55 protein-coding genes, 4 tRNA genes, 2 rRNA genes and 1 other annotated feature (1 of these 62 running past the window's edge) are annotated in these 57,671 nt (G+C 33.1%); of the genes, 56 read left to right on the forward strand and 5 right to left on the reverse strand.

Annotation, left to right across the window (positions count from 1 at the left end):
• From BN2665_RS17585 to BN2665_RS17600, 4 genes are all read left to right on the forward strand, one after another.
• Window positions 1–123, forward strand: a 23S ribosomal RNA gene (locus BN2665_RS17585); the annotation flags it as partial.
• Window positions 124–188: 65 nt separating this feature from the next.
• Window positions 189–305 (forward strand): 5S ribosomal RNA (gene rrf / locus BN2665_RS17590).
• A gap of 6 nt (window positions 306–311) precedes the next feature.
• Window positions 312–387: transfer RNA gene (locus BN2665_RS17595), tRNA-Phe, on the forward strand.
• A 7-nt stretch (window positions 388–394) separates the two neighbouring features.
• Window positions 395–468: transfer RNA gene (locus BN2665_RS17600), tRNA-Cys, on the forward strand.
• Between the two features lie 29 nt (window positions 469–497).
• Here BN2665_RS17600 and BN2665_RS17605 read toward each other — a convergent pair.
• Window positions 498–1,415, reverse strand: coding sequence for a S66 peptidase family protein (locus tag BN2665_RS17605; protein ID WP_055668439.1), 918 nt, complete (start codon window positions 1,413–1,415; stop codon window positions 498–500).
• Window positions 1,416–1,514: 99 nt separating this feature from the next.
• Entirely contained in the window at window positions 1,515–2,459 is a 945-nt protein-coding gene (locus BN2665_RS17610) for a magnesium transporter CorA family protein (RefSeq protein ID WP_055668440.1), read from the reverse strand.
• 353 nt (window positions 2,460–2,812) lie between these two features.
• Here BN2665_RS17610 and BN2665_RS17615 point away from each other — a divergent pair, with 353 nt between their 5' ends.
• Window positions 2,813–3,301 (forward strand): hypothetical protein, encoded by a 489-nt coding sequence (locus tag BN2665_RS17615; RefSeq protein WP_055668441.1) that lies wholly within the window; start codon window positions 2,813–2,815, stop codon window positions 3,299–3,301.
• A 202-nt stretch (window positions 3,302–3,503) separates the two neighbouring features.
• Here the strand turns inward: BN2665_RS17615 and BN2665_RS17620 are convergent, their stop codons facing one another.
• Window positions 3,504–4,658: a zinc-binding metallopeptidase family protein gene (locus BN2665_RS17620; protein ID WP_055668442.1), complete on the reverse strand. Its 1,155-nt coding sequence runs from the start codon at window positions 4,656–4,658 to the stop codon at window positions 3,504–3,506.
• 261 nt (window positions 4,659–4,919) lie between these two features.
• Between BN2665_RS17620 and BN2665_RS17625 the strand changes: the two genes are divergently transcribed.
• From BN2665_RS17625 to BN2665_RS17670, 10 genes are all read left to right on the forward strand, one after another.
• On the forward strand, window positions 4,920–5,129 hold the full coding sequence (locus BN2665_RS17625) for a sigma factor G inhibitor Gin (RefSeq protein WP_055668443.1): 210 nt from the start codon (window positions 4,920–4,922) through the stop codon (window positions 5,127–5,129).
• 50 nt (window positions 5,130–5,179) lie between these two features.
• Window positions 5,180–6,607, forward strand: a complete 1,428-nt coding sequence (locus BN2665_RS17630) for an aminotransferase class I/II-fold pyridoxal phosphate-dependent enzyme (RefSeq protein WP_055668444.1) — start codon at window positions 5,180–5,182, stop codon at window positions 6,605–6,607.
• Between the two features lie 27 nt (window positions 6,608–6,634).
• Window positions 6,635–7,318, forward strand: coding sequence for a dTMP kinase (locus BN2665_RS17635; RefSeq protein ID WP_195892742.1), 684 nt, complete (start codon window positions 6,635–6,637; stop codon window positions 7,316–7,318).
• 153 nt (window positions 7,319–7,471) lie between these two features.
• Window positions 7,472–7,801: a cyclic-di-AMP receptor gene (locus tag BN2665_RS17640; protein WP_055668446.1), complete on the forward strand. Its 330-nt coding sequence runs from the start codon at window positions 7,472–7,474 to the stop codon at window positions 7,799–7,801.
• 16 nt (window positions 7,802–7,817) lie between these two features.
• Window positions 7,818–8,750 carry a DNA polymerase III subunit delta' gene (locus BN2665_RS17645; protein ID WP_055668447.1) on the forward strand — a complete coding sequence of 311 codons (933 nt, stop codon included), beginning with the start codon at window positions 7,818–7,820 and terminating at the stop codon, window positions 8,748–8,750.
• A gap of 1 nt (window position 8,751) precedes the next feature.
• On the forward strand, window positions 8,752–9,657 hold the full coding sequence (locus BN2665_RS17650; RefSeq protein ID WP_055668448.1) for a PSP1 domain-containing protein: 906 nt from the start codon (window positions 8,752–8,754) through the stop codon (window positions 9,655–9,657).
• Between the two features lie 12 nt (window positions 9,658–9,669).
• Complete coding sequence (locus tag BN2665_RS17655; protein WP_055668449.1) at window positions 9,670–9,876, forward strand: cation transporter; 207 nt, start codon at window positions 9,670–9,672, stop codon at window positions 9,874–9,876.
• Between the two features lie 196 nt (window positions 9,877–10,072).
• A complete protein-coding gene (locus BN2665_RS17660) occupies window positions 10,073–10,243 on the forward strand; it encodes a DUF362 domain-containing protein (RefSeq protein WP_055668450.1) in 171 nt (56 codons plus the stop codon).
• 171 nt (window positions 10,244–10,414) lie between these two features.
• The gene (locus BN2665_RS17665; protein WP_055668451.1) at window positions 10,415–12,049 is read left to right on the forward strand and encodes a methyl-accepting chemotaxis protein; all 1,635 of its coding nucleotides are present in this window, start codon (window positions 10,415–10,417) and stop codon (window positions 12,047–12,049) included.
• A gap of 153 nt (window positions 12,050–12,202) precedes the next feature.
• Complete coding sequence (locus BN2665_RS17670) at window positions 12,203–13,843, forward strand: Mur ligase family protein (RefSeq protein WP_055668452.1); 1,641 nt, start codon at window positions 12,203–12,205, stop codon at window positions 13,841–13,843.
• A gap of 4 nt (window positions 13,844–13,847) precedes the next feature.
• On the opposite strand, the gene BN2665_RS17675 is transcribed toward BN2665_RS17670, so the two are convergent.
• Entirely contained in the window at window positions 13,848–14,498 is a 651-nt protein-coding gene (locus BN2665_RS17675; protein ID WP_055668453.1) for an MBL fold metallo-hydrolase, read from the reverse strand.
• 219 nt (window positions 14,499–14,717) lie between these two features.
• Between BN2665_RS17675 and BN2665_RS17680 the strand changes: the two genes are divergently transcribed.
• The 8 genes from BN2665_RS17680 (at window position 14,718) to disA (ending at window position 23,573) form a co-directional block, all read left to right on the forward strand.
• A complete protein-coding gene (locus tag BN2665_RS17680; protein WP_055668454.1) occupies window positions 14,718–15,173 on the forward strand; it encodes a CtsR family transcriptional regulator in 456 nt (151 codons plus the stop codon).
• A gap of 22 nt (window positions 15,174–15,195) precedes the next feature.
• Window positions 15,196–15,711: a UvrB/UvrC motif-containing protein gene (locus BN2665_RS17685; protein ID WP_055668455.1), complete on the forward strand. Its 516-nt coding sequence runs from the start codon at window positions 15,196–15,198 to the stop codon at window positions 15,709–15,711.
• 10 nt (window positions 15,712–15,721) lie between these two features.
• The gene (locus BN2665_RS17690; protein ID WP_055668456.1) at window positions 15,722–16,747 is read left to right on the forward strand and encodes a protein arginine kinase; all 1,026 of its coding nucleotides are present in this window, start codon (window positions 15,722–15,724) and stop codon (window positions 16,745–16,747) included.
• A gap of 24 nt (window positions 16,748–16,771) precedes the next feature.
• Window positions 16,772–19,201 (forward strand): ATP-dependent Clp protease ATP-binding subunit, encoded by a 2,430-nt coding sequence (locus BN2665_RS17695; RefSeq protein ID WP_055668457.1) that lies wholly within the window; start codon window positions 16,772–16,774, stop codon window positions 19,199–19,201.
• A gap of 217 nt (window positions 19,202–19,418) precedes the next feature.
• Window positions 19,419–20,141, forward strand: a complete 723-nt coding sequence (locus BN2665_RS17700; protein WP_055668458.1) for a GntR family transcriptional regulator — start codon at window positions 19,419–19,421, stop codon at window positions 20,139–20,141.
• On the forward strand, window positions 20,138–20,869 hold the full coding sequence (gene nagB / locus BN2665_RS17705) for a glucosamine-6-phosphate deaminase (protein ID WP_055668459.1): 732 nt from the start codon (window positions 20,138–20,140) through the stop codon (window positions 20,867–20,869). Before BN2665_RS17700 ends, nagB begins: the two co-directional genes overlap by 4 nt.
• 198 nt (window positions 20,870–21,067) lie before the next feature.
• Window positions 21,068–22,423, forward strand: a complete 1,356-nt coding sequence (gene radA, locus BN2665_RS17710) for a DNA repair protein RadA (RefSeq protein WP_055668460.1) — start codon at window positions 21,068–21,070, stop codon at window positions 22,421–22,423.
• 85 nt (window positions 22,424–22,508) lie between these two features.
• Window positions 22,509–23,573, forward strand: a complete 1,065-nt coding sequence (disA, locus tag BN2665_RS17715; RefSeq protein WP_055668461.1) for a DNA integrity scanning diadenylate cyclase DisA — start codon at window positions 22,509–22,511, stop codon at window positions 23,571–23,573.
• Between the two features lie 58 nt (window positions 23,574–23,631).
• On the opposite strand, the gene BN2665_RS17720 is transcribed toward disA, so the two are convergent.
• Complete coding sequence (locus BN2665_RS17720; RefSeq protein WP_055668462.1) at window positions 23,632–24,030, reverse strand: nucleoside triphosphate pyrophosphohydrolase family protein; 399 nt, start codon at window positions 24,028–24,030, stop codon at window positions 23,632–23,634.
• A 325-nt stretch (window positions 24,031–24,355) separates the two neighbouring features.
• On the opposite strand from BN2665_RS17720, the gene BN2665_RS17725 reads away from it, so the two are divergent.
• The 33 genes from BN2665_RS17725 to rplW form a co-directional block, all read left to right on the forward strand.
• Window positions 24,356–25,468: a PIN/TRAM domain-containing protein gene (locus tag BN2665_RS17725; RefSeq protein ID WP_055668463.1), complete on the forward strand. Its 1,113-nt coding sequence runs from the start codon at window positions 24,356–24,358 to the stop codon at window positions 25,466–25,468.
• A gap of 163 nt (window positions 25,469–25,631) precedes the next feature.
• Window positions 25,632–26,318 carry a 2-C-methyl-D-erythritol 4-phosphate cytidylyltransferase gene (gene ispD / locus BN2665_RS17730; RefSeq protein ID WP_055668464.1) on the forward strand — a complete coding sequence of 229 codons (687 nt, stop codon included), beginning with the start codon at window positions 25,632–25,634 and terminating at the stop codon, window positions 26,316–26,318.
• 425 nt (window positions 26,319–26,743) lie between these two features.
• Window positions 26,744–28,180: a proline--tRNA ligase gene (gene proS / locus BN2665_RS17735; RefSeq protein ID WP_055668465.1), complete on the forward strand. Its 1,437-nt coding sequence runs from the start codon at window positions 26,744–26,746 to the stop codon at window positions 28,178–28,180.
• A 25-nt stretch (window positions 28,181–28,205) separates the two neighbouring features.
• Window positions 28,206–29,903: a proline--tRNA ligase gene (locus tag BN2665_RS17740; RefSeq protein WP_055668466.1), complete on the forward strand. Its 1,698-nt coding sequence runs from the start codon at window positions 28,206–28,208 to the stop codon at window positions 29,901–29,903.
• A 283-nt stretch (window positions 29,904–30,186) separates the two neighbouring features.
• Entirely contained in the window at window positions 30,187–31,584 is a 1,398-nt protein-coding gene (cysS, locus tag BN2665_RS17745) for a cysteine--tRNA ligase (protein ID WP_055668467.1), read from the forward strand.
• 224 nt (window positions 31,585–31,808) lie between these two features.
• A complete protein-coding gene (locus BN2665_RS17750; protein ID WP_055668468.1) occupies window positions 31,809–33,593 on the forward strand; it encodes a stage V sporulation protein D in 1,785 nt (594 codons plus the stop codon).
• 365 nt (window positions 33,594–33,958) lie between these two features.
• Entirely contained in the window at window positions 33,959–34,552 is a 594-nt protein-coding gene (rpsD, locus tag BN2665_RS17755; protein WP_055668469.1) for a 30S ribosomal protein S4, read from the forward strand.
• Between the two features lie 147 nt (window positions 34,553–34,699).
• A complete protein-coding gene (locus BN2665_RS17760) occupies window positions 34,700–35,119 on the forward strand; it encodes a Mini-ribonuclease 3 (RefSeq protein WP_055668470.1) in 420 nt (139 codons plus the stop codon).
• Between the two features lie 2 nt (window positions 35,120–35,121).
• Window positions 35,122–35,865, forward strand: a complete 744-nt coding sequence (thyX, locus tag BN2665_RS17765) for an FAD-dependent thymidylate synthase (protein WP_055668471.1) — start codon at window positions 35,122–35,124, stop codon at window positions 35,863–35,865.
• A 13-nt stretch (window positions 35,866–35,878) separates the two neighbouring features.
• Window positions 35,879–36,745, forward strand: coding sequence for a 23S rRNA (guanosine(2251)-2'-O)-methyltransferase RlmB (gene rlmB, locus BN2665_RS17770; protein ID WP_074042359.1), 867 nt, complete (start codon window positions 35,879–35,881; stop codon window positions 36,743–36,745).
• Window positions 36,746–36,755: 10 nt separating this feature from the next.
• Window positions 36,756–37,265, forward strand: coding sequence for an NYN domain-containing protein (locus tag BN2665_RS17775; protein WP_055668472.1), 510 nt, complete (start codon window positions 36,756–36,758; stop codon window positions 37,263–37,265).
• A gap of 72 nt (window positions 37,266–37,337) precedes the next feature.
• Complete coding sequence (sigH, locus tag BN2665_RS17780; protein ID WP_055668473.1) at window positions 37,338–37,982, forward strand: RNA polymerase sporulation sigma factor SigH; 645 nt, start codon at window positions 37,338–37,340, stop codon at window positions 37,980–37,982.
• 71 nt (window positions 37,983–38,053) lie between these two features.
• A tRNA-Gly gene (locus tag BN2665_RS17785) sits at window positions 38,054–38,128 on the forward strand.
• Between the two features lie 8 nt (window positions 38,129–38,136).
• Window positions 38,137–38,212: transfer RNA gene (locus BN2665_RS17790), tRNA-Thr, on the forward strand.
• Between the two features lie 67 nt (window positions 38,213–38,279).
• Window positions 38,280–39,473, forward strand: coding sequence for an elongation factor Tu (tuf, locus tag BN2665_RS17795; RefSeq protein WP_055668474.1), 1,194 nt, complete (start codon window positions 38,280–38,282; stop codon window positions 39,471–39,473).
• A 170-nt stretch (window positions 39,474–39,643) separates the two neighbouring features.
• Window positions 39,644–39,793: a 50S ribosomal protein L33 gene (gene rpmG, locus BN2665_RS17800; RefSeq protein ID WP_055668475.1), complete on the forward strand. Its 150-nt coding sequence runs from the start codon at window positions 39,644–39,646 to the stop codon at window positions 39,791–39,793.
• Window positions 39,794–39,841: 48 nt separating this feature from the next.
• On the forward strand, window positions 39,842–40,069 hold the full coding sequence (secE, locus tag BN2665_RS17805) for a preprotein translocase subunit SecE (RefSeq protein ID WP_055668476.1): 228 nt from the start codon (window positions 39,842–39,844) through the stop codon (window positions 40,067–40,069).
• Window positions 40,070–40,106: 37 nt separating this feature from the next.
• Window positions 40,107–40,628 carry a transcription termination/antitermination protein NusG gene (gene nusG / locus BN2665_RS17810; protein ID WP_055668477.1) on the forward strand — a complete coding sequence of 174 codons (522 nt, stop codon included), beginning with the start codon at window positions 40,107–40,109 and terminating at the stop codon, window positions 40,626–40,628.
• Window positions 40,629–40,720: 92 nt separating this feature from the next.
• Window positions 40,721–41,146 carry a 50S ribosomal protein L11 gene (gene rplK, locus BN2665_RS17815; protein ID WP_055668478.1) on the forward strand — a complete coding sequence of 142 codons (426 nt, stop codon included), beginning with the start codon at window positions 40,721–40,723 and terminating at the stop codon, window positions 41,144–41,146.
• 51 nt (window positions 41,147–41,197) lie between these two features.
• On the forward strand, window positions 41,198–41,887 hold the full coding sequence (gene rplA / locus BN2665_RS17820; RefSeq protein ID WP_055668479.1) for a 50S ribosomal protein L1: 690 nt from the start codon (window positions 41,198–41,200) through the stop codon (window positions 41,885–41,887).
• 39 nt (window positions 41,888–41,926) lie between these two features.
• Window positions 41,927–42,052 (forward strand) — a sequence feature (ribosomal protein L10 leader region).
• Window positions 42,053–42,087: 35 nt separating this feature from the next.
• A complete protein-coding gene (gene rplJ / locus BN2665_RS17825; protein WP_055669996.1) occupies window positions 42,088–42,585 on the forward strand; it encodes a 50S ribosomal protein L10 in 498 nt (165 codons plus the stop codon).
• A gap of 67 nt (window positions 42,586–42,652) precedes the next feature.
• Complete coding sequence (rplL, locus tag BN2665_RS17830; protein ID WP_055668480.1) at window positions 42,653–43,015, forward strand: 50S ribosomal protein L7/L12; 363 nt, start codon at window positions 42,653–42,655, stop codon at window positions 43,013–43,015.
• A 285-nt stretch (window positions 43,016–43,300) separates the two neighbouring features.
• Window positions 43,301–47,002, forward strand: coding sequence for a DNA-directed RNA polymerase subunit beta (rpoB, locus tag BN2665_RS17835; protein ID WP_055668481.1), 3,702 nt, complete (start codon window positions 43,301–43,303; stop codon window positions 47,000–47,002).
• 21 nt (window positions 47,003–47,023) lie between these two features.
• Complete coding sequence (rpoC, locus tag BN2665_RS17840; protein ID WP_055668482.1) at window positions 47,024–50,560, forward strand: DNA-directed RNA polymerase subunit beta'; 3,537 nt, start codon at window positions 47,024–47,026, stop codon at window positions 50,558–50,560.
• Between the two features lie 156 nt (window positions 50,561–50,716).
• Window positions 50,717–50,959: a ribosomal L7Ae/L30e/S12e/Gadd45 family protein gene (locus tag BN2665_RS17845; RefSeq protein ID WP_055668483.1), complete on the forward strand. Its 243-nt coding sequence runs from the start codon at window positions 50,717–50,719 to the stop codon at window positions 50,957–50,959.
• A gap of 57 nt (window positions 50,960–51,016) precedes the next feature.
• Window positions 51,017–51,394 (forward strand): 30S ribosomal protein S12, encoded by a 378-nt coding sequence (rpsL, locus tag BN2665_RS17850; RefSeq protein WP_055668484.1) that lies wholly within the window; start codon window positions 51,017–51,019, stop codon window positions 51,392–51,394.
• A gap of 143 nt (window positions 51,395–51,537) precedes the next feature.
• The gene (rpsG, locus tag BN2665_RS17855) at window positions 51,538–52,008 is read left to right on the forward strand and encodes a 30S ribosomal protein S7 (protein WP_055668485.1); all 471 of its coding nucleotides are present in this window, start codon (window positions 51,538–51,540) and stop codon (window positions 52,006–52,008) included.
• Between the two features lie 72 nt (window positions 52,009–52,080).
• A complete protein-coding gene (gene fusA / locus BN2665_RS17860; protein ID WP_055668486.1) occupies window positions 52,081–54,144 on the forward strand; it encodes an elongation factor G in 2,064 nt (687 codons plus the stop codon).
• 47 nt (window positions 54,145–54,191) lie between these two features.
• Complete coding sequence (gene tuf / locus BN2665_RS17865) at window positions 54,192–55,385, forward strand: elongation factor Tu (protein ID WP_055668474.1); 1,194 nt, start codon at window positions 54,192–54,194, stop codon at window positions 55,383–55,385.
• Between the two features lie 543 nt (window positions 55,386–55,928).
• Complete coding sequence (gene rpsJ / locus BN2665_RS17870; RefSeq protein WP_055668487.1) at window positions 55,929–56,237, forward strand: 30S ribosomal protein S10; 309 nt, start codon at window positions 55,929–55,931, stop codon at window positions 56,235–56,237.
• 91 nt (window positions 56,238–56,328) lie between these two features.
• Window positions 56,329–56,958, forward strand: coding sequence for a 50S ribosomal protein L3 (gene rplC, locus BN2665_RS17875; RefSeq protein ID WP_055668488.1), 630 nt, complete (start codon window positions 56,329–56,331; stop codon window positions 56,956–56,958).
• A 25-nt stretch (window positions 56,959–56,983) separates the two neighbouring features.
• On the forward strand, window positions 56,984–57,604 hold the full coding sequence (gene rplD / locus BN2665_RS17880) for a 50S ribosomal protein L4 (RefSeq protein WP_055668489.1): 621 nt from the start codon (window positions 56,984–56,986) through the stop codon (window positions 57,602–57,604).
• Window positions 57,604–57,671, forward strand: partial view of a 50S ribosomal protein L23 gene (rplW, locus tag BN2665_RS17885; protein ID WP_055668490.1) — the 5' end (the start) only. Its footprint extends 229 nt past the window's final position; the window shows 68 of its 297 coding nt (coding positions 1–68); the start codon lies at window positions 57,604–57,606; the stop codon falls past the right edge of the window. Before rplD ends, rplW begins: the two co-directional genes overlap by 1 nt.

A 57,671-nucleotide genomic window follows, 5' to 3' on the forward strand; every position in this document is an offset into this window, starting at 1 on the left:
ATGAGATTTCCCATAGCGTTAAGCTAGTAAGATCCCTTGAAGAACACAAGGTTGATAGGTCAGGGGTGTAAGCATGGTAACATGTTCAGCTGACTGATACTAATAGATCGAGGGCTTGATCAATATATATGAATCCAATTCTATGTACAATTTTGAAAGAACATGTTTCTTTCAAAAACTAAATAACATCTGGTGATTATGGCATAGAGGTAACACTCGTTCCCATACCGAACACGCAAGTTAAGCTCTATAGCGCCGATGGTACTGCAAGGGAGACCTTGTGGAAGAGTAGGTCGTCGCCAGGTCAATGTGGCTGGATAGCTCAGTCGGTAGAGCAGAGGACTGAAAATCCTCGTGTCCCTGGTTCGATTCCTGGTCCAGCCACCAGTTTTTTGGCGCCATAGCCAAGTGGTAAGGCAGAGGTCTGCAAAACCTTTATCCCCAGTTCAAATCTGGGTGGCGCCTCCAAAGAAACCTAGTAATAATACTAGGTTTCTTTATTTTACTACCGCATCAAGAATTTTAATTTTGTTATTTAAAGTATCTAACGCAATCTTTGCACCTATGGGCAATGTTAGCTTAGGAGTATCATGACCAGCCATAAAGTTCATTAAGGTTGGTTTATTATGACACAATATTTTCTCTTTAAAAATATTGTCTAGGGTTAAGCTATTTTCAATATCTTTAGAAATACAACCCTTAAACTGGCCAAGAATAAATCCTTTACACTGATTTAGTTTATTACTTAAAGCTAACTGGGTAAGCATTCTGTCTATAGCATAAGGGGCTTCATCCACATCCTCAATAAATAAGATTTTATCTTTAAAATCTATTTCGTAGGGGGTACCCAAAGTGGAACATATTAAGGATAAATTACCACCTACTAATACTCCCTCACAATATGCTGAAAAATTGCTATAGCAAGCTATGTCATCAGGATTTGAAATGTCATAGCAGCCGTCTCCAAACATTAGATTTTGAAGAAGACTATTAAGTGTATATTCTTCTATTAAGTCGGAATTTACCATAGGCCCGTGAAAGGTAATTATACCTAAATGCTTATATATATAATTAAGTAATACTGTAATATCGCTAAATCCTAAAAAAATCTTTGGATTTTCTTTAATCAAGTTCCAATCTATATAAGGAAGAATGCGCATAGAACCATAACCACCTCTAAAGCAAAAAATGGCATCAACATCTTTGTCTAGGAACATATCCATTAAATCTTTCGCTCTTTGCCAATCCTCTCCAGCTAAATAACCATATCTATGGTATAGATGTTTACCTTCTTTTATTCTAAAACCAAAACTCTCTAGTATATTTATTTTTTGCCTTATTACAGCTTCCTCCTTGCCACTAGCAGGGGATATGATTCCAATAGTATCTCCGAACTTTAATTTTTTTGGTAGCATGAAAAACCTCCTAAATAGAATACTAACCTTCATTTTATTAATATGGTCAAATGAAGGTTAGTATTCAATAAAATATATAAATTACAATAATAATTAAATCTAGAACATATCCTTTTTATTTAATATAAAGGTTACAACTATACACAAAGTTATTACAATACCTACTACAAACATGAAGCCATTAGGATTCTCAGAAAAAGGCACTCCAGATACATTCATCCCAAATAGTCCAGATACCATATTAGGTATAGCCATAACTATGGTAACAGATGCTAAAAGCTTCATAACTATGTTTAGATTATTAGATATAACAGAGGCAAAGGCATCCATAGTACCACTTAAAATATTACTATAAATATTAGCCATTTCTATAGCTTGCTTGTTTTCTATAATTACATCCTCTAGAACATCCTTGTCTTCTATGTATTTCTGCATTATATCCAGTTTTAGCATTTTTTCTAAAGTTATTTCATTTGATTTTAAAGATGTAGAAAAATATACCAATGATTTTTCTAGAGATAATAGCTGAATTAGCTCTTTATTTTTCATAGATTTATGAAGGCGTTTCTCTATCATAAGGCTCTTTTTATCTATCTGTCTTAAATATAGTAGATAGTAAGTAGCTATTCTGCTTAGGATTTGCAGTATAAACCTTGATCTTTTAAAAGTAAAGAAGGATTTAATTTTGCCTTCAGTAAAATCGGTTAAAATTTTGCTATTTTTTAGACATACGGTTATAATCTCTTTTTCAGTATGAATAATACCTAAAGGGTAGGTATCATAAGTAAGGGAATTATCCTCCATCTCGGTAAATGGTATATCCACAATGACTAATATATTATTTCCTTCTATATCTATACGAGAAGTTTCTTCATCGTCTAGAGGCGCTCTTAAGAAATCTAAAGGAACCCCCGTTCTCTTTGAAATAAGAAGTAATTCTTGATCACTAGGGGCAACTATATTAATCCAGCTACCGGCCTCTATATTTTCTAAGGGTTGTAATGAACTATCAGATTCACTTATGCTTTTATAAATTGCTATCATAATTATAATTACCTCCAATAAAATTTCATATATATTATACTCTAATTTTAATATATTTGCTAATATATATAGATAAAATTAGTATAAAAATGTACAATAGAAGATTTAAAAACATCATCGGCATAAATTCATGAAGTTGTTAGTTTCAAAATTAAGAACTACTGCAGTAAATTGAAGATTAACTGAGATAAAGCAAACACCATAGGAACAGTATTGATTAATCAGGAAGCTTGGCATAAATTAATCTATAGAAGCTTTAATTAGGGACTAGCTATGCTAGCTTTAATGTAAAAACACTAGTATAATCTCTTTGTTAAGTATATTTTAATAATGTTAATCGGGGGATAGTTTATATGGGTACCATGTACAAAGAAATAGTTGTAAGAAGAAGGACTCCAGTAGTTGTAGGATTATTGTTACTATTAGTGATTATGATAGCCGTGTCCAACCTAGTAGAGCATATACAAGTTTTCAACTATAAGATAGGATTTATAACCAATCCTATAATATCTATAATTACTTCAATGCTAATATTATTTGAGATTATGAAGTGTAAGGTAAGTTATAGATATTCTATAATAGCTGATCAACTAATCATTCATAGATTAAAACAAAAGGAACAAAATGTGGTAGAAAATATTAAGCTTAGGGATATAGTTTATATGGGCAAAGAAAAAGATTATAAAGAGCATTATGATATAGCTAATTCTAAGAGATATGTATGTGCTCTTAAGCTTAATAATTATTGTTGTATATATAAAGATGGAGATAGATATAGAAAGTTCTTTTTTCAACCAAGCTCAAATCTAGTTCAAAAAATTAATACTATAATTATAAAATAACCCTACTAGGGTTATTTTTTTATAATCTTCTATTATGCTGAATTTGTACAAAATAAAAAGAAACAAAGACCTATATATATTGTATTAATGTTATTACATTATGGTTTTACAATATATACTAAGAACCCAGAGGTCTTTAGAGGTCTTTATTTCTTTATGTGCAGTATTTAAAATCTTCTATGATAATAATTCCATAGCTAAATCAAGCCTTAAAAAGCTCAGCTTTCACTTCTTTTAATAAGGAATCCTTTTGTAAAATAAGATCTATAGCAGTAAAGGCTAAGGCTTGAGAAGCTTTAAAGGCTATTTCCTGTGCAAAATCGCTTAAGGTTGCTTTTGAAAAAGCTTTTGTACCATAGCAGGAAGCGTCATTCTCTATTATAGATATATAAGGATGTATAACAGGAACTTTTTTGCTTACGGCTCCTATACTAAGGCCAGCGTTAATATTTCTTGGTGGAGAAATATTTATTATTCCACATTCTTTTAGGTTATGACAAAATAATCTAGACAAGGTAGAGTTGGTTTTTAATTCCTCATAGGGAAGTTCATAAAGGCATGTTTCGTAGTCCAGATTCATTAAATTAGATACATAATTAGCACATAATTTTAATTTTTCTCCTGCTTGGTTTGCTTCTTCAATGTTATTAGCTCTAATATAGAACTTCGATTCAGAATAGTTGGGCGTCAATAAGGGAGTAAAGCCACCCTCTGATAATATCCCATTTATATAAACATTCTCAGAAAAACCTTTTAAAAGTGAATTTACTATATTAAAGTTTAATAAAGCAGCGTCTAGAGAATTAAACTTGTGTTCCTTCATATAACTGAAACCTTTTGTGCTATTATATTTTATACTTAAGGGTAATATGGCTGAGGAAGTGCCACTTTCACTAGTCACCACATCAGGGTGAGCCATAAGTACTGCATCTATATCCTTAAATACATCTTGCTTATACATAGTGATTTTAGCACCACCAAGATATTCACCAGGACAGCCTAATACTATAATAGTTCCACCCACTTTATCTATTACTGATTTTAAAGATATTGCTGCTCCGAGAGAAATTTCACTTATTAAATTATGACCTGTTATATGCCCTTCCCCCTCAATAGCATCATACTCACATATAAAACATATTTTAGGATAACCATTTCCATAGGATGCAAAAAAAGCAGTATGGATATTTAGATAATTATCTTTTACCTCAAAGGAATTTTGTTTTAAATAATTTATTATGTAGTTAGCAGACTTATATTCATGATAGCTCTTCTCAGGATTTTCATATAAATATTTACAAACGCTGAATAGACTATCTTTATTCAAGGATAAGTTTGAGATTACCTCTTGTTTCATTATATTTAAACCTCCTAATTAAACTGTTTATAAGTAATTTAATAAAAGTTATATAAATATATTTTATCCTACAGAAAAAAATATATTAATTATTTGTGAGTATAGGGATCAGTTTAAAAATTTTTTAAAATAAAAAAAGTGGACAACATAAGATTTGCCTACTTGGTGAATAAACTATAGTATACGAGGCAATAATCAAAGTAATATTTAAAAATATTAAGGAGGTGTAAATCATTCTAAAATTTTTAGGATGATGAATTTATGGCAAATCAAAACTGTATAATATGTAGAAAACCCTTCACAGATGGTATAATAGTAAACGGTAGACTTATTTGCAGAGGTTGCGAACACAAATTAGTAAACGCAGAAGTAAATACGGATTTTTATGAATACTATAAGGAATGTATAAAAAGAAGTATTAAAGATTACACACTTAGAAAAACAGTGATAGGCTATGAGGAATATAGATAGACCAATATTATAGATAAAACACATCTTTAATAAAAAGAGAGGGATGACTTTTGATTAATTTGCCAATAAAGAATGCTTTAGAAAATTATATACATGAAAATAATATACCTTTTTCAATGCCTGGACATAAGCAGGGAAGAGGTTTTTGTATTGAAGAACAAAAGATAAATTTAAAAGATTTATTTTTAAAAGCTGATTTAACAGAAGTAGATGGATTAGATAATTTGCATAAGCCTGAAGAGGCTATTAAAGAAGCAGAAGAACTTCTATCAAATCTATATAAAAGCAAAAAGTCTTATTTCCTTGTGAATGGTAGTACTAGCGGTAATTTAGCAATGATTTTTTCTTGCTTTAATGAAGGGGACAAGGTTTTAGTAGAGAGAAATTGCCATAGGTCTATTTTTAATGGCATTATATTAAGAAAGTTAACTCCTATATATGTAAAGAATCTAATAGATGAAGAGTTAAATGCCCCAATATCTTTAGATAAAGAAGATTTTTATAAGCTTTTAAAGGAGCACTCTGATATAAAAGGAGTTATATTAACCTATCCTAATTATTATGGAGTAGCAGTAGATTTGAAAGGAATTATACAGGAGTGTAAAAAGAGAGATATTAAGGTATTGGTGGATGCTGCTCATGGAGCCCATTTCGGAAGACATGAGCAGCTTCCAGAAAATCCAGTAGAGCTAGGGGCTCATATTACAGTAATGAGTGCTCATAAGACATTGCCAAGCCTTACTCAAACAGCCTTTTTACATGTAAACGAAGGCATTGATGTGGCAAGGGTAGATTTTTATGTGTCCGCATTTTTAAGTACAAGCCCTTCTTATATGTTCTTATTGAGTATGGATTATGCTAGAGCATATTTGCAGTATAGAGGTAAAGAGGACTATGATAAACTTATAAAATTATGCAGCTATTTTAGGGAGGAGGTATCTTCCTTAGATTTATTTAGAATATGGGATAAAGAACAGATTAGTAAAAGACATAAGGATCTGGTAATAGATCCTACTAGAATTGTTATAAACTTAAAGTATGGACTAAGTGGAAATAAACTATTACAATATTTAAGAGAAAGTAAAATTCAGGCTGAAATGAGCGATGAAAGTAATGTAGTATTAATACCTTCCATCTTTAATGAAAAAAATGACTTTGATAAATTAGCATACGCGTTAAAACAATGCAAGGAAGAGTATTTAAGACAAAATTCAAGGAAGATTTCTATTTATCATATACCAGAACAAAAATTAAGGCCTTTTGAGGTTATGCCATTAAATAAAAAAATGGTAGGCTTAGAGGAAGCATTAGGAAAAGTAAGTGGGGATAATATTATCCCTTACCCACCAGGTATCCCTTTAGTGATGATGGGAGAGGTTATAGATTATGAATCTTTAGAGCTCATAAAGAGTTTTATAAATTCAGAAACTACAGTATTAGGTATAAAAAATAATGAATTGCTTGTGATAGACATCTAGCACCAAGCTGAATGGAGGTTTAATATGATAACAAAAGGTAAGCTTATAACTATAGAGGGCTCTGATGCCAGTGGAAAGGCAACCCAGTCCCAAAAGCTTTTTGAACGATTAGTCAATGAAAAATATAATGTTATAAAGTTAACTTTCCCAAATTATGAAAGTGATTCTTCGGCATTAGTTAAAATGTATCTAAATGGTGATTTCGGAAGTGATCCTAATGATGTAAGTCCCTATATTACATCAACCTTTTATGCTGTAGATAGATATGCTTCCTATAAAACACAATGGGAGAAGTTTTATTTAAATGGAGGTATAATAATATCTGATAGATACACTACCTCTAATATGGTTCATCAAGCTTCAAAGATAAAAGATTTAGAGGAAAAAGAAAAGTTTTTAGATTGGCTTTGGAATTTGGAATTTAAATTGTATGGTCTTCCAATTCCAGATTCAGTATTATTTTTAGATATGCCTCCGGAATATAGTCAAAAATTAATGGAGAAGAGAGAAAATAAATTTACAGGAGAAAAAGAAAAAGATATACATGAAAGAAATTTTCAATATCTTTATGATTCCTATGATAATGCTAATTATTTAGTAAATAAATATAAGTGGAAAAAGATTTCTTGCATTGAAAATGGTAGAATTAAAACCATTGAAGATATACATAATGATATTTATACTGCATTAAAACTTATAATAAAAAAATAATATTAAATCAATTTTATTTTTATAGTTCAGAAATATTTAAATTATGATAAAATATATTAATAAGGAATGAAGGCATTTAGAATTACGATATAAGATCAGACCTTATAGTATATTTTAAATGGGTTTGAGAGAAAAAAATATGGAGGTGTTAATATGAAACTTATAATAGCTATAGTTCAGGACGACGACGCTGGAGATTTAATAGATGTTATAACTGATGGTGGATTTAGAGTAACTAAGCTAGCAACTACAGGGGGATTCTTAAAGTCTGGTAATACTACATTAATGATAGGCGTGGAGAAGGAAAAAGTGGATGAGGTTTTGGACATAATAGAGGAGACCTGCAGAACAAGGCAGCAAGTAGTTACATCTCCCTCACCAGTAGCAGGCTCTACAGGAGTTTATGTACCTTATCCTGTGGAAGTAGAGGTAGGAGGGGCAACTATATTCGTAGTGGATGTAGATAAATTTATAAAGATTTAAAGGAGTGAAAGTGGGCATGAAGGATTTTATAGGACATGAAAATATAATAAGAAGCTTTGATATGGCTATAGCTTCAGAAAAACTATCCCATGCCCACCTTATTGTTGGAGAAGACGGCTTAGGTAAAAGCGTTGTAGCAAAAGACTTTGCGTTAAAAATTCTAGGTAAGAAAGATAATAAGCAATATGCAGATATACTAGAATTTCGAAATTCGAAAAAGAGTATAGGAGTAGATGAGATAAGAAAAATAATAGATGAAACCAATAAAAAGCCTTATGAAGGCGATAAAAAGGTGGTTATCATATATGATGGGGATAAACTTACTACTCAAGCTCAGAATGCTTTTTTGAAAACCATTGAAGAGCCACCTAAAGGGGTATATATTATAATTTTAAGCGAAAATATTGAAGCTATATTAAATACTATAAGATCTAGATGTCAGATACATAAATTAAAAAGATTAAGTGTTGATGAAATTAGAGAATTTATATCAAAAAAATATGGTGATTTAGATAGTAAATATATAGATATTATTAATACCTTTAGTGACGGTATACCCGGACGAGCAGAAAAATTTATTGAAGACAATGTTTTTAATGAACTAAGAGCTTTAATTTTAGACATAATAAAAAAGATAAGCGAGAAGAATATTAATAATATTATTAAGTATGAAGAAAACTTAATTAAATATAAGGATTTTTATGAAGAGATTTTAAATATATTTTTATTATATATAAGAGATATAATTATGTATAAAGAATTAGGAAATGATAATTATATATTAAATAGAGATAAAATACATGAAATTAAAGAGCTATCCAATATGCTCTCCTTTAAGACACTAGATTTAATGATTAATGTAATAAATGAAACAAGATATACTTTAGATAGCAATGTTAGCGCATCAATGACTTTTGATGTTATGCTACTTAATATGTTGGAGGTTTAATATGATAAAAGTAGTAGGAGTACGCTTTAAAAAGGCAGGCAAGATATATTATTTTGATCCCGTTGATTTTGAAATCAAAAAGGGTGATAGCTTAATAGTAGAAACTGCAAGAGGCATAGAGTTTGGAGAATGTGTAATACACCCTAAAGAAGTAAGCGAAAATGAAATAGTAGCTCCCTTAAAAAGCGTGCTAAGAATAGCTACAGAGGAAGATATTCAAAGACATAACGAAAATAAGACAAAAGAAAAAGAGGCTTTTAATATATGTTTAGAAAAGATTGAGCTCCATGGGTTAGTGATGAAGTTGATAGATGTAGAGTATACCTTTGATAATAACAAAGTTATATTTTATTTTACTGCCGATGGTAGGGTAGACTTTAGGGAATTAGTTAAAGATTTAGCTACTATATTTAAAACAAGAATTGAACTTAGACAAATAGGAGTAAGAGATGAAGCTAAAATGATAGGTGGATTAGGACCTTGCGGAAGACCTTTGTGCTGCTCTAGCTTCTTAGGAGATTTTACTTCAGTTTCAATAAAGATGGCTAAGGAACAAAATTTATCTTTAAATCCTACAAAAATATCCGGTATCTGTGGAAGGTTAATGTGCTGCTTAAACTATGAGCAAGAAACTTATGAAGATATAAGAAAGAAAATGCCAAGGGTAGGATCTATAATAAGGACAGAAAGAGGGCAAGGTGAGGTTATCTCCAATAATACCATAAAAGAAACCGTAAAGGCAAAAATAAAGATTCACGATGAGGAAGTCATTGAAGAATTTAATATAAGGGATATAACTCTTATTTCTGGCTCTTATGAAGGAACTATAGAGGACACAGAAATTAAAATTGAGGTTGAAGATAAAGAAGATGCAAGTTTAATTCAAGATTTGTTTAAAGGTAATTAAGGGGGATATTATATGAAATCTTTGCTAAGGGTATGTAATATGAATACTATAGAGGATGTAAATAGTATTCGTAGGGCCATAGCTGGTAATGAGGGAGTATTAGCTTGCGAAATAAGCAAGGAAAAGGGAGAAATTCAAATAATATATGATACTTACTTTGTAGAGATAGAGAGCATAATCGAATCTATAGAGGATTTAGGCTATACTGTTTTAGAGTAATCTAACAAGATTGGTGATAAGTAAGAAAATAGAATAAAATAAAAACCCTTTAGATTAAAACTCTTTGGGGTTTTTTTATGTAAAATGTATGTAGTTATTTTTCTTCATAGGACTAAAATATCTTTAAAATTTAGAAAAAGCATGATAAAATATTAATGGACAGATACTTGTCCAATTAACTTAGGAGGTGTTTTTAATGGCATACAAAATTATTGACGCTTGTGTAAGCTGTGGAGCATGTGCTTCAGAATGTCCTGTTAACGCTATAAGTCAAGGAGACACTCAATTCGTTATAGATGCTGATTCTTGCATCGATTGCGGAAACTGTGCAAATGTTTGCCCAGTAGGAGCTCCAGTTCAAGAATAATTTGAACCTAAGAAGACCGTCTTTTTATGAGGACGGTCCTTTTTATTTTTATTATGCCTATTACGTAACAGAAATTTATCTTTGCAAATTGAGTTTTCTTTTAATTTAGTGTAAAATCAAACTATAAATTCCATTAAAAGATAATACTTGGATAATTAAGGGGGGGCTTATATGATTAATTCTTTAAGGAAGAAAATAACTTTGGGGTTTGTTTTAATAACAGTTATTTCTTCAATTCTGTTTTTCGGTTTGTCATATATGGAATTGAAAAAATCCATAGAAACCCAAACTGAAAATAGTGCTAATATTATAGCTGAGCAAATTAGGAATAGTATAAGCGGCTATAGTACAGAAGAGGTTAGTATCATTCAAGGAATAATTAGTAAGTATAGAAGTGATTCTATCGAGCATGTGTCAGTAATAAATAAAATTAAAAGAGTTGTAGCTCATACAGACAATGGAAAGGTTGGTTCTACAAGCAAAGAAGGTCGGATAGAGCAGGTTTTAAATACTTCTGAATCTGTTTCTTATGAGAGCATTAACGAAAAAGGTGAACCTGTACATAATTCTATAATGCCTCTTATAAAAGACTCTCAATTGGTTGGAGTTATATCTATAGGCATTCCTCTAACGGACATGAAAAAAATAATTGATCAAGCTGCATTAAAAATAGTAATCCTTTCTGCAATAATATTAATTATATCTTCAGTATTGGGATTTTTCATTTCTAAAAGCTTAGTGAAGCCTTTGACAGTACTAATGAAGGCTTTAGAGAAGGTGTCGGAAGGAAACTTTACAGTAGATTTAAAGGTTGAAACTAAAGATGAAATAGGAAAGCTATCTGGTATAATGGAAAGCACCTTAAAAGTTTTAAGAGGCATGATTAAAGATATCAAAGAAACCACTAATACCTTAGGAAATTTAGCAGAAACTCTTGCGAGCTCTAGCCAGGAGTTAGCAGCCTCCAGTGAAGAGGTGGCAACCTCTGTTCAAGGCACTTCTCAAGGGGCCAATAAGCAAGCTTTTGAGCTTTCAGAAACCCTGATGTTACTTCAGAGCTTTGAATCTACATTAAGTGACATGGAATTAAAGCTTAAAGACGTATCCTTAGGAAGTGGAAGAATAAAAGAAAGTGCAGATCTAGGAACTAGCAAAATAGATGAGTTATCTGTTTCCATTAAGGATGTGACAGTGACTTTCAAAAAGGTCGAAGAGAAGCTTAATGGATTAAATTTAAGTGTAGGAAAGATTACCTCTATAACAGATGTAATAAATAATGTGGCAGAACAAACAAATTTATTGGCATTAAACGCAGCTATTGAGGCAGCAAGAGCAGGAGAAGTAGGTAGGGGGTTCGCGGTGGTCTCGGATGAGATAAGAAAATTAGCAGAACAAGTACTGCAATCCTCTAAAGATATAGCTAATATTGTAAAAGAAATAACACTAGAAACTAAAGAGGTTTACCATAGTGCACAGTCTGTATCAAGTAAAATTGATAGGCAAATGATGAGCCTAGAAGATACAGTAACCTCTTTTCAAGGAATTATTTCTGAGGTTGAGAAAATAGACCCTAAAATTAAGGAGAGCTATACTGCCTTAGAAAATACTATAGACTCTAAAGATACTATAATAAGAAAAATTGATGAGGTCTCTAAGGTATCACAGGATGTATCCACTTCCTCTGAGGAAATTGCGGCTACAGTCCAGGAGCAAACTGCTACTACTCAGGAATTTACATCTACTGCTTTAGAGCTAGATAATATTGCAAAAGCTTTATCGGATAATGTATCAAAGTTTAGAATATAAGCATATGTAAAAACCTTTAAAATGTAAGTTAAAGAAAAATAAACCTTGCATTTTAAAGGTTTATTTTTTTATATATAGAGAAAACTAAATAAATATATTAAGTAATTACTAAACTGATACGTTAATGAATCCTTGGAAGTATGGTGATGAGTTATGAAACTTAATTTAATTAGGGGCTATGATGGATTAAACATTAATGAGATAAAAAAGCTATTTAAAATTGAAGTAGAAACTGAAGATATAAGAGAGGTATATTTTTATCTAAAAAGATATTTCTATATAAATTATAAAATAGGAACTAAAGAAAAAATAATCAATATAACCTATAGTTCTGGAAAAGCAGAAATATGGGTTACATATACATACTTTAAAATATCAAAGTATATATTGGAATCTTTTGAGGTACATGAAGTTATAGACAACATTATAGCTAATTCTAAGAATATTTTGGAGAATTGCTGGCAATCAAGAGTAATAATCGAGACAGAGAGAAAACACATACCTTTTATAATAATTGATGAGGATATCTTGCAATTAGGTTATGGAAAAAACTCCATAAGAGTTAGGGAAGATAATTATGCTTCTATTAACATGGAGAAGGCAGCAAACATACCTATAATTTCAATAACAGGTACTAATGGAAAGACAACCACTGCAAGAATAATTTATCACATACTTAATAAATTGGGATATATCACAGGCTTAGCTTCCACAGGAGGAATATTTATAAATAATGAAAATATTAAGCAAGGTGATACTACAGGTTATATAAGTGCAAGAGAGATATTAAAGAGTGAAGAAGTAGAAATAGCAGTTTTAGAAACTGCCAGAGGAGGAATTATAAAAAGAGGTCTAGGCTATGATGAGGCCAAGGTTGCCATTATTACATCTCTATCCGAGGACCATATTGGCATGGGTGGGATCAATGATTTAGATGAATTAGCAAGGGTGAAGGCTTTAACTACTAAAGTCTTAGGCCATGATGGTGTTATAATTATGAAAGGAGAAGAAAGGCTTTTAAAATATATAGATAAAAGTAAAGAACTGTATTTATTTGATATCGAAAAAAGCCATGTTTTAACTCAACATTTTTCTAAAAAAGGAAAAGGTTTTTATCTTGAAGAGGAGCATATAAGATATTTTAATGGCTATTATGAGCAGGATTTAATCAATATTAGAAATATAAGCTTTACTCATGGTGGCATTTCTTATAGCAATATAAAGAATTTAATGGCGGCTCTTGGGGCCACCATGCAGATACATAAAAATGTTGAGGATATAATAAATGCTGTAAAGGAATTAAAATGCGATTTAGCTACTAATCCTGGACGGCAAAATATATTAGATATAAAGGATTTTAAAGTAATCTTAGACTATGGTCATAATAGTGAGGCTTTTTATGAGGTCTTTGAAATAGCAAAAAAACTAGAACCTTCAAGAATAACCGCCATTATATCTGCTGCTGGAGATAGAAAGGATTTATATATTAAAGAACTAGGAGAAATATCTGCTAAATATAGTGACTACGTAATAATCAGGGAGCATGAAGATTTAAGAGGAAGAGTACCTGGAGAAGCAGCCTCAATTATAAGAAAGGGCGTTGAAGAAGGTAGATATGACATGGAAAGATGCATCACTATTTATAAAGAGCAGGATGCATTGAGATATGCCATGAAGAAGGCTATAAAAGATGAGGTCATTGTTTTGTTTACTCAATGCTTAAATGTGGTAATACCTGTGATAAATGAATATTTAAAATCCATAGGTGAGCGGACTTTTAGGCATCCTTACTAAATTATTAAGGATGCCTAAATTCAAAATAGGGATGAGTAAGTAGTAATACCTTACTTTCATTGCTGATGACATCTTGTAATAGAAAAGAAGAGGATTTTATTTCTTTAACATTATCCATATGTATTAAAAATTCTTCTACTCCTTTTATATTAAAATTTATATCTGGAGTTTTATAATGCATAGGTATCGTAATTTTGCTGTTTAAGAATTTTGATACTTTAGAGGCTTCTTTACCATTTAGTGTATAATTGCCTCCTACAGGAATAAATAAAACATCTAAAAGGCCTATCCTTCCTAAATAATCTTGAGTTAAAAAGTGTCCTAAATCCCCTAAATGACAGATCCTAATTCCCTCTACTTCAATTAAATATATTATATTTTTACCACGTTTATTGCCATTTACATTATCATGATAAGAAGGGATGCCAGTTATTATTATATCCTCATATGAAAATGTGCCATAGTCATTAAATATTTTAGTGTCTTCTTTAAAAGCATCAGTGTAATTGTGATCAAAATGATTATGACTTATAGTTACCACGCTTATTTGGCTCTCAAAAACATCTCCTTTTAATAGATAAGGATCTGTTATAATTTTTTTTCCTAGGGAAGTTTTTATTAAAAAACAGGAGTGACCAAGCCAACTTATTTCCATAAAAGATACCTCCTTAATGCAGAATATAATTTATAGTATATCCATAATATAAAGTAGATATAATAGTAATATTGAGATAAATAAAAGTATACTAAGGTAGACAGATATAAACCGGATATTTTACCGAATTTTAATAAATACTAGTATTGAATTTACTAAAGCGCAATAATAATATTAAATTAAGGTCAAAGAAAGACAAAGTCAGAATGGAGTGATTTGATGGCCAGACTTTCTGATATAATCGAAGAATTTATAAAGTCAATGATGGAAGAAGGGCAGGGGACTGAAATACAAATTCAAAGGAATGAGCTTGCCAATTATTTTAGTTGTGCACCTTCTCAAATTAATTATGTATTAACTACAAGGTTTACTACGGATAAAGGATATATCATAGAAAGTAGAAGAGGTGGCGGAGGATATATTGTTATAAGGCAAGTGAGATATAATAATCATAAGAATTTGGCAGAGATAATAAATGAAAAAATAGGTGATAGTTTAACCTATGATAACTCAGTTGCATTGATAGAAGGACTTGGACAAATGGAGATAATAACAGAGAGGGAAGCAAACATAATGAAAGCAGCCCTAAATGATAGAAGTCTTAATTTTAGCCCTAACAAAAATAAGTTAAGAGCTGATTTGTTAAAATCCATGATAATGGTGGTATTAAATTAATTTTTAGGAATGGAGTGATTTTATGATTTGTGAAAAATGTAATAAGAATCAGGCTACAGTGCATATAGTTAAGGTCATTAATGGAATTAAACAAGAGACGAATATTTGTGAGAAATGTGCAAAAGATTATGAAGGCTTTAATTTAGGCTCTAGTATTAATTTGGATTCTCCATTCTCTTTTCAGAATTTATTAGGAGGATTAGTAGAGTATATCACTGAAAACTCTGAAAACAATAAATCTTTAGAACAAAGTTGCAATAATTGCGGTATGACCTATGGAGAGTTTAAAAAAAAGGGATTATTAGGATGTAGTGAGTGTTATAAAACCTTCAGTAAAATGGTTATGCCTGTGGTAAAAAGGGTTCAAGGAGATATTGAGCATATTGGTAAGGTACCGGAAAAGTCAGGTAAAGAAATAGTTGAAAAACAGCGCTTGTTAAAATTAAAGGAAGAGCTTCAAAAAGCTATTTTGTCAGAGGAATATGAAAAAGCAGCTATGCTTAGAGACGAAATAAAAGCTCTTCAAAAATCTGAGTAGGAGGTGCCTTATGAAAAATTGGATTGATAATGTAGATGAAAATAATGAATTAATATTAAGCAGCAGAATAAGGTTAGCGAGAAACTTAAATTTAAAACCTTTTCCACATAAATTATCTGAGGAGCAAGCAGAAGAAGTAATAAAGGAAGTAGAAAATGCCTTTTATGCCTCTTCTCATACGAAGGATCAATTTAAAAGTATATATTTAAATAATATAGGCAATAATCAGGCTAGGGGATATTTTGAGAAGCACTTAATAAGTCCTCAGTTAATAAATACAAAGGATAAATCAGCCTTTATAGTAAATAAAGACGAGACTATAAGCTTAATGATTAATGAAGAGGACCATATCAGATTGCAATGTATTACCTCTGGTTTTAATGTAAAAGAAGCCTACGATGTAGCAAATAAGATTGATGATATGATGGAAGAAAATTTAACTTACGCTTTCGATGAAAAACTTGGTTATAAAACAGCTTGTCCTACAAACTTAGGTACGGGGCTAAGAGTATCCGCTATGTTACATTTACCAGCCCTTACCATGAATGATGAGATAAATGGAATATTTAAGGCACTTACTCAGGTAGGGATGACCATTAGAGGCTTATATGGAGAGGGATCAAAGGTAGAAGGTAATATATATCAAGTTTCTAATCAAATTACGCTAGGAGTAAATGAGGGAGACATTATAAATAATATTGAGGCTGTAGTGGCACAGCTTACAAGTCAAGAATATAGGGCTAGAGAGCAATTTATAAACAAATACAAATACGAATTAGAAGATAAGATTTATAGGTCATTAGGAATACTTAAGACCGCTGTGATATTATCCTCAAAAGAATGTCTTGATCTTCTATCCAATGTAAGAATGGGCATAGAAATGGGATTGATTAAAGATATGGATAGAGGGTTCTTTAATAAGCTATTAATAGATACTCAACCTTATTCCCTACAACTAAATATAGGTAGAGAATTAGATGCCAAGGAAAGAGACATTGAGAGAGCTACTTTAGTTAGAAATTATATAAACAAATAATTAGTTTTATAGGAGGTGTAACCTATGATGTTTGAAAAATTTACAGAGAGAGCTCAAAAGGTTATAATGTACGCTCAGCAGGAAGCTTTAGAGTTTAAACACGGTTATATAGGTACAGAGCATATTTTACTAGGAATATTAAGAGAAGAAGGCATAAGCAACAATATATTAAATTCTATAGGTGTATCCATAGATATAGTAAAGAAGCTTATTTATGATTATGAGGGTAAAGGAGACATTAACCCTGTAAAGAATGAAATACCTTTAACCCCAAGAACCAAGAGACTATTGGATTTAAGTTTAATGGAGGCAAGAAACCTTGGGCATAATTATATAAGTCCTGAGCATATATTGCTAGCTTTAATAAGAGAGCCAGAAGGTGTTGCCTACACCATATTAAACAACCTTAATGTTAATTTTGAAAAGTTAAGAGGAGATTTAATTAATAGCCTTTCTGGTAAGGGGGCAAATGGATCCCTGGATAAACAACAAGAAAAGAATGTAGCTACTCCAAATCTAGACCAATTTGGAAGAGACCTTACTGAAATGGCCAAGGAAGGTAAGCTAGATCCCGTAATTGGAAGAGATAATGAGACTCAAAGGGTACTTGAAATATTATGCAGAAGAATAAAAAATAATCCTTGTTTTATAGGAGATCCGGGAGTAGGTAAAACAGCTATAGCGGAAGGATTAGCACAAAAAATAGTTGAGGGTAGTATCCCAGAGATATTAAAAAATAAGAGAGTGGTTACCTTAGATATATCTGCTATGGTAGCAGGATCAAAGTATAGAGGGGAATTCGAAGAAAGACTTAAAAAGGTAATGGAGGAAATAAGAAAAGCAGGAAATGTAATTTTGTTTATAGATGAAATTCATACTATAGTAGGAGCTGGAGGGGCTGAGGGAGCTATAGATGCCTCTAATATATTAAAGCCTGCTCTTGCAAGGGGAGAAATTCAATGTATAGGAGCCACTACCATAGATGAATATAGAAAGTATATTGAAAAGGATGCAGCTCTTGAAAGAAGATTCCAACCAGTAATGGTAGGAGAGCCTACCAAAGAAGAAGCTTTGCAAATTCTAAAAGGTGTAAGAGATAAATATGAGGCTCATCATAGGGTAAAGATTACAGATGAAGCTTTAGAGGCAGCAGTAAATTTATCCGATAGATATATAACCGATAGATTTTTGCCAGATAAGGCTATAGACTTAATTGACGAAGCCGGGGCAAAGGTTAGAATTCAAAATCTAACTGCACCTCCAGACTTAAAGCAAATAGAAGAAGAAATTATAAAAGTTGAAAAAGAAAAGGAAGATGCCATAAGACTACAGGATTTTGAAAAGGCAGCTGGTTTAAGAGATAAAGAAAAGGAGTTAAAACAAAAGCTAGAGACCTTGAAAAAGGATTGGCATACACAAAATAACGTTCAAACTCAAGTAGTTTCAGAAGCGCAAGTAGCAGCGGTGGTTTCAAGATGGACTAATGTGCCAGTAGAAAAGCTAACTGAGAAAGAGTCAGAGAAATTATTAAAACTAGAAGAAATATTACACAATAGAGTTATTGGTCAAGAAGAGGCAGTTAAATCCGTAGCTAGAGCAGTAAGAAGAGCTAGGGTGGGATTAAAAGATCCTAATAGACCCATCGGGTCCTTTATATTCTTAGGACCTACAGGAGTTGGTAAGACTGAGCTATCCAAGGCATTGGCAGAAGCCATGTTTGGAGATGAAAATAATATGATAAGAGTAGATATGTCTGAGTATATGGAAAAACATACTGTTTCAAGGCTTATAGGGTCACCTCCAGGATATGTAGGCTATGATGAAGGTGGTCAATTAACAGAAAAGGTAAGAAGAAATCCTTATTCAGTAGTGCTATTTGATGAAATTGAGAAAGCTCATCCAGACGTGTTTAATGTACTTCTACAGATATTAGAGGATGGAAGGCTTACCGACGGAAAAGGAAAGACTGTAAATTTTAAGAATACTATCGTTATTATGACCTCAAATGCAGGTGCTTCTACCATAAGAAAGCAAAAATCACTAGGTTTTGTTGTAGGTAAAGATTCTTTAAGCGAATATGAAAAAATGAAGGATAATATAATGGAAGAGCTTAAAAGAACCTTTAGACCTGAATTTTTAAATAGAATTGATGACATAATAGTTTTCCATAGCCTAGAAGAGAAAGATTTGATTAAAATAGTAAGGCTTATGCTTGAAGCTGTGGCTAATAGATTAAAAGAGCAAAATATAAATCTAGACTTTGACGAGGAAAGTGAAAAGCTCTTAGCGAAAGAAGGGGTAGATACCACTTACGGAGCAAGACCTTTAAGAAGGGCAATAACTAAGACCGTTGAAGATAGATTAAGTGAAGAGATACTAAAAGGTAATGTAAAAAGAGGGGATAATGTATTAGTTACTGTAGAAGAGGAAGAGTTAGTTTTTAAGGTTAAATAAAACATCTTTAAAAATAAATAGTTAGTTTTTTACAAATCCTCTAAATAAAAATTGCTTAATATATAATATAACCATATAATTACAGGAAGATTAAAGAAGATATAAAAGATAATTATCTTTTGTTCGCTTTCACTTCCTGTAATTTTTTATAGTAAACATTTAACTGGTCTAGACATCTATAAGTATATAGATTATAATATAATCAGGAGGAGTTAATATGATTGATAAAAGTAGTCCTATACCAGTTTATTATCAGTTAAAAGAAGCTATAAAATTAAAAATCGCTGAGGGAGTTTGGAAGGTAGGTCAATGTATAGATAGCGAAAGAGAATTATCTGAAACCTATGGAGTAAGCAGAATGACCATACGTCAAGCTTTAGGTGAATTAGTTCAAGAAGGAATATTAGTAAGAGAAAAAGGTAAAGGCACCTTTGTTTGTGAACCTAAGGTTAAGCAAAAGGATATGATGAGCTTTTCCGAGATAATACAAAGGACTGGTATGAAACTTAATACAGAGGTTTTAGAATTTGAAACCATAGATACTCCAGAGGAAATGCAAGATATTTTTCTCTTTGAGCATTTATATAAAATAAATAGGATGAGAATTGTTGAAGGGGAAAGAGTAGCTAATGAAATAGTATATATACCTTGCGACTATTGTGGATATATAGACAAGGAATTATTAAAGGGATCCCTTTACAAATTACTTGAGGACTTTGGATATACTATTAGTCATTCAGAATCCTCAATACAAGCACTGATCATGGATGAGTATTATAAAAATCTATTTTCAGTTAGAGAGAATGTACCACTTATTAAGACTTATAGTAAGAATATGAATACAGATAATAAGGTTATCTTTATAGAGGAAGCTGTATATAGATCAGATAAATATATACTAGAAGTAAATATATTAAGAAGAGAGGGAAAAATAAAATGAGAATAATAGTTGAAAAAAATTATGAAGCAATGAGTAAAAGAGCGGCGGAAGAAATTGCAAAGGTAGTGAATAATAAGCCAAATTGTGTTCTAGGGCTTGCCACAGGAAGTACTCCAGAAGGATTATACAAAGAATTGATTTCTTTAAATAAAGAAGAAAAAGTAGATTTTTCTAAGGTTACTTCTGTAAACTTAGATGAATATGTGGGTCTGTCAGGAGAACATCCTCAAAGCTATAGATATTTTATGAATACAAACTTATTTAACCATATAAACATAGATAAAAGCAGAACTTTTGTGCCTAATGGTTTAGTAAAGGATATAGAAGAGGAATGTAAAAGGTATGATGAAAGAATAAATGAGCTTGGTGGAATAGATATTCAATTGCTTGGTATAGGAAATAACGGTCACATAGGCTTTAATGAACCTTCTGAATTTTTATATATGGGAACTCATTTAACAGGCTTAGCAGAAAGCACTATTGAAGCTAATTCAAGGTTTTTCGATAGCATGGATGAAGTTCCTAAGAAAGCTATAACTATGGGCTTAGGCGGAATAATGAAAGCTAAGAAGATATTGCTTATAGCTAATGGAGAAAAAAAGGCTGAAATAATAGCAAAGCTAGTAGAAGGAAAAATAAGTACACAAATACCAGCTTCCATATTACAGGTTCATCATGATGTTACAATTATAGTAGATGAAGCAGCAGCTTCATTAATAAAAAAATAGATTTAATTACAATCCTTATATTTTTGAGTCTGCAGATATAATAATTTATATTTTGCAGACTCTTTTATTATATATCTAAAATGATTAAGGCTAAGTTTTTTATTTTAGAAATATATATACTCAATGATTAAGGTTGACAAAATCCGTTAAAAATATTGTATAATAGTATTCTGATATAAATTTTGGAGTTGATTTGAAATGTCGAAGATTAAAAGTGTTTTCATATGTCAACAATGCGGGTATGAATCTCTGAAATGGATGGGGAAGTGCCCAGGATGTAATGCTTGGAACACTATGAGCGAGGAAGTAAAAGAAAACAAACCCAGTGTTAATATATTAAATAAGTCATCCTCTATGCCTAAAAGTATAAAGGAAATAAAGTCAGGAGAGCAAGAAAGATATGATACAGGAATCTCTGAGTTAAACAGAGTCCTTGGTGGAGGACTAGTAAAAGGATCCTTGACTTTGATATCTGGAGATCCTGGTATAGGAAAGTCTACATTATTGCTACAGACTGCCAACAATATGGCTAATAAATATGGAAAAGTGCTTTATGTATCAGGAGAGGAATCTGAAGAGCAAATAAAAATGCGAGGAGATAGATTAGGGGCTATTTCGCACAATTTATTTGTAATATCTGAAACTAACTTAGAAATAATAGAAAGTCATATACACGATATGAAGCCTGTCTTTGTAATTATAGATTCTATTCAAACCGTTTATAAATCAAATATAACCTCTGCACCAGGAAGTGTCTCTCAAGTAAGGGAATGTTCCAACGATATTATGCGTATAGGGAAAAATAATAATATTTCATTTTTTATAGTGGCTCATGTAACAAAACAAGGTGAATTGGCTGGTCCAAGAGTACTGGAGCATATGGTAGATTCTGTGCTTACCTTTGAAGGTGAGAGAACAGAAGAATTTAGAATCTTAAGAACTATGAAAAACAGATTTGGAACCACCAGTGAAATAGGGGTTTTTGAAATGAAACAAGAAGGTTTGGTTCAGGTGTATGATCCTTCAAAAATGTTTTTAGAAGAGACCTCTTATAATCAAGAAGGTTCTATAGTCATCGGGATAATGGAAGGGAGCAGGCCCATATTAGTGGAACTTCAAGCGTTGGTAAGTGAAACTAATGCTTATATGCCAAGAAGAACCTCTGTAGGCATAGATACTGCTAGACTAAATTTGATCATGGCTGTTTTAGAAAAAAAGTTAAAAATTCCCTTTTATAAAAGTGATGTATATGTTAATGTAGTAGGTGGATTGAGCATTCAAGGAACCTTAGCAGATCTAGGTTTAGCCTTAGCTTTAATATCCAGCGCTAAAAGCAAAGAATTGCAGTTAGAGAAGCTACTTTGTATGGGTGAAGTAGGACTTACAGGTGAAATCCGACCTGTGGCTTCTTGTGAAAAGTTAGTAAATGAAGCACAAAAAATGGGATTCAAAAATATATTATTACCTAGCAGAAATGTAGAAAAGCTAAAATTTCCGGGAATAAATTTAATTGGTGTTAGCTCACTGAAAGAGGCTATTAATAAAATTTTTTAAATAGGGCATTTTTAAAATAACTACTCAGTGACTCCTATAGTTGACTAGTTGTTTTTCTAAGGTGCCTAATATAAGGTGATGTTGTATGAGAATAGAAAAAGATAAGGAACTAAAAAATATTCTAAAAATAATGGGACCAGGAACTCAACTAAGAGAAGGACTTGAAAATATTTTAAGGGCAAAAACTGGAGGATTATTGGTATTAGGGGATAGTGAAGAAATATTAAAAATAGTAGATGGCGGTTTTGAAATTAATTCAGATTATACCCCAGCCTATGTATACGAATTAGCAAAGATGGATGGAGCTATTATTATTAGCTCTGATCTAAAGAGAATAGTTTGTGCTAATGCTCAGCTTGTACCTGATTCTACTATTCCTACTTACGAAACAGGAACAAGGCATAGAACTGCTAATAGGGTAGCTAGACATACAGGAGCTATAGTTGTTGCAATTTCTCAAAGGAGAAATATCATAACTGTATATAAAGGAGAAATAAAGTATGTATTAAGGGATAGCAGCATTATATTAGGAAGAGCCAACCAAGCTATTCAAACCTTAGAAAAGTATGTGTCAGTTTTAGATAGGGTTATCAGTAATCTAAATTTGCTTGAGTTTCAAGATTTAGTTACATTGTTTGATGTTATGACTGCGGTGCAGAGAACAGAAATGGTTATGAGAATTGTTTCAGAAATAGAAAGATATATATGTGAGCTTGGAAATGAAGGAAGACTTATATCCATGCAATTAAATGAGTTAGTAAGATCTATAGAGCAAGATGGAATATTACTTATAAGAGATTATTGTAAAGCTAACTTAGAATATAATGATATTTATAAAGCTATGCAAGTGATGACTTCAGAAGAGCTGTTAGATTTAGACATGATTTCTAGGAATATGGGGTATATTGGCGTGCCTTTAGTGGATACTTTAATATCACCTAGAGGATATAGAATATTAAGCAAAGTTCCAAGAATACCTTCAAGTATTATTGAAAATTTAGTAAAGCATTTTAGAGAGCTTAAAGCAGTCCTTGAAGCAAGTTATGAACAATTAGATAAAGTTGAAGGCATAGGAGAAGCAAGATCTAAGGCTATAAAGAATGGGCTTAGGCGCATAAAAGAACAGGTGGCATTAGATAAACAGCTTTAGTAAGCTTAAAATAAAGTGGTGGCTATATGAGTATTAGCCACCCTTTTATAATTTTTTACTAACGCAATGTATACTTTCCTAAAGTATTCATTTTATCGTATTCCTTAATAAGAATATCATATAAGTTCAAATCAAGGGCACTGCATAAAGCAGTTAAATAAAATATGTTATTACCGATTTCTCGTTCTATAACATCTCTGCAGCTTTCGCATACTTCTCCAGATAGATGGGACTTAAGACAGTCTTTTAAGTTTTCAATGGCATCGTCATCACTGGGGAGACATTGCTTTTCAGCAGTTATCTTAGTACAACCACAACTTGTAGCAGCTTTAACAACAGCTCTATTGACTCTCGCATTAGATTCTTGAAGTTTTGTTATTATATCTAAAATGCTTTTATGTCTAATAAGAGATTCATCAACACAATTTTGAAAATTATCAAAAATTACATCCTTCATCAGTCTCACTCCTTATAACTATTTTTGTAAGTGACTGTCAATTTAATTATAGTTTTTTTCAGATAATTTTGTCAATAACAGCTTATAAGCTATGTTTATATAATAAAATAAATATAAATTTTTTAATAGGGGGTTATTTTAAATAAACTATTTACGTATAGTATATGTTTAATGTTATAATGTAGTTAAATTAATAATTTAATATAGTTAATAATTTATTAATTAGGAATGGGTTATATTGAAATAAAAAATATCTTAATATATATTTAATATTAAGGATTTAAATTTATACAATAGGTCAATAATTATAAGGGAGGTGAATGGCTTGTTAAATAAAATACTTAGAGTCATTTTTTCTGTAACGGGATTAATAATAGGTTTTTTTGTGGGCACTTCAATTTTAGGAACAGATTATTTTAAATCTTTGGGATATTTTAATGGTAATTTATTTAATACGGTATTATTTTTGATTTTTTCTACTCTAATATTTGGATTCATTTTATTTTTACTTTCTCCATGGATTAATAAGCTTATAATGAAAGCCATTGATTACATTGAAAAGAGTATGCAAAAGTTAACGGCTATGGAAATTATTTTTGGAGCAGTAGGTGCTATTGTAGCCTTAATAATCTCTTCATTGTTAGGAAGTTTCTTTAACAAGATTCCAAATATTATAGGTACTATCATATATGCTATAGTAAATATTTTAATGGCAGTTATTGGTGCTGATATAGGTGTAAAGAAGAAAGATGAAATAATGAGCTTGTTTTCAAACCTTAGAAAGGTAGGCTCTTCTAAGGAGAAAAAATCCAAAGGCTATCCTAAGGGAGATCCTAAGGTTTTAGATACTTCTGTTATTATAGATGGAAGAATATTTGATATATGCCAGACGGGCTTTGTGGAAGGGACTCTTATAATACCTACTTTTGTATTAGAAGAGTTAAGACATATAGCTGATTCCTCAGATGCATTAAAAAGAAATAGAGGAAGAAGAGGATTAGATATATTAAATAGAATTCAAAAGGAATTAAATATTGAAGTGCAGATATATGAAAAAGATTTTCCTGAAATTGCTGAGGTAGACAGTAAATTACTTAAGCTAGCTCAGGTATTAGGAGGAAAGGTTATAACTAATGATTATAACCTAAATAAGGTGGCAGAGTTTCAGGGCGTTCCTGTACTAAATATAAATGAGTTAGCTAATGCTATAAAACCTGTGGTATTACCAGGAGAAGAGATGACAATTCAAGTAATAAAGGATGGAAAAGAGTCTGGACAGGGGATAGCTTATTTAGATGATGGAACAATGATAGTAGTAGAAGGTGGCAGAAAGTATATAGGTGAGGTTATAGATGTAATTGTAACTTCAGTATTACAAACTGCTGCTGGTAGAATGATATTTGCTAAACAAAAAGATTTGTTTGAAAAAGCAAATTAGACTTTAATTAGGAATCTTAAAAGAATGACTAGTCAAATATACAAGTGGATTAGCTAGTTATTTTTTCGAAGATGCCTTAATGAAATATAAGAATATAAACAGAAAAGCACTATTATATAGGGTTTTTCTGTTTATTATATATACTTATTTTGGGGGATTAATTATGAAAGATAATGTTGCTCTTATAGTGGCTGGTGGTAAAGGTAAGAGAATGGGAGCAAAAGTTAGTAAGCAGTTTATTGAAATTCAAGAGAAACCCGTACTATACTACACATTATTAAGGTTTGAAAAGTGTAAAAACATAAATTCTATAGTGCTAGTTTTGCCTAAAGAGGAGATAGAGTTTTCCAGGAAAAATATTATTGAAAAATATGATTTTAAGAAGGTAAAACGGATTGTTTCTGGTGGAAAAGAAAGACAAGATTCGGTATATAATGGGTTGATAGCTATAGAACACTGTAATGTGGTGCTCATACATGATGGTGCAAGGCCTTTTGTTGAGGATAGAATTATAGAGGAAGGTATTGAGTGGGCTGAAAAATATGACGCGGCAGCTTGTGGTGTTAGGCCAAAGGATACCATAAAGGTTATAGACTCCTGTGGTTTTTCAAGTAATACTTTAAATAGAGAAGAGTTGTTTTGTGTTCAAACTCCCCAATGCTTTAAGTATGAAACTATACTAAAGGCTCATGAGTACATTAAAGATAACTGCCTTAACGTAACTGACGATACTAGAGCTGTAGAGCTTATAGGTTATAAGGTGTTTTTATATGAAGGAAGCTATAAAAATATTAAAATAACAACTCCAGAAGATCTTGTTTTTGCAAAGAATATAATGACTGGGATTTAAAATATATTTTGAGGCAAATCTATTATTTCACCTTCTTAAAATCCGGGGAAGATTTGTATTTTGAGAATTTAAAATTAATGATTTATCAATTCAAAATATATAGTTGACAGAGTGAGTTATAAGCTTTATAATTAGAATCGCTAATTTATAAGTAAATATTAAGCTAAGAAGAAGAATAGTAAAAGCCAAATACAGAGAGAGATCTCCTGGCTGAAAGGATCTCAATGGTTTTGAACCCGCTTTGGAGTTGTAGGTAAAACCTACCGGTTAAATACCGATATAATTTTAGAGTACAAATTTAGGTGGTACCGCGATAATACTCGCCCTAAAATAGGGTGGGTTTTTTTGTTTTATTTAAAGACATTAATCAACTTAAGAAAAATAAAAATATAAAATTTAAACATATAGGGTAAGGAGGAATTTTTATGGCAAAGAATAAAAAATTAGTAGAAGCTATAACAAGCATGAATGAGGATTTTCCACAATGGTATACTGACATAGTAAAAAAGGCAGAGTTGATAGATTACTCTAGTGTAAAGGGCTGCATGATAATTAGACCTTATGGTTATGCCATATGGGAAAATATACAGAAGGATCTTGATGCTAGATTTAAGGCTAGTGGACATGAAAATGTCTATATGCCAATGTTTATTCCAGAATCTCTTTTGCAAAAGGAGAAGGAACATGTAGAGGGGTTTGCTCCTGAAGTTGCTTGGGTAACTCATTTTGGAGAGGAGAAATTAACAGAAAAATTATGTGTTAGACCTACTTCTGAGACTTTGTTCTGCGAGCATTATGCAAAAATAATTCAATCCTATAATGATTTACCAAAGCTCTATAATCAATGGTGTTCTGTAGTAAGATGTGAAAAAACTACAAGACCTTTTTTGAGAACTACAGAATTTTTGTGGCAGGAAGGTCATACAGTGCATGCTACAGCAGAAGAGGCTCAAGAAGAAACCTTAAGAATGCTGAACATTTATGCTAGTCATTGTGAAGAAATACTAGCTATACCAGTAATAAAAGGACAAAAAACTGAAAAAGAAAAATTTGCTGGAGCAAGGGCTACTTACACTATCGAAAGCTTAATGCATGATGGAAAGGCTCTTCAAAGTGGTACTTCACATAACTTTGGAGATAATTTTGCAAAAGCCTTTAAGATACAATACACCGATAAGACGGGAAAACTTCAATATGTGCATGAAACCTCCTGGGGAATGACTACAAGGCTAATAGGTGCCGTTATAATGGTTCATGGAGACGATAACGGACTAGTATTACCACCTAAAATAGCTCCTATTCAAGTGGTAATTATACCTATTGCACAGCATAAGGAAGGCGTAATTGAAAAGGCAGAGCAAATTAAAGATAGATTGAGTTCTTTAACAAGAGTGAAATTGGATTCCAGCGATAAAATGCCAGGTTGGAAATTTGCTGAGTACGAAATGAAGGGTGTGCCAATACGTTTAGAAATCGGACCTAAGGATATTGAGAATAATCAATGTGTTTTAGTTAGAAGAGATACTATGGAAAAGATAACTATATCCTTAGATAATGTAGAGAAAGAAATAGTTGAACTTCTAGCTAGGATCCAAGAAGATATGCTAAAAAGAGCAAGAAATAGTAGGGATATCAAAACCTATGAAGCTAAAACAATGGAAGAGTTTGTTAATATAGTTGAAAATAAGCCAGGATTTATAAAAGCTATGTGGTGCGGAGAAAGAGAATGTGAAGACAAATTAAAGGATTTAACTTCTGCTACATCAAGATGTATTCCCTTTGAGCAGGAACAAATAAGTGATACTTGCGTTTGTTGCGGCAAAGAAGCTAAACACATGGTTTACTGGGGAAAAGCTTATTAATAAACCTTAGGAAGGATAGATTCATATGAGAATGTCAAAAATGCTTATATGCACATTAAGAGAAGTTCCTGCGGAAGCGGAAATAGCTAGCCATCAGCTTATGCTGAGAGCTGGTATGATGAGAAAAATGGCTTCTGGTATATATAATTTCATGCCTTTTGGATTAAGAGCTTTAAAGAAAATAGAGGATATAGTTAGGGAAGAAATGAATAAAGCTGGATCACAAGAATTTTTAGCTTCAGCCTTATTACCAGCTGAGCTATGGCAAGAATCTGGAAGATGGGAAGTTTTTGGGCCTGAGATGTTTAAATTAAAAGATAGGAATTCAAGAGAGTTTTGTTTAGGACCAACTCATGAAGAGGTATTCACTGATATAGCTAGAAACGAGATTAAATCCTATAGACAATTACCTTTAAATCTCTATCAAATTCAAACAAAATATAGGGATGAGAGAAGACCGAGATTTGGTGTAATGAGATCTAGAGAATTTATCATGAAGGATGCTTACAGCTTTGATAAGGATAAGGAAGGCTTAGATCTTTCATATAATAAGATGTATGAAGCTTATAAGAATATATTTGTAAGATGTGGCTTGGATACAAAATGTGTAGAGGCTGATTCAGGAGCTATGGGTGGTTCAGGTTCCGCAGAATTTATGGTTCAGTCAGAGGTGGGAGAAGATGACGTAGTATTTTGCACTTCCTGTGATTATGCAGCCAATATGGAAAAGGCTCCTTCAACCCCAGAAATTCCTTTAAATGAAGAACTAAAGAATCTTGAAAAAATTGAAACTCCTAATGTAAGAACTATTGGAGAGCTAGTGACCTTTTTTAATACTGACGCTAAGAAGTTTGCTAAAACTCTAATATATAGAGCAGATGATAAGATTGTAGCTGTTATGGTTAGAGGGGATAGAGAAGTAAATGAAACTAAGGTTATTAATGCTTTAGGTGGAGCTGTCGAGTTTGAGATGGCAGATGCAGAGACTGTATTTAAGGCTACTAACGCTCAAGTAGGTTTTGCAGGGCCCATAGGATTAAAAGCAGATATTCTGTTAGTAGATGATGAAGTTGCTAATATGTTTAACTTTATAGTAGGAGCTAATGATACTGGATACCATATTAATAATGTAAATTATGGAAGAGAATTTAAAGGAAAAGTGGGAGACTTTAGAAATGTAGTAAAGGGTGATAAGTGCCCTTGCTGTGGAGAAGAGTTAACTATAGCAAGGGGCATAGAGGTAGGTCACATATTTAAGTTAGGAACAAAATATTCTACATCTATGGGAGCTAGTTTTATAGATGAGAATGGAGAGTCAAAACCTTTAATAATGGGATGCTATGGTATAGGTATTAATAGAACTATGGCGGCGATTATTGAGCAAAATCATGATGACAATGGTATTATATGGCCTTTATCCGTAGCTCCATATCATGTAATCATAGTTCCAGTGATGATAAAAAATGAAGAGCAAATGAAAGTGGCAGAAGGCTTATATAATAAATTAACTTCTTTAGGAATAGAGGTTATAATAGATGATAGGGATGAAAGGGCTGGGGTAAAATTTAAGGATGCAGACCTAATGGGAATACCAATGAGAATAACTGTAGGTAAAAAAATATCAGAATCCCAAGTAGAATTTAAATTAAGAGCTTCAAAAGAAGTAGAGGTTATAAGCATAGATGAAATTGTTCATAGAGTACAGCAAGAGTTTAATAAATAAGATATTTTTATAAAATTATCTTTAGAAACCTCCATGAAGTTTGAGTTTTATGCTATAATTAAAAAAACTCGGTTATGGGGGTTTTAGGCATCGTAAAAAAATAACTAGTCAAAGATGGGTCGTATATTTTGCGTAAGACAAGGACACAGGTTCCATTAATAGTGGGGCTATTAGTGGGTTCTGTGGACGCAGTATTACGCAAAATAGACGAGTGGACTGACTAGTTATTTTTGGGAGATGCCTTACATAAATATTTATAAAGAATGTAGAATGGAGGGCCTTAATGAGAATATATAACTCTTTAACAAAGTCAAAAGAAGAATTTATACCTCTTGTAGAAGGTGAGGTTAAAATGTATGTGTGCGGTCCTACGGTTTATAATTTTTTTCATATAGGAAACGGTAGAACCTTTATTGTATTTGATACTATTAGAAAGTATTTTGAATATAGAGGATACAATGTCAAATTCATTCAAAACTTTACTGATATAGACGATAAAATGATAAGTAAGTCTAATGAAGAGAATACTTCTGTAAAAGAACTAGGAGATAGATATATTAATGAATACTATAAAGATGCAGATGCTCTTAATATAAAAAGAGCTACTGTAAATCCTAGAGCCACAGAGTATATCCAAGATATAGTAGATTTCGTTAAGGAATTAATAGAGAAAGGATATGCCTATGAAGTAGAAGGAGATGTATATTTTTCTACTAAAAAGTTTCATGAGTATGGTAAGCTTTCTGGACAAAATTTAGAGGACTTACAATGCGGAGCCAGAATCAATGTGGATGAAAGAAAAAAAGATCCAATGGATTTTGCAGTATGGAAAAAGCAAAAGCCTGGCGAACCAGCTTGGGAGAGCCCTTGGGGTATGGGGAGACCAGGATGGCATATTGAATGTTCTTGCATGGCTCATAAATTATTAGGAGAAACCATAGATATACATGCTGGTGGAACAGATTTGGTATTTCCTCACCATGAAAATGAAATAGCTCAGAGTGAAGGGAGAAGCGGTAAACCTTTTGCAAGATATTGGATTCATGCTGCTTTTTTAAATGTTAACAATCAAAAGATGTCTAAATCATTAAATAATTTCTTTACAGCTAGAGAAATACTAGAAAAATATGATGTAGATGTAGTTAGATTTTTAATGCTATCTGGACATTATAGAACACAATTAAATTTTAGTTTAGACTTATTGGACTCTGCCAAGTCATCAGTGGAAAGATTATATAATGCTATTTCTAATTTAGAATGTCTTCTTGAAGAAACTCCGAGTGATAAACTTACGGATAAGGAAAGAGAGTATATAAAGTCATTAGAAGTATACAGAGAAAAATATATAGAAAAAATGGATGATGATTTTAATACAGCAGATGCTATATCTGTAATTTTCGATCTTGTAAGAGATGTTAATACTAATGTAGACATAAATTCATCTAAAGAGCTAATTAATTTCTCAGCAAGTTTAATAAGAGAACTAGGAGAGCCTTTAGGTATATTACAAAAATCTACTAGAGGTAGCCTAGAAGAAGAGATAGAAAGCCTTATAGAGCAAAGACAGAAGGCAAGGAAAGAGAAGAATTGGGCATTGTCAGATAAAATAAGAGACGATTTAAAAGCTAGAGGAATAGTATTAGAAGATACCCCTCAAGGTGTAAGGTGGAAAAAGGTCTAGTAAAAATATAACTTTTTAAAATTAAATATGTTAGTATTTTATTTAGTGCACAATGCATAGTGCACAATGAAGAAAATTTATAAAGTAAGAGAGCAAGAGTTGAGGGTAAAGCTTTATCCCGGCTTTGCTCTTTTGCCATAGGGAAACAAAGTTAAAAGCTTAGGTGTTTCCCTATAAAGTGCAGGTTTTTAAATTATAAAGCTTAACCTCAGGGGGAGGAGAAGATGAAAAAAAATAAGAAGAGATCTTTCAATAAAAGACTAAAGATCAGCCTTGTGTTAATGACTACTGCCTTTCTACTTCTTATAGGACAACTTACCAGAATAATGGTGTTTCAGAGCCAGTTTTTAAGAACTAAGGCAGAGAGTCAATCTACAAGTCAACAAAAGGTCATGCCTAAAAGAGGTGTGGTTTTGGATAGAAATGGTAGAGAACTAGCTGTAAGCGCAGATGTATACAGGGTGAGTTTAGATATTAAAGCCTTAGATGAATATTGTACTAAATATAAAAAATCAAAGACAGACATAGCCTCTAAGATAAGTGAAATCTTACAAATAGAGCCTAAAACTATGAATGAAGTGGTGGAGAGAAAAGATTCTAAAGGAGACTATCTGAGAGGAATATCTATAGCTAGAAAAGTAGAAAAGGCTAAAGTTGATAAGTTAAAAGAGCTTAGAACAAAAGAAAAATATAATTTTATGATTATTGATAATGATCCTCTAAGATACTATCCTAACAATAATTTTTTAGCTCATGTGCTAGGAAGTGTAAATATAGATGGAGAAGGCTTATTTGGTGTTGAAAAGTACTATGATAAAGAATTGGCTGGGATACCAGGTATAAGAATTTCAGAGGTGGATCGTAACTCTATTGATTTGCCCTATGATGAGGCAGTTTATACTGAACCTGTAAATGGAAAAAATCTAACCCTTACTATTGATGAAAATATTCAATATATTGCTGAAAAAGCAGCTCAAAAGGCTCTTGAAGATAACAAAGCCAAGGGTATTAGTATAGTGGTTACTAACCCTAAAAATGGAGAAATTCTTGCAATGGTAAACAAACCAGATTTTAATCCTAACGATCCAAGAAAAGGGATAACTAACAATGATGAGCTGCAGCAATTATGGAGAAACAAGGCGGTAAATGATATATATGAACCAGGGTCTACTTTTAAGATAATAACAACAGTAGCAGCTTTATCAGAACAGCTTACTCATGAAAATGATCAATTTTATTGCAAGGGATACACTATAGTAAATGGGGTAAGAATAAACTGTTGGAAGCCAGAAGGTCATGGTGCTGAAAATCTAGTAGATATTTTAAAGAATTCTTGTAACCCAGGATTTATAGAGCTAAGCAAAAGATTGGGCGCTGAAAAACTAAATAAGTATATATTTGATTTTGGATTTGGTAAACCTGTAGGTATAGACTTACCGGGTGAAGCAGCGGGTATAATAAAGCCAGCAGATAAGGTAAGTCCTACAGATCTTGCTACTATTTCTTTTGGACAATCTGATACGGCAACTGTAGTTCAATTACTTGCGGCCTTCAATGCAGTGATGAACAATGGAATTTATACCACACCGCATATTATGAAGGAAATATCCTCTGTAGATAAAGATGGTAATACTCAGGTAGTAAGCAAATATGAAGAAAAAAATTCAAGACAAGTAATAGATAAAAGCATAGCGAATCAAGTAGCAGAATACTTAGAAAAGGTAGTAGCTACATCTTATAAGGATACAGCTTATATAAAGGATTTTGGAATAGCTGGTAAAACTGGTACTGCTGAAAAAGCTAACTCTGGAGGAAAGGGATATTCTGCAGGAAAGTTTATATCATCCTTTGTAGGAGCAGCGCCTTATAACGATCCGCAAATAAGCTTGATTGTAGCCATTGATGAACCACAGGGTGAACACTTTGGCGGAGTAATAGCTACCCCTGTAGCTAAAGAATTATTCCAGCAAATATTTAATAAAATGGCCATAAAGCCCTTTGCAAATTAGCAATAAATAGTATTTGACAATAGTATAAAAAGCTATTAAAATAGAATTATAAATGATAATGATTATCATTTATAATTCTTCTTTTTTATGGAGGGAATTTATATGAGAAAAATAAAATTGAGATTATGGCTCTTAGTATTAACAATATTGTCAACTATTATTTATGCTATATAAGTTGCAATTTATATATTCAAATAATTATTTAAATTTAACGATATGCTAAGAATTTATTAGATAATGAAAGAAAATATAGAGTAAAATAGCAATGAAGGAAAATGATAATTATTTTCAATTTGCTTTTCATATGATATATTATTAAAAGGCAATAATACTACCGCGGCAAATACAATACATGGAGGTATATTATGGCGAAAAATATGTCACCAAGATTTAAAATGTGCAGACGCTTGGGACTAAATGTTGTTGGACATCCAAAGGCAATGAATCGTGCAGTGAAAGGAAGCAGTAGAGCAGATAAGAAATTATCTGACTACGGAATTCAATTGCTAGAGAAACAAAGATTAAAGGCATATTATGGAGTGCTAGAAAAACAGTTTAAAGGCTATGTAGAGAAAGCTATGAAATCTAAAGATATTACAGGAGAAGCTCTACTGTTAATGTTAGAGAAAAGACTAGATAATATGGTTTATAGAATGGGCTTTGCGAACTCTATTAGGCAAGCTAGACAAATGGTGAATCATGGACACATAACCGTTAATGGAGAAAAGGTAGACATTCCTTCTTATCAAATTAAGGTAGGAGATGAAATAAGCTTAAAGGATTCCTCAAAAAATAAAAAGGTTTTTGAGGAAAATTTCCAAGATATGATGAGTTTTCAACTTCCTTATATCCAAAGGGATACAGATAATTTTAAAGGAAAATTTCTTAGAATTCCACAGAGAAATGAACTTCCTATTGAAATAAATGAACAATTGATAGTTGAATTTTATTCAAAATAGTGATGTAGGATACCAGTTTAAAAGTTTAAACTGGTATTTTTTTATATGGATTTAGAAATTAAAATGTAGTATTATGTTATAGATAAATAAGTAAGTATAGTAATCTCTACTTACCAATCTATTTATCTTAAGGAGAAACATATAAATATGGATAGTGTGTTATTTAATAAATTAAGTAAGGAAGAGGCTAGGTTATTGAACCCTTTAGTGCTAGCCTTTATAGGGGATGCTGCTTATGAGGTTTTTATCAGATCCTATATTATTGTACAAAATTCCGAGCTATCTGCTCATAAAATGCATGTAAAGGCCATATCCTATGTAAAAGCTCATGCACAAAGTGAAATTCTAAATAATATAGAGCAGTATTTAACCGAAGAAGAGATGGTTATTTATAAGAGAGGAAGAAATGCTAAATCCTCCTCTGTGCCCAAAAATGCAGATGTAACAGAATACAGAAAAGCTACAGGGTTAGAAGCTCTTGTAGGTTTTTTATTTATTACTGACCAAAAGGATAGACTAAGAGATATATTAAATAAATGCATAAATTGTAATAGTTCGGGGGAATAAAAATGGAGCAAAAAGTTAAATTAATACAGTATAGCCAGGAGGCTGAAAAAATAGTTTCATCAGCTGCTAAATTGTGCTATAGCTCTTCAACTGTAGATGATATAATGGATAACTTAAATGAGGAAAGTGTGAAAAAGTTTCTTGATATGCTAATGTCCTATGGGCACGAATCGCCTATAGAGCATGTAAACTTTACCTTTGCTATAGAAGGGGTATCTAGAAGTCTTACTCATCAGCTTGTGAGACATAGATTGGCTTCTTATTCTCAGCAAAGCCAAAGGTATGTGAGGTTAGAACAATTTGACTACATAATACCACCAGAAATAGAAAGGGATGAAAAAGCTAGAGAGATATATATAAGCTCCATGAAGGCCAGCCAGAAAGCTTATGATGAATTAAGTGATATATTAAAGAAAAAATATATATCAGAAGGATTTACAGAAGTAAATGCAGAAAAGAAGGCTATAGAAGATGCTAGATATGTATTTCCTAATAGCTGCGAAACTAAGATAATGGTTACTATGAATGCTAGAAGTCTCATAAACTTTTTTAGGCATAGATGCTGCAATAGAGCTCAGTGGGAAATAAGAAGTTTAGCGGAGAAAATGCTTATAGAAGTTAAAAAGGTAGCACCAACTTTATTCAAGTATGCAGGGCCCTCTTGTATAGGAGGCAATTGCCCAGAAGGAAAGATGACCTGTGGAAAAATAAAAGAGATGCAGAATAGATACTTAAATATCTTATAAGGAGTTAGATCGTATGAAAAATATAAATAAAAAAAGTAGTTTTAAAAATAAAGAAGCGAGCTTTAGAAACAGAGAAGAAAGCTCAAAGGGTAAAGAGCAAACTTTTAGAAATAGAGAAGAAAATCATAATAGCAAAATAGAAGAAAGAGAAGATATAGTTCAAGGAAGAAATGCTGTGATAGAAGCATTAAAAGGAAATACCACTATTGAATATTTATTGGTGAGCAAAGGAGAAAAAGAAGGCTCCATAAATCTTATACTTTCTTTAGCTAAAGAAAAAAATATAGTAATAAAAGAAGTAGATAGAAAAAAATTAGATAGCATGTCTCAAGGAACACCCCATCAAGGAGTAATGGCTATAATAACTCCATATAAATACTATAGTGTAGAAGATATTATAGAATATGCAGAAGGAAAAGGAGAAAAACCTTTTGTGATAATTTTGGATGAAATTGAAGATCCTCATAATTTAGGCTCTATAATTAGAACAGCTGAGCTTTGTGGAGCTCACGGTATAATAATTCCTAAAAGAAGAAATGTAGGAGTTACTGCTACGGTATATAAAACTTCAGCTGGAGCGGTGGAACATATGAGAATAGCTAAGGTTACTAATATCAACAGCGTTATAGATAATCTAAAGGAAAAAGGTTTGTGGGTATATGGAGCGGACATGGATGGAGCAACCTTCAGCTATGAAACGAATTTTAGTGGTTCTATTGCTCTAGTTATAGGAAGTGAAGGTAAAGGTATTTCTAGATTGACTAAAGAAAAGTGTGATAATATAGTGAAAATACCTATGGTTGGGAAAATAAATTCATTAAATGCTTCGGTGGCTGCAGGCATATTAATGTACGAAATTATGAAATCACGAATCAAATAAGGTGCTAAAAGTGAGAATAATATTTGTGGATGGATATAATGTCATAAATAGCTGGCCAGAGCTAAATAAGATAAAAGAATATAGCTATGAAGCAGCTAGACAAAAATTAATAGATGAACTTCAAAATTATTCTAGCTATAAAGGATATAAACTTATTTTAGTATTTGATGCTCATAAGGTAAAGGGAACTTTGGAAAAAAAAGAAAAGATAGAGAACATGACAATTATATTCACTAAAGATGGAGAAACCGCAGATAGTTATATAGAGAGGGCGGTAAATAATATAGGCCGAAAGACCGAAGTGGTAGTTGTAACATCAGATTCTATGGAACAGCAGCTTACATTCCAAAGGGGGGCCATAAGGACTTCCTCTTTGGAATTCTACCATGAGGTTAGGGAGGCTGAAAGAAAAATAAAGGCTAAAACAGAAAAAAATATTATTCGACAAAAAAATTTGTTGGAAGATAGAATAGATAAGCAAGTATTGGAAGAACTTGAGAGAATCCGTAGAAGTCATTGATTTCACTTGACTTAAGGCTATGGAGTAGTTATAATTAATAACAATGACATATACGTTCTGGAGGGATGGCCTATGGATAAGAGGAGTAGTGTTGCTAAAACGTTTACAAAATATGAAGAAAAGCTTGATGAAGAAATTGTTGTAGAAGCGAAAAAGGGAGATGTTAGAGCACAAGAGTATCTGATTAGTAAGTATCAAAATTTTGTAAAAGCAAAAGCAAAATCTTATTTCCTAATAGGCGCAGACAAAGAAGATATATATCAGGAAGGCATGATCGGGTTATATAAAGCAATTAGAGATTTTAAACCTGATAAACTAGCTTCCTTTAGAGCCTTTGCAGAGCTCTGTGTTACAAGACAGATAATTACAGCTATAAAAACCGCTACAAGGCAAAAGCACATCCCTTTAAATACTTATGTCTCTCTTAATAAACCTATATATGAAGAAGAATCAGATAGAACCTTACTAGATGTGCTCTCAACTATTAAAGTTTCTGATCCTGAAGAGTTAGTCATAAGTAAAGAGGAAATGCTACATATAGAAAATGAAATAGGACAAGTGCTGTCAGGCTTAGAGATGGAAGTACTTATGTCTTATCTAGACGGTAAATCCTATCAAGAAATAGCTTGTGATTTGGACAGACATGCAAAGTCTATAGACAATGCATTGCAAAGGGTTAAAAGAAAGTTAGAAAAATGTTTAAATAATAACAGATAAATTTTGAAAATTTATTGACATAAAACCTATTTAGTAGTAAAATCTAAAAGTGGTATATGTCGATTTATAAAGCGGGAGTAGTTCAGTGGTAGAGCGTCAGCTTCCCAAGCTGAATGTCGCGGGTTCGAATCCCGTTTCCCGCTCCAGAGAAATTGCTCACGTAGCTCAGCAGGCAGAGCGTCACCTTGGTAAGGTGGAGGTCGTCGGTTCAAGCCCGATCGTGAGCTCCAAATTATGTAAAACACAAAACGCTAGGCTAAGTTTACTGATGAAAGGAATAATAAGGAGGAATTATAAATGGCAAAGGCAAAATTTGAAAGAAACAAACCACACGTTAATATTGGAACAATAGGACACGTAGACCACGGTAAGACAACATTAACAGCAGCTATTACAACAGTATTAGCAAGCAAAGGATATGCAGAAGCATTCAAGTATGACGAAATAGATAAGGCACCAGAAGAAAAAGAAAGAGGAATCACAATCAACACAGCGCACGTTGAGTATCAAACAGAAAACAGACACTATGCGCACGTTGACTGTCCAGGACACGCTGACTATGTAAAGAACATGATCACAGGAGCAGCACAAATGGATGGAGCAATCCTAGTTGTATCAGCAGCAGATGGTCCAATGCCTCAAACAAGAGAGCACATACTACTAGCATCAAGAGTAGGAGTTGACTACATAGTAGTATTCTTAAATAAAGCAGATATGGTAGACGATCCAGAATTATTAGAGCTAGTAGAAATGGAAGTAAGAGAGTTATTAAGCGAGTATAACTTCCCAGGAGATGATACTCCAATAATAGCAGGATCAGCATTAAAAGCATTAGAGAACCCAACAGATGAAGCAGCAACAAAATGCATAATGGAGTTAATGGAAGCAGTAGACAGCTACATTCCAACACCAGAAAGAGCAACTGACAAACCATTCTTAATGCCAGTAGAAGATGTATTCACAATCACAGGAAGAGGAACAGTTGCAACAGGAAGAGTAGAAAGAGGAATATTAAAAGTTGGTGACGAAGTAGAAGTTATCGGCTTAACAGAAGAAAGAAAGAAGACAGTAGTAACTGGAGTAGAAATGTTCAGAAAGTTACTAGACCAAGCGATGGCAGGAGATAACATAGGAGCATTATTAAGAGGTGTTCAAAGAACTGATATCGAAAGAGGTCAAGTATTAGCAAAAACAGGATCAGTAAATCCACACAAGAAATTCGTAGGTCAAGTATACGTATTAAAGAAAGAAGAAGGCGGAAGACACACACCATTCTTTGATGGATACAGACCACAATTCTATTTCAGAACAACAGACGTTACAGGATCAATCAAATTACCAGATGGAATGGAAATGGTTATGCCTGGAGACCACATCGACATGAACGTTGAATTAATCACACAAGTAGCAATGGATGAAGGATTAAGATTCGCTATCAGAGAAGGCGGAAGAACAGTAGGTTCAGGTGTTGTTACTACTATATTAGAATAATTATAGCTTTAAATAAGGGGCTGGGTTTAATAACCTAGTCCTTTACATAGCAAATTAACGTTGACATAAGAATCTACTTGTGATAAATTATTTAAGTAATGCTTAAAATAGTAAAGAACTAGGTTCTTATACACACATCATGTTATTTATAAGTACTGGAGGTGCACATTGTGAGAGTAAAAATAACTTTAGCATGCACAGAATGCAAGCAAAGAAACTACAACTCAATGAAGAATAAGAAGAACGACCCAGATAGATTAGAGATGAAAAAGTACTGTAAGTTCTGTCAAAGACACACACTTCATAAAGAGACAAAATAAGCTTATTTGTGATTATTCCTTTAAAAAAAGCTTGGGGATGTGAAAAAAATGGCTTCAGATGGGAATGTAAAAGCAAAAAGTCAAACGCAATCAGGTTTGATTAAGTTTTTTAGAGAGGTTAAAGCTGAATTTAAGAGAATAACTTGGCCATCTAAAAAGGAAATAAAGAAATCGACAATAGCAGTAGCTGTATTTTGTTTATTGTATATTGTTTATGTAGGCGGCATTGATGTTGTATTTAAAAACCTCTTTGATTTAATCTTTAGAATAAAGTAAAAAAGGAGGTTGGGATGTTTTATTCATCCCGCAGATTATGAGTGAAAGAGCTAGATGGTATGTAGTACATACATATTCTGGTTATGAAAACAAAGTTAAGGCCAACTTAGAGAAAACCATAGAAAATAGAAATCTTCATGATCTAATATTAGATGTGCAAGTTCCTATGGAGGAGCAAGTAGAAGAGAAAGATGGTAAAACTAAGGTTACCTTAAAAAAGATATTTCCAGGATATGTTCTTGTAAAAATGGTTATGACTGACGACTCTTGGTATGTAGTTAGAAATACTAGAGGAGTTACAGGTTTCGTGGGTCCAGGATCAAAACCTGTACCACTTACCGATGAAGAGGTTGATTGTATGGGAATAAAAGATGCTCCTGTAGCTATTGACTTGGAGGTAGGAGAAAACATCAAGATTATTTCAGGACCACTTAAAGAATTTGTGGCTTCTATACAAGAAATTAATCTTGAAAAACGTAAGATAAAAGGCTTGGTTAATATGTTCGGCAGGGATACCTTAGCAGAATTTGATTTTAACCAAGTAGAAAAAATGGATTAGTTAAAAACAAAATTTAAACTTAGACGAAAGTCTTAATAAAGTGGGAGGGCAATGATAAAGCCCGTATAACCACAGTATAGGAGGAATTACTCATGGCTAAGAAAGTAACAGGAATGATTAAACTTCAACTTCCTGCAGGAAAGGCAACACCAGCACCACCAGTTGGACCAGCGTTAGGACAACATGGTGTAAACATTATGGGATTCTGTAAGGAATTTAATGCAAAAACTGCAAACCAAGCTGGATTAATAATTCCAGTAGTAATAACTGTTTACCAAGATAGATCTTTTAGTTTCATACTAAAGACTCCTCCAGCAGCTGTTCTTATTAAAAAAGAACTTGGCTTAGAAAGTGGATCAGGAGTACCAAACAAAACTAAAGTTGGTAAATTAACTAAAGAACAAGTTAAGAAAATAGCAGAAACTAAAATGCCTGACTTAAATGCCGCTTCACTTGAAGCTGCTATGAGCATGATCGAAGGAACAGCTAGAAGTATGGGTGTAACTGTAGTAGACTAATATAATGGTGGGAGGTAAAAACCGTTAATACCACAAAGGAGGCTTAATCATATGGGAAAGAATTATATTGAAAGTGCAAAATTAATAGACAGAAGTGCTTTATATACTCCAGGAGAAGCTTTAGAGTTAGCTGTTAAAACTGCTAAAGCTAAGTTTGATGAAACAATTGAATTACACGTTAGACTTGGAGTTGACCCAAGACATGCTGATCAACAAGTAAGAGGAGCGGTTGTTCTTCCTAACGGAACTGGTAAAACTGTTAGAGTTTTAGTTTTCGCTAAAGGAGACAAAGCTAAAGAAGCTGAAGCTGCAGGAGCAGAATTTGTTGGAGCAGAAGATTTAGTAGATAAAATTCAAAAAGAAAACTGGTTTGACTATGATGTAGTTGTAGCAACTCCAGACATGATGGGTGTAGTTGGTAGATTAGGTAGAGTATTAGGACCTAAGGGCCTAATGCCAAACCCAAAATCCGGTACAGTTACTTTTGATGTAGCTAAGGCTATAGCTGAAATAAAAGCTGGTAAGGTTGAATATAGAGTTGACAAGACTGCTATCGTTCACGTTCCAATAGGAAAAAAATCCTTTGGATCTGAAAAGTTAATAGTTAACTTCCAATCTTTAATGGAAGCTTTAGTAAAAGCTAAACCAGCTGCTGCTAAGGGACAATACATCAAATCAGTATCTGTTTCAAGCACAATGGGACCTGGAATTAAAATAAATCCAACTAAAGTTTTAGAATAGTATTGACATTAAGAAGTTTGTATGTTAACATAACAAAGGTCAAGTGAATAAAATCCTCCGTAGACAGTAGGTGCGAAAGCGTAAATTGTAATACCTACCTAGGATGCCAATACATAGATTGATTGGTCTTCTTGCGTCTGCGGGAAGGCCTTTGTTATTATATAAAACAGTGATAACTGTGAGGAGGTGGACACACAGTGATAAATAAGAATAGACAAATTAAAGAAGCTAAAGTTGCAGAAATTAAAGAAAAATTAGAAAAGGCTCAAGCTGTTATACTTGCAAGTTATCAAGGATTAACAGTTGAAGAAGATACAGAGCTAAGAAAAAAATTAAGAGAAGCTGGTGTAGAATACAAGGTGTACAAAAACACATTGGTAACACTTGCAGCTAAGGAGTTAGGTTTAGACGCCGTATCTCCATACTTAGAGGGACCTGTATCCATAGCTTTTGGTTATGATGATGTTACGGCTCCGGCTAGAGTTTTAAATGACTTTGCTAAAGATCACAAGAAGTTAGAATTAAAAGCTGGTATAGTTCAAGGCGAAGTTTACGATACAAGTAAAGTTAAACAACTTGCTACAATACCATCAAAAGAAGTTCTTATTGCAAAACTTCTTGGAAGCATCAAGTCACCATTATCAAAACTTGCTATTTTATTAAATGCAATTAAAGAAAAGAAAGAGTCTGCTGAATAATACACGTTGTAAAGTGAGCAGATAGATTAAAGATTATTTTATAAAGAAATTTTGGAGGTGTCTTATAATGACAAGAGAAGAAATCATTCAAGCTATAAAAGAAATGAGCGTTTTAGAATTAAACGAATTAGTAAAAGCATGTGAAGAAGAATTTGGAGTAAGTGCAGCAGCTCCAGTAGCGGCAGCAGGTGCAGCAGCAGCTCCAGCAGCTGAAGAAAAAACTGAGTTTGATGTAGTATTAGCTAGTGCTGGTGCTGAAAAGATCAAAGTTATAAAAGTTGTTAGAGAATTAACTGGATTAGGCTTAAAAGAAGCTAAAGAAGTAGTTGACGGAGCGCCAAAGACATTAAAAGAAGGCGTTTCAAAAGAAGAAGCAGAAAGCATAAAAGCAAAACTTGCAGAAGTTGGTGCTACAGTAGAAGTAAAGTAATACTAGCAGTAACAATGGTAAGAGGCACTTTGTTAGAAAGTGCCTCTTTTTTAAAGTAAGTATTTTTAAAGTATCTATTGACTGGTATAATCAAATATGCTACTATTATTTAATGTACTGTTCAATATGGATCAGTATATCATTTTAAAAATAATATATAAGACTTGAATTAAATTTACATTTTTGGTTATACTAATTTGATGATATTGTATGCAATCCAGAAGCATAGGTCCTAGGGGATATTATGCTTTTGGCTATTTTAGTTTATACAAGGGGTGAAAGCTGATGGTACATCCTGTCCAAGTTGGAAAAAGAACAAGAATGAGTTTTGGAAAAGTAAAAGAAGTAGCTGATATGCCTAACTTAATTGAAGTACAATTAGATTCCTATCAGTGGTTTTTGGATGAGGGACTTCATGAAGTTTTTTATGATGTAAATCCTATAACAAACTACACGGGAAATCTTGTTCTTGAATTTGTTGGGTATAAGCTTGATATGGATAATATCAAGTACTCAGTGGAAGAATGTAAAGAAAGAGATGCCACATACGCAGCGCCGCTAAAGGTTAAAGTTAGACTTCAAAACAAAGAAACTGGCGAATTAAAAGAGCAAGAGGTCTTTATGGGAGATTTCCCTTTAATGACTGAGCAAGGTACTTTTATAATCAATGGTGCTGAAAGAGTAATAGTTAGCCAGTTAGTAAGGTCTCCTGGCGTATATTATAGCCAAAGCATGGATAAAAATGGAAAGAGGTTGATATCTTCAACTGTAATTCCTATTAGAGGAGCTTGGCTAGAATATGAAACTGATTCTAATGATGTTATATATGTTAGAATTGATAAAACAAGAAAACTTCCTATTACCATACTATCTAGAGCTATGGGATTAGGTAGTGACCAAGAAATAGTAGATTATTTTGGAGAAGATGAAAGATTAAGAGCTACTATAGAAAAAGATAACACTAAAACAAGAGAAGAAGCTTTACTTGAAATATATAAGAGATTAAGACCGGGTGAGCCACCAACTGTAGATAGCGCAATGAGCTTAATAGATTCATTATTCTTTGATGCTAAGCGTTATGATCTTTCTAAAGTAGGAAGATACAAATTTAATAAGAAGCTAGCATTGAATTTAAGAATAGTTAACCAAATTGCAGCTAAAGACATCATAAATCCAAGTACTGGAGAAATCCTTGTACAAAAAGGTGAAAAGATAGACAGAGAAAAAGCTTTAGAGGTTCAAGACAGTGGAGTAAACTCTGTTGATATAATAGTTGATGATAAGGTTGTAAGAGTTATAGGAAATAACTTTGTTAATATACATAAGCATATTTCTTTTAATATAGATAGTTTAAATATTAAAGAATTAGTTCATTATCCTACATTAAAAGAAATATTGGATAACTATACTGATGAAGATACTATAAAAGAAGAAGTAAAGAAAAATTTAAATAGGCTAATACCTAAACATATAATTATAGATGACATTTACGCAACTATTAGCTATGAATTAGGTTTATCTTATGGCATTGGCTATGTAGATGATATTGACCATTTAGGAAATAGAAGACTTAGATCTGTTGGTGAATTACTTCAAAACCAATTTAGAATAGGTCTTTCAAGGATGGAAAGAGTAGTTAAAGAAAGAATGACTATTCAAGATCAAGAAGGCATAACGCCTCAAGCTTTGATTAATATAAGACCTGTTGCTGCGGCTATAAAGGAATTCTTCGGAAGCTCACAATTATCTCAATTTATGGATCAAACTAATCCACTTTCAGAATTAACTCATAAGAGAAGACTTTCAGCATTAGGGCCTGGTGGTTTATCAAGAGAGAGAGCAGGATTTGAAGTAAGAGACGTTCACCATTCACACTATGGAAGAATGTGTCCTATAGAAACTCCTGAAGGACCGAACATAGGTCTTATTAACTCTCTAGCAACTTATGCAAGAGTAAATGAATATGGATTTATAGAAACGCCATATAGAGTTGTTGATAAAAAGAGTGGAAGAGTAACAGGAGAAATAAGATACTTTACAGCAGATGAAGAAGATCATTATCTAGTAGCTCAATCTAATGAGCCTTTAGATGAAGAAGGAAGATTTATAGATAAGAAGATAACTGTAAGAGCACAAGAAGAAGTTCTTGTTGTTCCTAAAGAAGACGTAGATTTAATGGATATATCTCCAAGACAGATAGTATCTGTAGCCACGGCTATGATTCCGTTCTTAGAAAATGATGATGCCAGCCGTGCTCTTATGGGATCTAACATGCAACGTCAAGCAGTTCCGCTCTTAAAGCCACAAGCTCCAGTTGTTGGTACTGGTATAGAATACAAAGCGGCAGTTGACTCAGGGGTATTACCTAAGTCTAAAAATGATGGAGTAGTGACTTATGTTAGTTCAAATGAAATCAGAGTGAAAAGAGATTCTGATGGCGGTACAGATATATATAGATTACTTAAATTTAAAAGATCAAACCAAGGTACTTGCATAAATCAAAGGCCTATAGTAAGTAAAGGAGAAATTGTTAAAAAAGGTACGGTTTTAGCTGATGGACCTTCTACTGACTTAGGTGAAATTGCATTAGGTAAGAATATAAGAATAGGGTTTATAACTTGGGAAGGATATAACTACGAGGATGCTATGCTTATATCAGAGCAACTTGTTAGGGATGATGTATTTACTTCTATACACATTGAGGAGTATGAATGCGAATCCAGGGATACTAAGTTAGGACCAGAAGAAATTACAAGGGATATTCCTAATGTGGGAGAAGATGCTTTAAAAGATATAGATGATAGAGGAATAATCAGAATTGGTGCAGAGGTAAGATCAGGAGACATATTAGTAGGAAAAGTAACACCAAAAGGAGAAACAGAGCTTACTGCTGAGGAAAGGTTGCTTAGAGCTATATTTGGTGAAAAAGCAAGAGAAGTTAGAGATACTTCCCTAAGAGTTCCTCATGGTGAAGCAGGTATCATAGTAGATGTTAAGGTGTTTACAAGAGAAAATGGCGATGAATTGCCTCCAGGAGTAAATCAATTAGTAAGATGTTATATAGCTCAGAAGAGAAAAATATCTGTGGGAGATAAAATGGCAGGACGTCACGGAAACAAAGGGGTTATCTCTAGAGTTTTACCAGAAGAAGATATGCCATTCCTACCAGATGGTAGTCCACTACAAATATGCTTAAATCCTTTAGGGGTTCCTTCTCGTATGAATATTGGTCAGGTTTTAGAAGTGCATCTTGGGCAAGCGGCTAGCAAATTGGGTTGGCATATAGCTACTCCAGTATTTGATGGAGCCACAGAGAAAGATATAGAACAATGTCTAATTGATGCAGGATATAATGGGGATGGTAAAACAGTTCTATATGATGGTAGAACAGGTGAACCCTTCGATAGCAGAGTAACTGTAGGATATATGTATATATTAAAACTTGCTCACTTAGTTGATGATAAGATTCATGCTAGATCTACAGGGCCATACTCTCTGGTTACTCAACAACCATTAGGTGGTAAAGCTCAGTTTGGAGGACAGAGATTTGGTGAGATGGAAGTTTGGGCATTAGAAGCTTATGGTGCAGCTAATACGCTTCAAGAGATACTTACAGTTAAGTCAGACGATGTAGTTGGTAGAGTAAAAACTTATGAAGCCATAGTTAAAGGAGAAAATATACCTGAACCAGGTGTACCAGAATCCTTCAAGGTTCTTATAAAAGAACTTCAAGCATTATGCTTAGATGTTAAAGTTCTTAATGATGATAACCAAGAAATAAAATTAAAAGAGTCAGTTGAAGAAGAGCTTGAAGAACTAGATGTAAATATGGAAGGTTCAGAAGAATTTATTCCACCTACCCCAGATGATGACTACGTGGAGTCAGAAGACGAAGTTGAAGAAGATATAGATATTGATTATGATGAACTTCCATTAGATGATTTCAATAGTGAACTTGACATTGATGATTTTAATGATGAACACTAATTTTGAAGGGAGGATATACCCTTGTTTGAATTAAATAATTTTGATGCCATACAAATAGGGTTAGCTTCACCAGAACAGATAAGAGAATGGTCAAGAGGTGAAGTAAAAAAACCTGAGACAATAAATTATAGAACTCTAAAACCAGAAAGAGATGGATTATTCTGCGAAAGAATTTTTGGACCTATCAAAGACTGGGAATGTCATTGTGGAAAATATAAAAGAGTTAGATATAAAGGCATAGTTTGCGATAGATGTGGAGTAGAAGTAACTAAGGCTAAGGTTAGACGTGAGAGAATGGGGCATATTGAACTTGCTGCCCCAGTATCCCATATATGGTATTTCAAAGGAATACCTTCAAGAATGGGATTAATATTAGACATGTCCCCAAGAGCTTTAGAAAAAATACTATATTTTGCGTCTTATGTAGTATTAGATCCTAAAGAGACTCCTTTACTAAGAAAACAGCTGCTAAATGAAAAGGAATATAGAGAAGCTGTGGATAAATATGGTGAAGAGAGCTTCGCTGCAGGTATGGGAGCAGAAGCTGTTAAACAACTTCTTGATGAAATTGAATTAGAAAGAACTTCTAAGGAATTAAAAGAAGAATTAAGAAACAGCACAGGTCAGAAGAAGGTAAGAATAATAAGAAGACTAGAAGTTATTGAGTCTTTTAGAAAATCTGGTAATAAGCCATCTTGGATGATTATTAGCGTTATTCCAGTAATTCCTCCAGATCTAAGGCCTATGGTGCAATTGGATGGCGGAAGGTTTGCTACATCAGATTTAAATGATCTTTATAGAAGAGTTATAAATAGAAATAATAGGCTTAAGAAACTGCTTGATTTAGGAGCACCTGACATAATAGTTAGAAATGAAAAAAGAATGCTTCAAGAAGCAGTGGATGCATTAGTGGATAATGGAAGAAGAGGCAGACCTGTTACTGGCCCTGGAAATAGACCATTAAAATCTTTATCGGATATGCTTAAAGGTAAGCAAGGAAGATTTAGACAAAACTTACTAGGCAAGCGTGTTGACTACTCTGGTAGATCAGTTATAGTTGTTGGACCAGAATTAAAAATGTATCAATGTGGTCTTCCAAAAGAAATGGCTTTAGAATTGTTTAAGCCTTTTGTTATGAAAAAATTAGTTGAAGGTGGCATTGCTCATAATATTAAGAGCGCAAAGAGAATGGTTGAAAGAGTTATGCCTCAGGTATGGGATGTACTTGAGGAAGTAATATCTGATCATCCAGTACTTTTAAACCGTGCCCCCACACTGCATAGATTGGGAATTCAAGCGTTCCAACCAATTCTAGTTGAGGGTAGAGCGATAAAGCTACACCCGCTAGTATGTACAGCATACAATGCTGACTTTGATGGTGACCAAATGGCGGTTCACGTTCCTTTATCTGTGGAAGCTCAAGCAGAAGCAAGGTTCTTAATGCTTGCAGCAGGTAATATTATGAAACCATCTGATGGTAAGCCGGTTTGTGTCCCTACACAGGATATGATATTAGGTTCATATTACTTAACTTTAAACAAGGATGGAGAAAAAGGAGAAGGAAGCTACTTCATGTCTTCGGACGAGGCTCTTATGGCATATCAAGCAGGAGATGTGTCATTGCATGCTAAAGTTAAGATAAAGATGGTTAAAGAAATTAATGGAGAGAAAAGAACCGGAATCATTGAAACTACTGTAGGAAAAACAATTTTCAATGAATCTATACCTCAGAATTTAGGTTTTGTTGATAGATCTTTACCAGAAAATGAGTTTAAACTAGAGGTAGATTTCTTAGTTGATAAGAAAAATTTAGGTAAGATAGTTGATAAATGCTATATTAATTATGGCCCAACTAAAACTTCTGTAATGCTAGACCAGATTAAAGCCAAGGGTTATCACTATTCTACCATAGGTGCTATAACTGTTGCTGCATCAGATATGATAGTTCCAGAACAAAAGGCAACTTTACTAAAAGATGCTGAAGAAACAGTAGATAAGATAGAAAAGATGTATAAAAGAGGTTTCATATCAGAAGAAGAAAGATATGAAAGAGTTATAGATAAATGGACTAAAACTACTGAAGAAGTAGCGGATGCTCTTATGGAAAGTCTTGATAATTTTAATCCTATATTTATGATGGCGGATTCTGGAGCCAGAGGATCTAAGAGCCAGATAAAACAATTAGCTGGGATGAGAGGACTTATGGCAAATCCTTCTGGTAAAATTATAGAGTTACCAATTAAAGCTTCCTTTAGAGAGGGGCTAGATGTATTAGAGTACTTTATCTCTACTCATGGAGCTAGAAAAGGTAATGCGGATACCGCTCTTAAAACAGCTGACTCAGGATATTTAACAAGAAGATTAGTTGATGTTAACCAAGATGTCATAGTGAGACTAGAGGATTGTGGAACTAAGGTAGGAACCATTGTTTCTGAAATAAAAGAAGGAAACGAAGTAATAGAACCTTTAAGAGAAAGGCTTTCTGGAAGATATAGTGCTGAAGATATTATAGATCCAAGCACGGGAAATATAGTAGTTCCTAATGATACCTACATTACTCTTAATATGGCTGAAAAAGTTGAGAAGTTAGGAATTAAAAAAGTTAAAATAAGATCAGTATTTACATGTAGCGCTAAAGTTGGTGTTTGTGCTAAATGTTATGGAATGAATATGGCTACAGCAGAAAAAATCAATATTGGTGAAGCTGTTGGTATAGTTGCTGCTCAATCTATAGGAGAACCAGGTACTCAGCTTACAATGAGAACCTTCCATACTGGTGGAGTTGCGGGAGCCGATATAACACAAGGTCTTCCAAGAGTTGAGGAGCTTTTCGAAGCAAGAAAACCTAAAGGATTAGCAATAGTAACTGAAGTTTCTGGTACAGTTAGACTAGAAGAGACCAAAAAGAAAAGAACAGTTATAATTGTAACATCTTCTGGAGAAGAAGTAAGTTATGATATACCATTTGGTTCAAGACTCAAAGTAAGCAATGGGGAGGAAATAAGTGCTGGTGATGAAATCACTGAAGGTTCCGTAAATCCCCATGATATAATGAGAATAAAAGGTATTGATGGTGTAAGAAATTACTTGCTTTCAGAGGTTCAGAAGGTTTATAGACTTCAAGGTGTTGATATAAATGATAAGCACTTAGAAGTGGTTGTAAGACAAATGACTAGAAAAGTAAAAATAGTTGAGTCAGGAGATACAGAGCTGTTACCTGGAACAATGATAGATATATTTGACTTTGATGAAGAAAATGAAAGAGTACGAGGCGTAGGCGGAGAAGAAGCTAAAGGAGAAAGGGTTCTTTTGGGTATTACAAAGGCAGCTCTTGCCACTGATTCCTTCTTGTCAGCAGCTTCATTCCAAGAAACTACTAGAGTATTAACTGATGCGGCTATAAAAGGAAAAATAGATCCATTGTTAGGATTAAAAGAGAATGTTATAATTGGTAAGTTAATACCAGCTGGAACAGGTATGATTAGATATAGATCCGTTAAGCTCAATACTGAATCAGAATTGGCAGAAAAAGAGTTAACAAATACTATAGAAGATTAACTTATATTTGGTTGACAGCATAGTTCTTAAATGATAAAATACATTTTGTGTGATTTTATAATGTATAAAACACCAATAGGTAAGTTGTCTACATGATTTCATGGAGGCAAAGCTAAATGCTTTGCCTCGATATTAATATATCGAGGAGGGAAGGTCATGGTAGACAGACTATTAGGTAAAAAAGTAATAGGTGTAAAACAAGCCAATAAATCCATAAAAAATGGATTAGGCAAGGTTTTATATGTAGCCAAAGATGCAGATCACAAGTTGACTACTTCCTTGGTAGATTCAGCAGAAGATCATTCTGTAGAAGTTATCTATGTTGAAACTATGAAAGAATTAGGTAAGCTATGTGGAATAGAGGTTGGAGCTTCAGCAGCTCTAATTTTGAAAGATTAATTAGCTAGTATCTTAAATTAAATAGATTAAATTAAAAATTTTAGAGGAGGTGAAACCATGCCAACTATTAGCCAATTAGTAAGAAAAGGCAGAAAGACAGTAGCAGACAAATCAACTGCACCAGCACTTAAGGAGTGCCCTCAAAAGAGAGGAGTATGTACTGTAGTTAAAACAACAACTCCAAAGAAGCCTAACTCAGCGCTAAGAAAAATAGCTAGAGTAAGACTAACAAATGGATACGAAGTAAGTGCATACATCCCAGGTGTAGGCCACAACTTACAAGAACACAGCGTTGTTCTAATAAGAGGTGGAAGAGTTAAGGACCTTCCAGGGGTTAGATACCATATAGTAAGAGGAGCTTTAGACTCATCTGGAGTAGCTAACAGAATGCAAGGAAGGTCAAAGTACGGTGCTAAGAGACCAAAACAAAAGTAATTTTTGTATGTTGATTAGTGCTATGTCTTCGCATTTACATAGATTTATATATAATTTATTTATACTGCAGAAGTCAGAGCACTTTACGACAAAATGTCGAGTACCGATGAACTTAAATATTAAATGTTAAGGAGGGAAGAAAAGTGCCAAGAAAAGGACATATAGCAAAAAGAGATGTATTGCCAGATCCAATGTACAACAGTAAGGTTGTTACAAAGTTGATAAACAGCGTTATGGAAGATGGAAAAAAAGGAGTAGCACAAAAAATCTGTTACGATGCTTTCGAAGTACTTGCTAACAAGACAGGAAAAGATGCATTAGAGGTTTTTGAAACTGCTATGAACAATGTAATGCCTTTACTTGAAGTAAAAGCAAGAAGAATAGGTGGAGCTACTTACCAAGTTCCAATCGAAGTAAGAGCTGAGAGAAGACAAACTTTGGGAATTAGATGGTTATTAAATGCCGCTAAGAACAGAGGAGAAAAGTACATGAGAGAAAGATTAGCTGGAGAATTATTAGATGCAGCTAACAACACTGGCGCAGCAGTTAAGAAGAGAGAAGATACTCATAAAATGGCTGAAGCAAATAAGGCCTTTGCTCATTACAGATATTAATACAAAACTGTTTTGGCTCTGCCAAAACAGTTTTGTCGAATTTTATTACTAAACTGAGAGGAGGAAAACGTAGTGGCAAGACAATTTCCGTTAGAAAAATTTCGTAATATTGGTATAATGGCTCATATAGATGCTGGAAAGACTACAACTACTGAGCGTATACTATTTTATACAGGAAAAACACACAAGATAGGTGAAACCCATGAAGGTGCAGCTACAATGGACTGGATGGTGCAAGAACAAGAGAGAGGTATAACTATTACTTCAGCGGCAACCACTTGTCAATGGAAGGGTTATGCTATAAACATAATAGATACACCAGGACACGTAGATTTTACAGTTGAGGTTGAGAGATCTCTAAGAGTTCTTGATGGAGCTGTAACAGTACTTGATGCTAAGAGTGGTGTTGAGCCTCAAACTGAGACAGTTTGGAGACAGGCAGACAAGTATGGTGTTCCTAGAATTGTCTATGTAAATAAAATGGATGCAACTGGTGCTGATTTCTATAATTGTGTAAATACAATAAGAGAGAGATTAAAGGCTAATGCAGTTCCAATTCAAATTCCAGTAGGTCAAGAAGATCAATTCGTAGGAATGGTTGACTTAATCACTAATGAAGCCATAATACATAAAAATGACCTAGGAACAGAAATAGAGAGAATTGAAATCCCTGCTGAATTAAAAGATAAAGCAGAAGAATACAGAGCGGCATTGATTGAAGCAGTAGCTGAAACAGATGAAGAATTAACTATGAAATATCTTGAAGGTGAAGATATTACAGAAGATGAACTTCATGCAGCTATAAGAAATGCTACTATATCTGGACAAATGATTCCAGTAATCTGTGGTTCATCATATAAGAACAAAGGTGTTCAAGAAATGATAGATTCAGTTGTTGCTTATATGCCATCACCATTAGATATCCCAGCAATAAAAGGAACTAATCCGAATACTAATGAAGAGGATGAAAGACCAGCTAGCGATGATGCTCCAATGTCAGCATTGGCATTTAAGATAGCTACTGACCCATTTGTTGGTAGATTAGCTTTCACAAGAGTATATTCTGGAATAATGCAAAGTGGTACATATGTATTAAATTCCACTAAGGGTAAAAAAGAAAGAATAGGTAGACTTGTTAAAATGCATGCTAATCATAGAGAAGAAGTTGAAGAGTTACGTGCTGGAGATTTAGGTGCAATAGTAGGTTTAAAAGATACTACAACTGGAGATACTTTATGTTCTGACAGTGGAGCAATAGTATTAGAAAGCATGGAATTCCCAGAACCAGTTATAAGAGTAGCTATTGAGCCAAAGACAAAAGCTGGTCAAGAAAAAATGGGTATAGCCTTATCTAAGCTAGCAGAAGAAGATCCAACTTTCAAAACTTGGACTGATCAAGAAACAGGTCAAACAATTATTGCTGGTATGGGTGAGTTACACCTTGAGATAATTGTAGATAGACTTCAAAGAGAATTCAAGGTTGAATGTAATGTTGGTGCTCCGCAAGTTGCTTACAAGGAAACTATCAGAAAAGCTGTTAAAGCTGAAGGTAAGTTCGTAAGACAATCAGGTGGTAGAGGACAATATGGTCACTGTTGGATAGAAATGATACCTAATGAGGGAGAATATACCTTCGAAAATGCTGTAGTAGGAGGAGCTATTCCAAGAGAATATATACCTGCTATAGACAATGGAATAAGAGAAGCTTCAGATAGCGGTGTTGTAGCTGGATATCCAGTTATTAACTTTAAGATTAAAGTATTTGATGGATCATACCATGATGTTGACTCATCAGAAATGGCCTTCAAGATTGCAGGTTCTATGGCCTTTAAGAACGCTATGGCTAAGGCAGATCCAGCGTTGCTTGAACCTATGATGAAAGTAGAGGTTACTGTTCCAGAAGATTACATGGGAGATGTTATAGGTGACCTTAACTCCAGAAGAGGTAGAATAGAAGGAATGGAAGCAAGATTTGGTGCTCAAGTTATCAGAGCTTTCGTACCACTATCAGAAATGTTTGGATATGCAACTACATTAAGATCAAGAACACAAGGTAGAGGAGTCTACAGTATGGAATTTGATCATTACGAAGAAACTCCAAAGAGTATTCAAGAACAAATTGCAGGAAAAAAATAATATAAAAATATAGACATAAGAAAGTCATTAGTAAGGAGGAATTATAAATGGCAAAGGCAAAATTTGAAAGAAACAAACCACACGTTAATATTGGAACAATAGGACACGTAGACCACGGTAAGACAACATTAACAGCAGCTATTACAACAGTATTAGCAAGCAAAGGATATGCAGAAGCATTCAAGTATGACGAAATAGATAAGGCACCAGAAGAAAAAGAAAGAGGAATCACAATCAACACAGCGCACGTTGAGTATCAAACAGAAAACAGACACTATGCGCACGTTGACTGTCCAGGACACGCTGACTATGTAAAGAACATGATCACAGGAGCAGCACAAATGGATGGAGCAATCCTAGTTGTATCAGCAGCAGATGGTCCAATGCCTCAAACAAGAGAGCACATACTACTAGCATCAAGAGTAGGAGTTGACTACATAGTAGTATTCTTAAATAAAGCAGATATGGTAGACGATCCAGAATTATTAGAGCTAGTAGAAATGGAAGTAAGAGAGTTATTAAGCGAGTATAACTTCCCAGGAGATGATACTCCAATAATAGCAGGATCAGCATTAAAAGCATTAGAGAACCCAACAGATGAAGCAGCAACAAAATGCATAATGGAGTTAATGGAAGCAGTAGACAGCTACATTCCAACACCAGAAAGAGCAACTGACAAACCATTCTTAATGCCAGTAGAAGATGTATTCACAATCACAGGAAGAGGAACAGTTGCAACAGGAAGAGTAGAAAGAGGAATATTAAAAGTTGGTGACGAAGTAGAAGTTATCGGCTTAACAGAAGAAAGAAAGAAGACAGTAGTAACTGGAGTAGAAATGTTCAGAAAGTTACTAGACCAAGCGATGGCAGGAGATAACATAGGAGCATTATTAAGAGGTGTTCAAAGAACTGATATCGAAAGAGGTCAAGTATTAGCAAAAACAGGATCAGTAAATCCACACAAGAAATTCGTAGGTCAAGTATACGTATTAAAGAAAGAAGAAGGCGGAAGACACACACCATTCTTTGATGGATACAGACCACAATTCTATTTCAGAACAACAGACGTTACAGGATCAATCAAATTACCAGATGGAATGGAAATGGTTATGCCTGGAGACCACATCGACATGAACGTTGAATTAATCACACAAGTAGCAATGGATGAAGGATTAAGATTCGCTATCAGAGAAGGCGGAAGAACAGTAGGTTCAGGTGTTGTTACTACTATATTAGAATAATTATAGAAACATTTTTATAAAAACTTTTAAAATTTTAAAAGCAAAATGCTAGCATAAAGAAAGCTCGAGCTTAAAGTATAGAAGGGAGACGTCCCTTCTATATTTTTTTAACATAAATAAAATTATGGTTTGTTTTTTAAATTCAGTTGTTTAGTTAGTATAAACTATGTTAATAATATAAAAATGTTGACTTATTTAGTCTTAAAGTATTACATGAGCTTATAAAAATAATAAATATTTTATAATTATTTTTAGTAAAAATCTAATAATTTATCTGCATATTTTTTAAAAGTATTTAAATAAAAACTATTGTAAAATCACATAACATATAGTATAATAAAGAAGTTGTAAAGCAAACAGCGATGATTCAAGAGGTTGCCGGACTTCCGGGTTATTCTTGATGAGTATGTCAGGGTCTTAGAATCCGACGACGGGGGTTCTGTGTAGAGGTGTGATTGAAAATATGAAACACCCGGAGCAGTTTACAGAACGTCCGCTGTTGTGCGTTAGAAGTAAAGCGTGCATGAAAAGGAGGGAAATTAAATGTCAAAACAAAAAATAAGAATAAGACTAAAGGCTTTTGATCACAAAATATTAGATCAATCAGCTGAGAAAATTGTAGAGACTGCTAAATCAACAGGTGCAAAAGTGGCTGGACCAGTTCCACTACCAACTGAAAAAGATGTTGTAACAATTCTAAGAGCTCCACACAAATACAAGGACTCTAGAGAGCAGTTTGAAATCAGAACTCATAAGAGATTAATTGACATAGTTAATCCATCACCAAAAACTGTTGATGCTCTAATGAGATTAGATCTACCAGCAGGAGTAGACATAGAAATAAAATTATAAAACGTACATAGCCTGTACGCGTAATATAAAATATTACGAACTATTATGATTGCTAAGTCAATCCGCTGATATGTTTAGGAGGTGTAGTAAAATGAAAAAGGCTATAATGGGTAGAAAAATTGGTATGACCCAAATATTCAATGAAAATGGTAAAATTGTTCCTGTAACTGTTATAGAGGCAGGTCCATGTGTAGTTATTCAAAAGAAAACTACAGAAAAAGATGGTTATGAGGCAATTCGTGTAGGTTTTGCTGATGTTAAGGAAAAATTACTTAGCAAGCCAGTAAAAGGACAATTCACTAAAGCTGGAGTTGCAATTAAAAGATATATAAAAGAGTTTAAGTTAGATAACGTTAGCGAATATCAAGTAGGTCAAGAGATAAAGATTGATATATTTGAAATTGGCGAAAAGGTTGATGTAACTGGAACTTCAAAAGGTAAGGGATTCCAAGGAACAATTAAGAGATGGAATGGACACAGAGGACCTATGTCCCACGGTTCTAAATTCCACAGATCAGTAGGTTCTATGGGAGGATCATCAGATCCATCAAGAACATTCAAAAACAAAAAAATGCCAGGACATATGGGAAATGTAAAAACAACAGTTTTAAACTTAGAAGTTGTTAAAATAATGCCAGAAAAGAATGTTATTTTAATTAAAGGCGGAGTACCAGGTCCAAATAAAGGCATAGTTGTTATAAGAAACAGCGTTAAAGCTTAATTTTGGGTAGAAAGGAGGATGCAGAATGCCTACAGTAGGATTATTTAATAAAGAAGGACAAAAAGTTGGAGATTTCCAATTATCAGACGTAGTATTTGGTGCAGAAATAAATCAACATGCTATGCATCAAGTTGTAGTAGCTTTATTAGCTAACAAGAGACAAGGAACTCAATCAACTAAGACTAGAGCTGAAGTTTCAGGGGGCGGAATAAAGCCTTGGAGACAAAAGGGAACAGGAAGAGCTAGACAGGGTTCAACTAGATCACCTCAATGGATACATGGTGGAATAGTATTCGCACCAAAGCCAAGAGATTATAGAATGTCTATACCAAAGAGCATGAGAAGAGTTGCCATGAAGTCAGCTTTATCAAACAAGGTTGCTGAAAACAATTTTGTTGTTTTAGAAGGCTTAGAGCTAGAAGCACCAAAAACTAAAGAAATAGTTAAAATGTTAAATGCATTCAGCGCTAAGAAAACATTAATAGTTACTGCTGAATCAAACGAAAATGTATATAAATCAGCTAGAAATATTCAAGGAGTAGAAATACTTCCTGTAAATAATATAAATGTTTATGATTTATTAAAGTATGAAAAATTAATCATAACTAAGGAAGCTGTATCAAAAATTGAGGAGGTGTACGCATAATGAAATTAACAAGCCATGATATAATAAGAAAGCCAGTTATAACTGAAAAAAGTATGGCGGTTATGGC

This window comes from Desnuesiella massiliensis (assembly GCF_001403615.1).
GTDB lineage: Bacteria > Bacillota > Clostridia > Clostridiales > Clostridiaceae > Desnuesiella > Desnuesiella massiliensis.

What these genes read in the sequence shown, in the direction of transcription:
- nagB (WP_055668459.1), top strand. Translation starts at nt 20,138, where the DNA reads ATGAGAATAATAGTTGAAAAAAATTATGAAGCAATGAGTAAAAGAGCG.
- tuf (WP_055668474.1), top strand. Translation starts at nt 54,192, where the DNA reads ATGGCAAAGGCAAAATTTGAAAGAAACAAACCACACGTTAATATTGGA.
- disA (WP_055668461.1), top strand. Translation starts at nt 22,509, where the DNA reads ATGAGAATAGAAAAAGATAAGGAACTAAAAAATATTCTAAAAATAATG.
- BN2665_RS17645 (WP_055668447.1), top strand. Translation starts at nt 7,818, where the DNA reads ATGAAGGATTTTATAGGACATGAAAATATAATAAGAAGCTTTGATATG.
- BN2665_RS17685 (WP_055668455.1), top strand. Translation starts at nt 15,196, where the DNA reads ATGATTTGTGAAAAATGTAATAAGAATCAGGCTACAGTGCATATAGTT.
- rplC (WP_055668488.1), top strand. Translation starts at nt 56,329, where the DNA reads ATGAAAAAGGCTATAATGGGTAGAAAAATTGGTATGACCCAAATATTC.
- BN2665_RS17655 (WP_055668449.1), top strand. Translation starts at nt 9,670, where the DNA reads ATGAAATCTTTGCTAAGGGTATGTAATATGAATACTATAGAGGATGTA.
- BN2665_RS17760 (WP_055668470.1), top strand. Translation starts at nt 34,700, where the DNA reads ATGGATAGTGTGTTATTTAATAAATTAAGTAAGGAAGAGGCTAGGTTA.
- sigH (WP_055668473.1), top strand. Translation starts at nt 37,338, where the DNA reads ATGGATAAGAGGAGTAGTGTTGCTAAAACGTTTACAAAATATGAAGAA.
- cysS (WP_055668467.1), top strand. Translation starts at nt 30,187, where the DNA reads ATGAGAATATATAACTCTTTAACAAAGTCAAAAGAAGAATTTATACCT.
- secE (WP_055668476.1), top strand. Translation starts at nt 39,842, where the DNA reads ATGGCTTCAGATGGGAATGTAAAAGCAAAAAGTCAAACGCAATCAGGT.
- BN2665_RS17640 (WP_055668446.1), top strand. Translation starts at nt 7,472, where the DNA reads ATGAAACTTATAATAGCTATAGTTCAGGACGACGACGCTGGAGATTTA.
- ispD (WP_055668464.1), top strand. Translation starts at nt 25,632, where the DNA reads ATGAAAGATAATGTTGCTCTTATAGTGGCTGGTGGTAAAGGTAAGAGA.
- rplA (WP_055668479.1), top strand. Translation starts at nt 41,198, where the DNA reads ATGGGAAAGAATTATATTGAAAGTGCAAAATTAATAGACAGAAGTGCT.
- BN2665_RS17740 (WP_055668466.1), top strand. Translation starts at nt 28,206, where the DNA reads ATGAGAATGTCAAAAATGCTTATATGCACATTAAGAGAAGTTCCTGCG.
- tuf (WP_055668474.1), top strand. Translation starts at nt 38,280, where the DNA reads ATGGCAAAGGCAAAATTTGAAAGAAACAAACCACACGTTAATATTGGA.
- BN2665_RS17680 (WP_055668454.1), top strand. Translation starts at nt 14,718, where the DNA reads ATGGCCAGACTTTCTGATATAATCGAAGAATTTATAAAGTCAATGATG.
- rlmB (WP_074042359.1), top strand. Translation starts at nt 35,879, where the DNA reads ATGAAAAATATAAATAAAAAAAGTAGTTTTAAAAATAAAGAAGCGAGC.
- BN2665_RS17750 (WP_055668468.1), top strand. Translation starts at nt 31,809, where the DNA reads ATGAAAAAAAATAAGAAGAGATCTTTCAATAAAAGACTAAAGATCAGC.
- BN2665_RS17675 (WP_055668453.1), bottom strand. Translation starts at nt 14,498, where the DNA reads ATGGAAATAAGTTGGCTTGGTCACTCCTGTTTTTTAATAAAAACTTCC.
- BN2665_RS17605 (WP_055668439.1), bottom strand. Translation starts at nt 1,415, where the DNA reads ATGCTACCAAAAAAATTAAAGTTCGGAGATACTATTGGAATCATATCC.
- BN2665_RS17610 (WP_055668440.1), bottom strand. Translation starts at nt 2,459, where the DNA reads ATGATAGCAATTTATAAAAGCATAAGTGAATCTGATAGTTCATTACAA.
- BN2665_RS17620 (WP_055668442.1), bottom strand. Translation starts at nt 4,658, where the DNA reads ATGAAACAAGAGGTAATCTCAAACTTATCCTTGAATAAAGATAGTCTA.
- BN2665_RS17625 (WP_055668443.1), top strand. Translation starts at nt 4,920, where the DNA reads ATGGCAAATCAAAACTGTATAATATGTAGAAAACCCTTCACAGATGGT.
- rpoB (WP_055668481.1), top strand. Translation starts at nt 43,301, where the DNA reads ATGGTACATCCTGTCCAAGTTGGAAAAAGAACAAGAATGAGTTTTGGA.
- BN2665_RS17720 (WP_055668462.1), bottom strand. Translation starts at nt 24,030, where the DNA reads ATGAAGGATGTAATTTTTGATAATTTTCAAAATTGTGTTGATGAATCT.
- rplL (WP_055668480.1), top strand. Translation starts at nt 42,653, where the DNA reads ATGACAAGAGAAGAAATCATTCAAGCTATAAAAGAAATGAGCGTTTTA.
- radA (WP_055668460.1), top strand. Translation starts at nt 21,068, where the DNA reads ATGTCGAAGATTAAAAGTGTTTTCATATGTCAACAATGCGGGTATGAA.
- BN2665_RS17665 (WP_055668451.1), top strand. Translation starts at nt 10,415, where the DNA reads ATGATTAATTCTTTAAGGAAGAAAATAACTTTGGGGTTTGTTTTAATA.
- BN2665_RS17615 (WP_055668441.1), top strand. Translation starts at nt 2,813, where the DNA reads ATGGGTACCATGTACAAAGAAATAGTTGTAAGAAGAAGGACTCCAGTA.
- BN2665_RS17700 (WP_055668458.1), top strand. Translation starts at nt 19,419, where the DNA reads ATGATTGATAAAAGTAGTCCTATACCAGTTTATTATCAGTTAAAAGAA.
- rpsJ (WP_055668487.1), top strand. Translation starts at nt 55,929, where the DNA reads ATGTCAAAACAAAAAATAAGAATAAGACTAAAGGCTTTTGATCACAAA.
- BN2665_RS17690 (WP_055668456.1), top strand. Translation starts at nt 15,722, where the DNA reads ATGAAAAATTGGATTGATAATGTAGATGAAAATAATGAATTAATATTA.
- rplK (WP_055668478.1), top strand. Translation starts at nt 40,721, where the DNA reads ATGGCTAAGAAAGTAACAGGAATGATTAAACTTCAACTTCCTGCAGGA.
- nusG (WP_055668477.1), top strand. Translation starts at nt 40,107, where the DNA reads ATGAGTGAAAGAGCTAGATGGTATGTAGTACATACATATTCTGGTTAT.
- BN2665_RS17660 (WP_055668450.1), top strand. Translation starts at nt 10,073, where the DNA reads ATGGCATACAAAATTATTGACGCTTGTGTAAGCTGTGGAGCATGTGCT.
- BN2665_RS17845 (WP_055668483.1), top strand. Translation starts at nt 50,717, where the DNA reads ATGGTAGACAGACTATTAGGTAAAAAAGTAATAGGTGTAAAACAAGCC.
- BN2665_RS17650 (WP_055668448.1), top strand. Translation starts at nt 8,752, where the DNA reads ATGATAAAAGTAGTAGGAGTACGCTTTAAAAAGGCAGGCAAGATATAT.
- rpsD (WP_055668469.1), top strand. Translation starts at nt 33,959, where the DNA reads ATGGCGAAAAATATGTCACCAAGATTTAAAATGTGCAGACGCTTGGGA.
- rplD (WP_055668489.1), top strand. Translation starts at nt 56,984, where the DNA reads ATGCCTACAGTAGGATTATTTAATAAAGAAGGACAAAAAGTTGGAGAT.
- BN2665_RS17695 (WP_055668457.1), top strand. Translation starts at nt 16,772, where the DNA reads ATGATGTTTGAAAAATTTACAGAGAGAGCTCAAAAGGTTATAATGTAC.
- rpsL (WP_055668484.1), top strand. Translation starts at nt 51,017, where the DNA reads ATGCCAACTATTAGCCAATTAGTAAGAAAAGGCAGAAAGACAGTAGCA.
- BN2665_RS17670 (WP_055668452.1), top strand. Translation starts at nt 12,203, where the DNA reads ATGAAACTTAATTTAATTAGGGGCTATGATGGATTAAACATTAATGAG.
- proS (WP_055668465.1), top strand. Translation starts at nt 26,744, where the DNA reads ATGGCAAAGAATAAAAAATTAGTAGAAGCTATAACAAGCATGAATGAG.
- thyX (WP_055668471.1), top strand. Translation starts at nt 35,122, where the DNA reads ATGGAGCAAAAAGTTAAATTAATACAGTATAGCCAGGAGGCTGAAAAA.